Genomic DNA, 42,722 nt, shown 5'->3' with positions numbered 1-42,722 from the left:
GGAGTTTAGCTTAGTTGGAATTGAGAGGCAATCGAGATTTCAATCGGCGGATAAGAGAAACGAAGTTTCTGACCGTTGGCTGAGTTAAACGACCAAGAGGGAGTTTAGCTCAGCTGGGAGAGCATCTGCCTTACAAGCAGAGGGTCAGCGGTTCGATCCCGTTAACTCCCATAGGTCCCGTGGTGTAGCGGTTATCACGTCGCCCTGTCACGGCGAAGATCGCGGGTTCGATTCCCGTCGGGACCGTTCAAGTAGAAATATTTGAGACTCGTTAGCTCAGTTGGTAGAGCAATTGACTTTTAATCAATGGGTCACTGGTTCGAGCCCAGTACGGGTCATATATGCGGGTGTGGCGGAATTGGCAGACGCACCAGATTTAGGATCTGGCGCTTAACGGCGTGGGGGTTCAAGTCCCTTCACCCGCATAAAAGAGATAGCCGGCTTAGCTCAGTTGGTAGAGCATCTGATTTGTAATCAGAGGGTCGCGTGTTCAAGTCATGTAGCCGGCATTTGATATGGTCCGTTGGTCAAGGGGTTAAGACACCGCCTTTTCACGGCGGTAACACGGGTTCGAATCCCGTACGGACTATGTTTTGAGTAGCTTATGTTACTCTTTTTATTTTGTTTCTTTTTTTATATGTTATAATGATTTATAATATTATTTTTGAGGTGAATTTATGTCTAAAGTATTTGTTTTTGGTCATCAAAATCCTGATTCTGATGCTATTGGGTCTTCTTATGGTTATGCTTATTTGAAACGTCAGCTTGGTGTTGACGCTGAGGCAGTTGCTTTGGGTGCTCCAAATGAGGAAACTGCTTTTGTTCTTGACTATTTCGGCGTTAAGGCTCCTCGTGTTGTTAATTCAGCACAGGAAGAGGGTGTTAATCAAGCTATTCTTACTGACCACAATGAGTTTCAACAATCAATTTCTGATATTAAGGATGTTCAAATTATTGAAGTAGTCGATCACCATCGTGTAGCTAATTTTGAAACGGCTAATCCTTTAATGATGCGTCTCGAACCTGTTGGTTCTGCTTCTTCAATTGTTTATCGTATGTTTAAAGAAAATAATGTTGAAGTTCCTAAAGAAGTTGCCGGTTTGCTCTTGTCTGGTTTAATTTCTGACACTCTTCTTCTCAAATCTCCAACTACTCACGCTACAGATCCTGCAGTTGCAGCTGATCTTGCTGAAATTGCTGGTGTTAATTTGGAAGAATATGGTCTTGCAATGTTAAAAGCTGGTACTAATCTTTCTTCCAAGTCTGCTGAAGTACTTATTGATATTGATGCTAAAACTTTTGAGTTGAATGGTAATAAAGTTCGTGTTGCTCAAGTTAATACAGTTGATATTGCTGATGTTCTTTCTCGTCAAGAAGAAATTGAAGCAGCTATTAATACTTCAATCAAGGATAATGGTTATTCTGATTTTGTTTTGATGATCACTGATATTCTTAATTCAAATTCAGAGATTCTTGCCCTTGGTTCTAATCCTGATAGGGTTGAGAAAGCTTTTGATTTTGTTCTTGAAAATAACCATGCTTTCCTTGAGGGAGCTGTCTCACGTAAAAAACAAGTAGTACCTCAATTAACTGAAAGCTTTAATGCTTAAAAAATAGGCCTTTAGGCCTTTTTTTGTAATCTGAATAATGGTATAATACTTTCTATGATAAAACAATTTAACCCAGACAAATTATCCAAACAACCATTTTTTATTGATTTGATTAATTTTCTATATTTAAATCAGCCTGTAACATTACGGGAGATAAAAAAAGAGTTTTCTTCTCAGGAAAATATAGACCGTTTGATAGAAGAATTTGTGAAGGCAAACTATATTGAACGTTCTAATAAACGATATTCTTTATTAATTAGTTTTTTTCTGATGTTTCTACAGTTGATTTGGATCAGCATTTATTTATTGATGATGCCACTTCTCTTTATCAAGAATTAATAGGTCGTCGTTTTAGGACTAAAGTTTTGAATTCTACTAATGATGTTATTATTCAAGAGTACACCAGTATAACGAGAGATGATAATACAATTTCTAATTATTTTTATAAGTTAAGAGAAAATTTACCATTTTCGGAAGAACAGAATAGGTTATATAATTTATTAGGAGATGTCAATCCGGAGTATTTTTTGAAGTACGTAACAACTTTTCTTCTGAAATTTGTTAGGAAAGATGTTTTGCTTCAAAAGAGGAGGAACATCTTTGTCGATGCTTTAGAAATACTGGGATATATTATCCAAGTGGAAGAGGGGCATTATACTTTGAATATGGATTTAGATATTGATGGTTTAGTTTATAGTACAAAAAAAGACTAGTGATAATTTACTAGTCTTTTTTATGACAACTTTAACGATTCCTTAGTTCAAGATAACGTTTGTACCAGATGTTAACATAAGATTGTGAAAATGGACCCTTTCCATTGTTAATCCAGTCTACCAAGATTTTAACATGTTCCTTTAAGATATAGTCAATGTCGTGAGAGTAATGCATTTCTTTTTTATGGGTTTCATACTCATCTACATCCAGCAATTTTTTTTCACCATCAGCAAAGACTTTGACGTCTAGGTCATAGTCAATATATTTTAGAGCTTCTTGATCCAAAACATATGGACTGGCTAAATTGCAGTAGTAGGAAATGCCGTTATCCCTAATCATGGCTATAATATTAAACCAGTATTTTTTGTGGAAATAAACAATAGCAGGTTCACGTGTAACCCATCTCCTCCCGTCTGCTTCAGTAACGAGGGTATGGTCGTTAACGCCAATAACAGCATTCTCAGTTGTCTTTAGTACCATAGTATCGCGCCAAGTACGGTGCAAACTACCATCATGCTTATAACTTTGAATTGTGATAAAGTCGCCTTCCTTTGGTAATTTCATGGCGTCCTCTTTCTACAATAAAGGTTATCCCCATTATTGTATCATAATTTTGTAAAAAGAGGGGGAATTCCTATAAATATTCTCTAAGAGCAGATGCTATAGCATCAAAATCATAGCCTTTACGAGCTAAAGATTGAGTCAAACGTTGTTTTAGTTCATATCCATTATATTTTTTGCTAAATTTGTTATATTGTTTATCTATTTCCTTATATAGCAAGGCTTGCTCAGTTTCTTCATCTGGTTCCAATTCTAATTGATTGATAGCAAGCTTACTTTCTTGAAATGAGAATCCTTTGTTGATGAGGCTCTGAGTCAATTTATCTTTGAGCGCTTTTGCCGGTAATTTTCCTTGATATTTTCGTAATAGTTTTTCTGCTACTTTCATTGCTACTTCTGAAAAATCAAATTGGATTAAAATATCGTCAATAACTTGTTTGTCGCAACCTTTTTGTCGCCACTTTTGTTTAAGGACATAAGCCCCCTTATCGCCTGAGTTAAGATTCTGTTGGGCTAGACTCTCTAGTAGTTTGTAATCATCTATCCAATGGTCTTTTTTAAGATTAGTAATGATTTTTGGGATTATGTGTGGATTGATATCATGTTTAAACAGATAATCTTTTACTTCTTTCTCGGTTCGTTGTTTGAAGGAAATATAATAGAGAGCAAGGTTTTTACCGTGTGAAAATTGGGCAAAAATCTTAATATCTTCTAGTTGTTTTTTGTCAATAGTCATGCCTTTAGTTAGCATGTATTTGACGATAGTGTCTTCAGTAACATACAGACTTTCTTTTTGGTCTATCTCAAGGAAATAGAGTCTTTTTTTCTTCTCGATTTTTGTGATTTTCATAGTTATTATTATATCAAAATGTTAGAATGGTAGTATGAATTTACAAGTGAAACAGCGAATCCCGCTTAAGATTAAACGTATGGGAATCAATGGTGAAGGTATTGGGTTTTATAAGAAAACTCTGGTCTTTGTCCCTGGGGCTTTGAAGGGTGAAGAGGTGTTCTGTCAGGTTATTTCTGTTAGAAGGAACTTTGTTCAAGCCAAATTATTGAAGATTAATAAACCTTCTAAGTTTCGTGTAGAGCCAGAATGTGGCGTCTATAAAGAATGTGGTGGTTGCCAGTTAATGCACCTTCGTTATGATAAGCAATTGGAGTTTAAAACAGATCTGTTAGGACAAGCTTTGAAGAAGTTTAAACCAGAACATTTTGAGTCTTATGATATTCGTCCAACAATAGGAATGAAGGAACCTCGGCATTACCGTGCCAAATTACAATTTCAAACACGTTCATTTGGTGGTGGCTCAGTTAAAGCTGGTTTATTTGCTGAGGGAAGCCATCGTCTCATTAATATCAACAATTGCGTCGTACAAGATAAGCTAACACAGGCTATTGTGAACCAAGTGGTAGTTTTATTGGATAAGTACAAGCTACCGATTTATGATGAACGTAAAATTTCTGGTATTAGGACGGTAATGATTCGACGTGCCTTAGGGTCTAATCAGGTACAGTTAATCTTTGTCACCTCTAAATCGGTTTCTTTCGCTAAGTTGGTCAAGGAGTTAACTGCAATCTACCCTGAAATCGTAACCATTGCTATCAATTATAATTATTCGAAATCTAGTGAGATTTATGGACAGGAGACAGAAATTATTTGGGGACAGGATACAATTAGAGAAGAGGTACTTGATTATAGTTTTGAACTCTCTCCCCGTGCCTTCTATCAGTTAAATCCACAGCAAACAGAAGTACTCTATGGTCAGGCAGTTAAGGCTTTGGATGTGGACAAAAATGACAATCTTATTGATGCCTATTGCGGTGTTGGTACTATTGGTCTTGCTTTTGCAAATAAAGTTAAGGACATTCGAGGTATGGACATTATTCCAGAAGCTATTGACGATGCACGGAAGAATGCTGAAGCACTTGGGTTAGAGAATTATCACTATGAAGTCGGTAAAGCTGAGGATATTATTCCACGATGGTACAAGGAAGGGTATCGAGCAGATGCTCTTATTGTAGATCCACCTAGAACAGGTCTTGATGATAAGTTACTTCAGACTATCTTAGAGTATGCACCAGAGAAGATGGTATACGTTTCATGTAATGTCTCTACGTTATCCAGAGATCTTGTTTCTTTAACTCAGGCTTATGAAGTAAATTACATCCAGTCGGTAGACATGTTCCCTCATACTGCTCGAACAGAGGCCGTCGTGAAGTTGACAAGGAAAATGTAATAAAACCTAACATAAAAAACAAGAAATTTTCCAAATTGTTGGAAAATTTCTTTATTTTTCCAATAAATAGGAGTATAATAGGACTATCGATTTTTTAAAGGAGGAGCGTATGAAAAAGAGCTTCATTCATCAACAAAAGGAGATTTCTTTTGTTAAAAATACTTTTACACAGTATTTGATTGATAAACTTGACGTCATCGAAGTGCAAGGGCCTATTTTAAGCAAGGTCGGGGATGGTATGCAGGATAATTTGAACGGTATTGAAAATCCTGTAACTGTTAATGTGCTTCAAATCCCAGACGCTACATACGAAGTTGTTCACTCATTAGCAAAATGGAAACGCCATACATTGGCTCGTTTTGGTTTTAATGAAGGTGAGGGGCTTGTAGTTAATATGAAAGCTCTTCGTCCAGATGAAGATTCGTTGGATGCAACGCACTCTGTTTATGTTGACCAATGGGACTGGGAAAAGGTTATTCCCGATGGACACCGTAATATTGCTTACTTGAAAGAAACTGTTGAAACTATTTATAAGGTCATCCGTTTGACTGAGCTCGCAGTTGAAGCACGTTACGATATTGAAGCCATTTTGCCTAAGAAAATCACCTTCATCCACTCAGAAGAACTTGTTGAGAAGTATCCTGATTTGACACCGAAAGAGCGTGAAGATGCTATTACTAAGGAGTACGGTGCTGTATTCTTGATTGGTATTGGTGGTGTTCTTCCTGATGGCAAACCACATGATGGTCGTGCACCTGACTATGACGATTGGACTACTGAGTCAGAAAAGGGTTACCATGGCTTGAATGGAGATATCTTGGTTTGGAATGAACAGTTGGGTCACGCTTTTGAGTTGTCATCTATGGGTATTCGTGTGGATGAGGATGCTCTTAAACGTCAGGTTGAAATCACTGGCGACCAAGATCGTTTGAAATTAGATTGGCACCAAGCCTTGTTACATGGTCTTTTCCCACTTACAATTGGTGGTGGTATCGGTCAATCACGTATGGCTATGTTCTTACTTCGTAAAAAACATATCGGTGAGGTACAAACGTCAGTTTGGCCAGATGATGTTCGTGAAACTTACGAAAATATCTTGTAACTAAAGAAGAGTTAATATGTACTAACCTCAAAAAGTTAGACAATTTATTTAAGCAAAGGATTTGGTTCTGTATTATAGAGGACCGAGTCCTTTTAGTTTTACTTTTATTCGTTTCTTGTTATATGGGAACAGTTGATAAACTAATTCGCTAAGTGAATCTTATTTTATCTAAAGGGGAGCATGTCCGTGCCTATAAGAAAAAGGAGTGATACAGAATAATCGTACTCAGATTATTCTGTATCACTCCTTTAAATTTCAAAGGGGCTCATAGTTCTGTTTAAACCTGTAGATAAAGGGAAAGTTACTTTGAAAGATTTATACCTCAACCTCATCTTGAACAATTAGCTACTGTATCATACAGTTATTGCTACACTTATTCAGCCCTTGGAGCTTTTTGTTAAACTGGTAGAAAATTAGTCTTTATTACGGAAGAAGGCATCATAAAGTGCTCTAACGGCTTCTTTTTCTTGCACAGTATCAATAACAAACATAACAGAAACCTCACTAGACCCTTGAGAAATCATTTCTAGGTTAATGTGTTTTTCAGAAAGTGCCTTGGCAGCTGTTGCTGTAACACCAATATGATCTCGCATATTCTCACCTACAATCATAAGAATAGAAAGGCCGTGTTCAAATTCTACATCATCAACACCTAGTTCACGAGTCAAGTATGAGTAGATTTCTTGTTCTTTAATAGGGGTGAGTTCACGTTCACGAATAATGACTGAGAGGTCATCAATTCCAGAAGGCATGTGTTCCCAACGAATATTTAAATCTTCCAAGATTTGAAGTACCTTACGACCAAAACCTACTTCACGGTTCATAAGATACTTAGTCATGTTAATGCTAACAAATTTATCATCGCTGGCGATACCTACAACAGGTACAGTTGCACCCTTGTGTTCTAGAATAATACGTGTACCTGGGTGCTCAGGATTGTTAGTGTTTTTGATAACCAATGGAATTTTACCACGGTAAGCAGGAAGAAGAGCTTCATCATGCAAGACTGAGAAACCAGCATATGCCAACTCACGCATTTCCTTGTAGGTCAATTCTGGAATCGAATGAGGCTCGTGAACCACACCAGGGTGGGCAGCAAAAATACCGTCTACATCAGTGAAGTTTTCATAAAGGTCTGCTTTAACCCCAGCCGCAACGATAGAACCAGTGATATCAGAACCTCCACGTGAGAAGGTACAGATTTGATTGTCAGTGGTAACACCAAAGAACCCAGGAATAACAAGCACCTCATCTGATTCACGGAGTTCTTCTAGTTTATCATAGGCTCCTGGAAGAATACGGGCATTTCCTGGTTCGTTTGAGACAAAGATACCGGCTTGGCGAGGATGCACATAACGTGCCTCAATACCATTATTACGGAAATACTCAGCAACAAGTTTAGCATTATTGTCTTCACCGGCTGCTAGAAAAGTATCATAGAGAAAATCGTTATTATCAATGGGAAGCGTAGCGAGATCAGTAATCGATTTGGCAATTTTAGCCATTTCTGCTGATTTAAAACCTAATTCATCCACCATAGCTTGGTAGCGATTAATAATCCATTCCTGATCAGATTTAACATCAGCTCCTTTTGTATAGTGTTTGTAGTATTTAATCAAAGCGTCTGTTACTTTAGTATCTTCATCGTTTCGTTTACCAGGTGCGGAAACAACGACGAAACGACGTTCAGGATCAGATTTTACAATGTTTAAGACTTTTTCTAATTGTGTGGCTGAAGCGAGTGAGCTTCCACCGAATTTGATGACTTTCATATGTTCTCCAAAAAATTTAAATTACTCTACAATTATAGCAAAATTCTGACAATTTGTCACATTGTTTTTAAAGCCAGTACGATTTACTTTGATTATGGTACAATAAAATAAAAAAGGAGAAATTCCAGTGGTTGAGGCAATTATTTTTGATATGGATGGTGTCCTTTTTGACACGGAAAAGTATTATTATGATCGACGAGCTAGCTTTTTAAACCAAAAGGGAATATCTATAGACCATTTACCTCCATCTTTCTTTATAGGAGGTAACACCAAACGGGTTTGGGAGAATATTTTAAGAAATGATTATGATAAATGGGATGTCGCAACTCTACAGGAAGAGTACAACTCATATAAGAAAAATCATCCCCTACCTTATAAAAAATTGATTTTTCCTGATGTTTTAAAGGTTTTGAATGAAGTCAAATCTCGAGGGTTAAAAATCGGTTTAGCCTCTAGCTCGGTGAAAGCAGATATCCTAAGAGCTTTGGAAGAAAACCATTTGCAAGGTTTCTTTGATGTGGTGCTCTCGGGAGAAGAATTCAAAGAAAGTAAACCCAATCCGGAGATTTATTTAACCGCTTTGAAGCAATTAGGAGTGGAAGCTAATAAAGCTCTCATTATCGAGGATAGTGAAAAGGGAATTGCTGCTGGGGTTGCTGCAGGTGTTGAGGTTTGGGCGATTAAAGATAATCGTTTCGGCATGAATCAAGAAGATGCAAATGGCTTATTAGACAGTCTTAAAGATGTTTTAGATTTATTGAAGTGAAAGAAAGCACCGAGTTTTAATGCTCGGTTTTTTGGTATATTAACCAAAAAACTTAAGTTTATGTTGACCTTTATGTTGACTATGGTATACTAGAAAATAATGGTGAATGATTTGATTATCAAATTATCTATTCATCAAATAAAATATGACAAAAAAGTCAAATAACATGCGGTTTTTATATAGGAACTAGTTATCGGAGGAATGCTAAAAATGGCTTACGAAACAATTCTTTATAGTGTCGAAGAGGGAGTGGCAACTTTGACGCTCAATCGTCCAGAAGTTCAAAATGGGTTTAATATCCCTGTTTGTGATGAAATTATGGCTGCCATTGAGGAAGCTGGTCAGGATGCCTCAGTGAAGTTCTTGGTTATTAAGGCTAACGGAAAGGTCTTTTCTGTTGGTGGTGATCTTGATCAAATGCAAAAAGCGGTTGCCGTAGATGATGTCCAATCTTTGGTTCGTATTGCTGAGCAGGTAAATGAAATTTCTTTTGCTCTTAAAAAATTGCCTAAGCCAGTCATCATGGTAGTTGATGGACCATGTGCAGGTGCTGCAGCTAACTTAGCTGTTGCAGCAGACTTTACGATTGCATCTGATAAAGCTAAATTTATCCAAGCTTTTGTAGGTGTTGGTTTGGCACCTGACGCTGGAGGTCTCTACCTTTTGACACGTTCAATCGGTATTAACCGTGCTACTCAAATTACGATGACTGGAGAACCTGTGTCTGCTGACAAAGCTTTAGATTGGGGAATTGCTTATAAAGTTGTTGAATCAGAAAAACTTGAAAAAACTGTCAGCCAATTAATTAAGAAATTAAATCGTTCTTCAGTAAACTCATTTAAGGCAATTAAAGAAATGGTTTGGGAATCTGAATTTGCAGGTTGGGAAAATTATGCCAAGTTAGAGCTTGATTTGCAGAAATCACTTGCATTTACAGAAGATTTCAAGGAAGGTGTTCGTGCTTATAGTGAACGTCGTCGTCCGAAGTTTCAAGGAAAATAAACTCATTTTCTGAAATTAAAACTAAGGTTTTCTAATTCGACTTGCTAAATTAGTTTGAGTCTGATATAATTTGAAAGTCAAAGTTTATTGAAAGGAGTCTGGTGTGAATTACGATAAAATTGATGGCTATCTTGTTGATATTTTTAATAACGTGGTTATTATCGAAGAAGCAAGTTTGAAAAATTCAAAATTTAATGATGTTTCCCTCAAGGAAATGCATACCATTGATGTGATCGGTACACATCCAGATACAACACCGAGTGCTGTGGCTAAAGAACTTATGCTAACTCTAGGTACTGTGACAACTTCTCTCAATAAACTAGAAAAGAAAGGGTATATTATCCGTACGCGTTCATCTGTTGACCGACGTGTGGTTCATTTGTCACTTTCTAAAAAGGGTCGTCTAGTATACCGTCTTCATCGTCGTTTCCATAAGTCAATGGTGATGAAGATTACAGATGGCTTTAATGACGAGGAATTGAAGGTTATGAGCAAGGGATTGGAAAATCTCCACGCCTTTCTTGAGGAGTTGAAATAATGGCATTTGCAAAAATTAGTCAGGTTGCCCATTATGCACCTGCTCAGGTCGTGACCAATGATGACCTATCAAAAATCATGGATACCAGTGATGAGTGGATTCGTACACGCACAGGTATCCAAGAACGTCGCATCTCATTGACCGAGAATACGAGTGATTTGGCTACTCATGTTGCTCAACAGCTATTAGAAAAGTCAGGAGTATCTCCTGAAGATTTGGACTTTGTTTTAGTTGCAACGATTTCACCAGATAGTTCGATGCCATCGGTGGCAGCGCGTGTTCAAGGAATAATCGGAGCGGTCAATGCTTTTGCCTTTGATATTACTGCAGCTTGTAGTGGTTTTGTCTTTGCTTTGGCAACTGCTGAAAAATTGATTCGTTCGGGTGTCTACAAAAAGGGTCTCGTTATTGGAGCAGAGGTTCTTTCCAAAACTTTGGATTGGTCTGATCGTACTACAGCTGTTCTCTTTGGAGATGGTGCAGGGGGTGTCCTCCTAGAAGAATCTGATGAAGAACATTTCTTTGGAGAGTCCCTAAATACCGATGGTAGCAAGGGTGGTCTGGAGTCAGGAGCTTCGGCGGTAATCTCACCTTATTCTGCTCAAACTGAACAGTCTAACCCATACATGAAAATGGATGGAAAAGCAATTTTTGACTTTGCAGTGAAGACTGTTTCAAAGAGCATCAAAACATTGGTTGAAGAAAAAGGTGAACCGGATTACTTCCTTCTTCATCAAGCCAATATTCGTATTTTAGATATTATGGCTAAGAAAATTGATGTTAGTCGTGACAAATTCTTGGCAAACATGATGTCTTATGGTAATACCAGTGCGGCAAGTATCCCGATTTTGCTTTCTGAAAACGTAGCAAATGGGACCCTTAAATTAGGCAGCGGTCAAACAATTCTACTATCAGGTTTTGGTGGGGGTTTGACATGGGGCAGTCTTATTGTTAAAATCTAGTTATATAAATTATGCACCAGCATAGATTATAAGAAATATATTTATCTTAAAGGAGAATGTAAAATGGCAGTATTTGAAAAAGTACAAGAAATCATCGTTGAAGAACTCGGGAAAGATGCAGAAGAAGTAAAATTGGAAACTACTTTTGACGAACTTGATGCTGACTCTCTTGACGTATTCCAAGTTATCTCAGAAATCGAAGACGAATTCGATATCCAAATCGAAACTGAAGAAGGTCTTAACACTGTTGGTGACCTTGTTGCTTACGTAGAAGAAAAACTAAATAAGCAGGGCATAGAGAATATTCTTATTAGGGATATTCTCCTTTGTTTATACAATTACTTTGATTATTAAACTATTTATTTGATTAGAAAATCGAAAAAGGTGAAAAATGAAATCTCGTATTACAGAACTGTTAGGAATTAAATATCCAATCTTCCAAGGTGGTATGGCCTGGGTTGCCGATGGTGACTTGGCTGGAGCCGTTTCAAATGCTGGTGGACTCGGAATTATTGGTGGTGGTAATGCCCCTAAAGAAGTGGTAAAAGCTAATATTGATAAAGTAAAATCAATTACTGACAAACCATTTGGTGTTAATATTATGCTTTTGTCACCATTTGCAGATGACATCGTTGACCTTGTTATTGAAGAGGGTGTAAAAGTTGTTACAACTGGTGCAGGAAACCCAGGTAAATATATGGAACGACTCCATGAAGCTGGTATCACAGTTATTCCAGTTATTCCATCAGTAGCACTTGCTAAACGTATGGAAAAACTAGGCGCTGATGCCGTTGTTGCGGAAGGTATGGAAGCTGGTGGTCATATTGGTAAATTAACAACTATGACCTTGGTTCGTCAGGTCGCAGACGCAGTTTCAATTCCTGTAATTGGTGCTGGTGGTGTTGCCGATGGTCATGGTATGGCAGCGGTACTTATGTTGGGTGCGGATGCTGTTCAAGTTGGAACACGTTTTGTTGTTGCCAAGGAATCTAATGCACACCAAAACTTCAAAGATAAGATTTTGAAGGCTAAAGACATTGACACTGTTATCTCTGCCTCTGTTGTGGGACACCCAGTTCGTGCGATTAAGAATAAATTGGCTACAGAGTACAATCAGGCTGAAAAAGATTTCTTGGCTGGTAAGAAAACTCAAGAGGAAATTGAAGAGCTTGGTGCAGGTGCACTTCGTAATGCCGTTGTTGATGGAGATGTGGAATATGGTTCAGTTATGGCTGGACAAATTGCAGGTCTTGTTCGTAAAGAAGAAACTTGTGCAGAAATCTTGGAAGATTTGTACACAGGTGCTGCTAAGGTAATTAAAGAAGAAGCTGCTCGTTGGGCAGATGTAAACGTCTAAAAACGTCGAAAGGATTAGGATAGTGACAAAACGTGCGTTCTTATTTGCTGGTCAAGGAGCTCAGAAATTGGGTATGGCAAGCGATTTGTATGCGACTTATCCAATTGTCAAAGAAACATTTGATACAGCTAGTCGTATTTTAGGTTATGATTTGCGTGAATTGATTGATTCTAACGAAGAAAAGCTTAATCAAACACGTTACACACAGCCAGCTATTTTGACAACGTCAGTAGCTATTTATCGTCTCTTGGCAGAAAATGGTATCACTCCTGATATTGTTGCCGGCCTTTCTCTTGGGGAATATTCTGCCCTAGTGGCGGCTGGTGCCCTTTCATTTGAAGATGCAGTAGCCTTGGTTGCTAAACGTGGTGAATTCATGGAAACTGCAGCTCCAGCTGGAAGTGGAAAAATGGTTGCTGTCATGAATACAGACCCTAGTTTGATTGAAGAGATTTGTCAAAAAGCTTCTGAAAAGGGTGTGGTGACTCCTGCTAACTATAATACTCCAGCACAAATTGTTATTGGTGGTGAAGTTGAGGCAGTTGATTATGCTGTGGAATTACTTAAAGAAGCTGGTGCTAAACGTCTGATTCCTCTTAAGGTTTCAGGACCATTCCACACAGCTTTACTTAAGTCAGCTAGCCAAAATCTAGCGGAAGAACTTGAGAAAGTGTCCTTCAATGACTTTAAACTTCCTTTGGTAGGTAATACTGAAGCTAAAATTATGAAGTCAGAAGAAATCAAAGCGCTTTTGGCACGTCAGGTCATGGAACCTGTACGATTTTACGATTCAATTGCGACAATCCAAAAATTTGGGGTTGATGAAGTGATTGAGATTGGTCCTGGGAAAGTCTTGTCAGGCTTCTTGAAAAAATTGACAAAAGTCTACCAACTCATAATGTGGAAGATCAAGCGAGCCTTGAGGCCCTTCTTAATGCTTAAAACGAGGTAAACATGGAACTTAAGAATAAAAATGTTTTTGTAACAGGTTCAACACGTGGAATTGGATTAGCCGTGGCGCACAAATTTGCGAGTCTAGGTGCTAATGTTGTCTTGAATGGACGTTCAGAGATTTCTGATGAGTTACTGGCACAATTTGCGGACTATGGTGTAACAGTTATTGGTATCTCAGGTGATATTTCTAATGGCGAAGATGCCAAACGTATGGTTGCAGAGGCTACTGAAAAGCTTGGTAGCATTGATGTTTTAGTAAATAATGCTGGTATCACCAATGATAAGCTTATGCTTAAGATGACTGAAGAAGATTTTGAACGTGTTTTAAAAATCAACTTGACTGGTGCTTTCAATATGACGCAAGCCGTTTTGAAACCTATGTCTAAGGCCCGTCAAGGTGCTATTATCAATATGTCATCTGTTGTAGGTCTCATGGGAAATGTTGGTCAAGCTAATTATGCAGCTTCAAAAGCAGGTTTGATTGGTTTCACAAAATCAGTGGCTCGTGAAGTTGCGGCTCGTGGCGTTCGTGTTAATGCTATTGCTCCTGGTTTCATTGAGTCAGATATGACTGATGCGATTCCAGAAAAATGAAGGACGCTATGATTGCTCAAGTACCAATGAAACGTATTGGTCAAGCAGAAGAAGTTGCTGAAGTCGCAGCTTTCTTGGCTAGCCAAGAGTATCTCACAGGTCAAACCATCGCTATTGATGGTGGTATGACTATGCAATAATTGCTTGTCAATTATCAAGAATTATTTATTTGAATATCCATCCGACAAAAGGAGAATATATATGTCTACAAATCGTGTTGTTGTTACAGGTTACGGTGTAACCTCACCAATCGGTAATACGCCAGAAGAATTTTGGAACAGTCTTCATGACGGTAAAATCGGTATCAAACCAATTACTAAGTTTGATGCCTCTGAAATTCCAGTTTTTAATGCTGGTGAGATTCAAGATTTCCCATTCGATAAATATTTTGTGAAAAAAGATACGAATCGTATGGATACTTACTCACTTTATGCGATCTATGCTGCTATGGATGCCCTAGAGAACTCAGGACTTAACATGGAAGAAGAAAATCGTGATCGTGTTGGTGTTATTGTGTCATCTGGTATTGGTGGTTTGCAAGAGCTTGAAGATCAAATTATCCGTATGCATGAACGTGGTATGAGACGCATCAAGCCAATGTTTATCCCTAAAGCTCTTTCAAACATGGGGGCAGGTAACATTGCTCTTAAGATTGGTGCTCAAGGGGTATGTAAATCAGTAACAACTGCTTGTGCTTCTGCCAATGACGCTATTGGTGAGGCCTTCCGTGAAATTAAATTTGGTTTGCACGATGTTGTCTTGGCTGGTGGTGCTGAAGCTTCAATCACTAAGATTGGTATTGGTGGTTTTAACGCTCTTACAGCTCTTTCAACAACAGAAGATCCAGAACGTTCTTCAATTCCATTTGATAAAGACCGTAATGGTTTTGTTATGGGTGAAGGTGCTGGGGTTCTCGTTATTGAAAGCCTGGAACATGCGCAAAAACGTGGTGCTAATATCTTGGCTGAGATTGTTGGTTACGGATCAAACTGTGATGCCTACCATATGACAACACCAACACCAGACGGTTCAGGTGCGGCTAAAGCCATTAAATTGGCTATCAATGAAGCTGGTATCAAGCCTGAAGATGTTGATTATGTCAATGCGCATGGGACATCAACACCTGCCAATGAGAAAGGTGAAAGTGGTGCTATCGTTTCTGTACTTGGTAAAGAAGTCCCAGTTTCATCTACTAAATCATTTACAGGACACTTGCTTGGTGCTGCTGGTGCCGTTGAAGCGATTGCAACAATCGAAGCCATTCGTCACAGCTATGTACCAAAAACTGCTGGTACCAAAGAATTGTCTGATTACATTGAAGCGAATGTTGTCTACGGTGAAGGTCAAGAAGCTGATATCAAGTATGCCATCTCAAATACTTTTGGTTTTGGTGGACACAATGCGGTTCTTGCCTTCAAACGTTGGGAGGACTAATCTATGAATATTTCTGAAATTAAAGATTTGTTGGCTCAATTTGATGCCTCAACTTTACGTGAATTCTCATATAAGAATAATGGTGAAGAATTGAGCTTGAGTAAGAACCAAACAAGTTCAGTGGTGGGAGCTCCTGTAGCTCCTACAGTTGAAGTGGTTGCGCCTGCTCCTCAAGCTCCAGCTGCACCAGCAGTGGCTCCTGCTCCAGCTGTTGAAACAGCTTCAGCATCAGCGGAAGATGTTGTAGCACCAGCGTCAGCTGCAGAAGGGGACGTGGTGGAGAGCCCTCTAGTAGGTGTAGCTTACTTGTCATCAGCTCCTGATAAACCAGCCTTTATTTCAGTTGGTGATACTGTTAAGAAAGGTCAAACCCTTCTTATCGTTGAAGCAATGAAGGTCATGAATGAAGTGCCAGCACCTAAAGATGGTGTTATCACTGAAATCTTGGTAACAAACGAAGAAGTTGTTGACTACGGAAAAGGATTGGTACGCATCAAATGACAATTGATATTAATGCAATTCGTGAAGCTTTACCTCACCGTTATCCAATGCTTTTGGTTGACCGTGTTCTAGAAGTTTCAGAAGATGAAATCACAGCTATTAAAAATGTAACTATCAATGAACCTTTCTTCAATGGACATTTTCCTCAATACCCAGTTATGCCAGGTGTTCTCATCATGGAAGCACTCGCACAAACTGCTGGTGTTCTTGAATTGTCAAAACCTGAGAATAAAGGCAAATTAGTCTTTTACGCAGGTATGGATAAGGTTAAATTTAAAAACAAGTTGTTCCTGGAGATCAACTTGTAATGACAGCTAAGTTTGTTAAACGTCGTGGAACAATCGCTGTTGTCGAAGCTAAGGCTGAAGTCGATGGTAAACTGGCTGCATCAGGGACTTTGACTTTTGCTATTGGAAGCTAATGTTTGGTGAAAATCCTTCTGGCGACAGTCGGAAAGGATTTTTCTTTAGATATTGGCCTATCACATAGAAAGGAAATAAACACAGACTTCCAAAAGATGTCTGATGTTATCTTGTTTTATGTTTAAAAAATTATTGATTGCTAATCGTGGTGAAATTGCCGTTCGTATTATCCGCGCAGCACGTGAATTGGGAATACAGACGGTTGCTGTCTATTCAGAAGCTGATAAGGATTCTCTTCATACGATTTTGGCAGATGAAGCTATTTGTATTGGACCAGCGAGATCCACTGAATCTTACTTAAATATGAACCGTGTCTTGTCTGCGGCTATTGTAACAGGTGCACAAGCTATTCACCCAGGGTTTGGATTTTTGAGTGAAAACTCTAAATTTTCTACTCTCTGTGAAGAAATGAACATCAAGTTCATCGGACCATCAGGTGAAGTGATGGACAAGATGGGTGACAAAATCAATGCTCGTGCAGAGATGATAAAGGCTAATGTTCCCGTTATTCCTGGTTCAGATGGTGAAGTCTTTACAGCTGAAGAAGCTCTAGAAGTTGCCAATCGCCTTGGTTACCCAGTAATGCTTAAGGCTTCTGCTGGTGGTGGCGGTAAGGGAATTCGTAAAGTCAGCACTGAGGAAGAGTTGGCTCCTGCTTTTGAATCGGCGTCCCAAGAAGCTAAGGCTGCCTTTGGTAATGGGGCAATGTATATCGAAAAAGTTATCTACCCAGCCCGTCACATTGAGGTTCAAATTTTGGGGGATAGCTATGGTAACATCGTCCACCTAGGTGAGCGTGACTGTTCTCTTCAACGTAATAACCAAAAAGTTTTGGAAGAATCACCTTCAGTTGCCATTGGTAAAACCCTTCGTCATGAAATTGGGTCTGCGGCTGCCCGTGCTGCTAAGGCGGTTAATTATGAAAATGCGGGTACAATTGAGTTTCTTCTTGATGAAAAAACAGGTCAGTTCTACTTCATGGAAATGAATACCCGTGTTCAAGTTGAGCACCCGGTCACAGAATTTGTTAGTGGTGTGGATATCGTCAAAGAACAAATTTGTGTAGCTGCGGGTGAGAAATTATCTGTAACCCAAGATGATATTAAAATCAAGGGACATGCTATTGAGTGTCGTATCAATGCAGAGAATCCTAAGTTTAATTTTGCACCAAGCCCAGGTAAAATTAGTAATCTTTACTTACCAAGTGGTGGTGTTGGACTTCGTGTTGATAGTGCCGTATATCCTGGCTACACTATCCCACCTTACTATGACTCAATGATTGCCAAGATTATTGTTCATGGAGCAAACCGTTTTGAAGCACTCATGAAGATGCAACGTGCTCTTTACGAGCTTGAAATTGATGGTGTAATGACTAATGCTGACTTCCAGTTGGATTTGATCTCAGACCGTAGCGTTATTGCTGGGGATTATGATACTTCCTTCTTGATGGAGACTTTCTTGCCAGCTTATCAGAATCGTGAGGAATAGGACTTATGGGATTATTTGATCGAAAAGAAAAGTATATTCGGATCAATCCTAACCGTTCTGTACGTAATGGGGTTGATCACCAAGTGCCAGAAGTTCCAGATGAGCTTTTTGCCAAATGTCCTGGATGTAAACAGGCTATTTATCAAAAAGACTTGGGACAAGCTAAGATTTGTCCAAATTGTTCTTATACTTTCCGTATCTCAGCAAAGGAACGTCTGGATTTAACAGTTGATGAAGGTTCTTTCCAAGAACTGTTTACAGGCATTAAAACTGAAAATCCATTGAATTTTCCAGGCTATATGGAGAAATTGGCAGCAACCAAGGAAAAAACAAGACTTGATGAAGCCGTTGTGACTGGTGTTGCGACCATCAAGGGTCAAAAGACTGCCTTAGCAATCATGGATTCTCACTTTATCATGGCATCAATGGGAACTGTAGTTGGTGAAAAAATCACAAGACTTTTTGAGCATGCCATTGAAGAAAAATTGCCAGTTGTTATCTTTACAGCATCTGGTGGTGCCCGTATGCAAGAAGGAATCATGAGCTTGATGCAAATGGCTAAGATTTCAGCAGCGGTAAAACGTCATTCGAATGCTGGTCTTCTTTACTTAACTGTGTTGACAGATCCGACAACTGGTGGGGTTACAGCAAGTTTTGCTATGGAAGGTGATATTATCTTGGCTGAGCCACAAACCTTAATTGGTTTTGCGGGTCGTCGAGTGATTGAAAATACTGTACGTGAGACTTTGCCAGATGGTTTTCAAAAGTCTGAGTTCCTTAAAGAACATGGATTTGTTGATGCTATTGTCAAACGTACAGAGTTGGCTGATACTATTGCCACACTCTTATCATTCCATGGAGGTGTTCAATGAGCGACGTAACACGTATTTTAAAAGAAGCGCGTGATCAAGGCCGTTTGACTGCTTTGGACTTTGCCCAAGGGATTTTTGATGATTTTATCGAACTGCATGGTGATCGTAACTTCCGTGATGATGGTGCCGTTATCGGTGGTATTGGTCGCTTAAATGGCCAAGCCGTAACTGTAGTGGGTATTCAAAAAGGTAAGAACCTACAAGATAATCTAAGTCGAAACTTTGGTCAGCCCCATCCAGAGGGCTATCGTAAGGCTCTTCGTCTTATGAAGCAGGCTGAAAAGTTTGGTCGTCCAGTCGTTACTTTTATCAATACGGCAGGTGCATATCCTGGTGTTGGTGCAGAGGAGCGTGGACAAGGTGAGGCGATAGCTCGTAACCTTATGGAGATGAGTGACCTTAAAGTTCCAATTATTGCCATTATTATTGGTGAAGGTGGTTCCGGAGGAGCTCTTGCTTTGGCAGTGGCTGATAAGGTTTGGATGCTGGAAAATACCATTTACTCTATTTTGAGTCCAGAAGGCTTTGCGACAATTCTCTGGAAAGATGGTTCACGTGCAGAAGAAGCAGCAGAATTAATGAAGATTACTTCAAGCGAGCTGCTTAATATGGGAATTATTGATAAAATTATTCCAGAACGTGGTTACTTCACTAGTGAAATTCTTGAAGCAGTCAAGACAGCAATTGTCGATGAGTTGAAAGAATTGAGTCAATTGTCAACTGAGGACTTGCTTGAGGCACGTTATCAACGTTTTAGAAAATATTAAAAAACATTGGGATATCTGTCCCAATGTTTTTTTAAACGATATGACGTTCAAAGGCTTGGTCTGAGATTCCTTGTTCAAGGATAAGTTTAGCCCATTCTTTAGCTGAATGAAGGCTGTGATCCTTGTAGTTTCCACAAGATTCAATGGTAGTTCCTGGAACATCTTCCCAAGTGACATCATTTGCAATAGCTTCAAGACTAGACTTGATAACTTTAGCAATTTCTGTAGGGTCTTGTTTGCCCCACATAATCATGTGAAAACCAGTACGACAACCAAATGGTGAACAATCAATGAGTCCATCAATACGTTGACGAATTAGTTTAGCAAGTAGGTGTTCGATAGTGTGAAGACCGCCGGTATCAATACTGTTTTCGTTTGGTTGAATTAAACGGATATCAAAGTTTGTGATAATATCTCCCTTAGGTCCGACTTCTTCTGAAATAAGACGAACGTAAGGTGCCTTTACAATCGTGTGATCAAGTTCGAAACTTTCAACAGTTACGTCTTTTGGCATGGTAATACCTCCCTATTCTAATAGAGCTATCATACCACAAAATCAGTTTAAAGTTCTAGTATTTATTTGAGAATTAGCTGTAAATATGGTACACTATAAGACGGTTTTCTTTAGGGGAACCTTAGAAAAGTTGAGGTAAAGACATGTTAAACATGATAATTTTAGTTGTCTTTGCACTCATTGGTTTAGTCGTTGGATATTTAGCAATTTCTATCAAACTTAGCAAGGCTAAGGAACAGGCAGAAACTACTTTGCTAAAAGCAGAGCAAGATGCTGTCAACCTTCGTAGTCAGGCTGAACACGATGCAGATCATCTGCGTGTTACTGCCGAACGTGATAGCAAGGCTCAACGCAAAGAGTTCTTGCTAGAAGCAAAAGAGGAAGCTAGAAAATATCGAGAAGATATTGAAAAAGAATTTAAATCTGAGCGTCAAGAGCTTAAGCAAATGGAAAATCGTTTAACAGAACGTGCTACTAGTCTTGATCGTAAAGATGAAAATCTATCAAATAAAGAACTTGCCCTCGAGAAGAAAGAGCATAGTCTTGCTGACAAATCTAAACATCTGAATGAGCGTGAAGAGAATGTGACTCAGTTGGAGGCTGAGAAGCAGGCAGAACTTGAACGTGTTGGTCAAATGACCATTGCAGAGGCGCGTGAGGTAATCTTAACAGAGACTGAGAATAACTTAACTCATGAGATTGCAACACGTATTAAAGATGCAGAAGCACAGGTCAAAGATACTGTTGATAAAAAGGCCAAGAATCTGTTAGCGCAAGCCATGCAACGTTTGTCTGGAGATTATGTTACTGAGCAAACAGTAACGACTGTTCATCTCCCAGATGACAATATGAAAGGCCGTATTATTGGACGTGAGGGTCGTAACATTCGTACCCTTGAGAGCCTGACTGGTATTGACGTCATTATTGATGACACGCCAGAAGTAGTTGTCCTTTCTGGCTTTGATCCAGTCCGTCGTGAGATTGCACGCATGACTCTTGAAGCTTTGATTAAAGACGGTCGTATTCATCCAGCTCGTATTGAGGAGTTGGTTGAGAAGAATCGCCAAGAAATGGATAATCGTATTCGTGAATATGGTGAAGAGGCGGCTTATGAAATTGGTGCTATGAATCTTCATCCTGACTTGATCAAGATTATGGGACGTTTGCAGTTCCGTACATCATATGGTCAAAATGTTCTTCGTCACTCGGTTGAAGTTGGTAAATTGGCCGGTATTATGGCGGGCGAATTGGGTGAAAATGTTGCCCTTGCTCGTCGTGCTGGTTTCCTCCATGATATGGGGAAAGCTATTGACAAAGAAGTTGAAGGTAGTCACGTAGAAATTGGTGCTGAGTTCGCCCGTAAATATAAAGAACATCCAGTGGTTGTTAACGCTATTGCCAGTCACCATGGAGATGTGGAACCAGAAAGTGTTATTGCGGTCCTAGTAGCAGCTGCGGACGCGTTGAGTTCTGCTCGTCCAGGTGCTCGTAATGAGTCTGTTGAGAATTATGTCAAACGTCTTCGTGATTTGGAAGAAATTGCATCAAGCTTTGAGGGTGTGCAAACTAGCTTTGCCCTTCAAGCAGGTCGTGAAATTCGTATCATGGTTCATCCAAATAAAATTTCAGATGATGAGGTCACTATCTTGTCTCACAAGGTACGTGAGCAAATTGAGAAGAACTTGGATTATCCAGGAAATATTAAGGTTACTGTCATTCGTGAATTCCGTGCGATTGACTATGCCAAATAGGACAAGAAAGCCGCAAGGCTTTTTTGTTTTGTCAGGTTAAGCAATGTCTACCTAGTTGAAATGTGTGACGATTCTTAGTAGAATGCGTCATTTTGATAGAATAGTGAGTGTATATGGAATATTTTGGATTTTTTTGACCGTTTTTGTTGACAAGTATTAAAAATTTTGTATAATAGAACATGTAAACGATTGCAGAAGGAGAGATTATGATAAAGTCTGAACGTAAGCAGATTATCTTGTCTCAATTGAAACAAGATGGTTTTGTCACTTTAGAAAATTTGACCGTTTTATTAAGTGATACTTCTGAGTCAACGATTCGTCGTGATTTGGATGAGTTAGCGGCAGATGGTCAACTGAAACGTGTTCATGGTGGCGCTGAAAGCCTTCGAGGTCTGAAGGAAGAAATTGCCAACAGTCAGAAAGCCATCAGAAATGTTCAAGAAAAGTCACAATTAGCTAGCTATGCTGCTGATTTAATTAAGGAAGGTGATGTCGTCTTTCTTGAGGCTAGTACAACGAATGAACTGTTGATTCCTCATTTGCTCAATCGTCAGGTGACGGTTGTGACTAATTCTATCCATCATGCAGTTAAGCTGGTAGATTTTGGTATTAGCACCAGAATTATTGGTGGGAAGGTTAAGCACTCTACAGATGCCTCCATAGGGAGCACTGCTCAGGAGCAAATCAGACAACTGAATTTTGACTGTGCCTTCATTGGCGCTAATGGTGTTGATGCCAATTATTTTACAACACCTGACATGGAGGAGGCAGTCATTAAACGGACAGTGATTGCTAATGCACGAAAAGCTTACGTTTTAGCCGATGCTTCGAAACTTGGTCAGATTACCTATGCAAAGGTAGCGGAGGTTGAGAAGGTCACTATAATCACAAACGCTTCGGAAGAAGAGCTCCTGAAAGAATTAAAAGAGAAAACGAGGGTTATTGAAGTATGATTTATACTGTAACGCTAAATCCATCCATCGACTTCATTGTTCGTATTGATAAGGTAGAGATTGGTGAAGTTAACCGTATGGACAGTGATGATAAATTCGCTGGTGGTAAGGGAATTAACGTTAGTCGTATTCTACAACGTTTAGGCATTGATAATACCGCTACGGGCTTCATCGGTGGTTTTACAGGCCGTTTTGTAACAGATGGTTTGGATGCTGAAGGTATTAAAACTAAGTTTGTAGCCGTCGACCAAGATACACGTATCAACGTTAAAATTAAGGCCGATCAAGAAACTGAAATTAATGGAACGGGTCCAATTATCACAGAAGAACAGTTGGCTGAATTGGAGGCAATCCTTTCAAGTATCACTGCAGATGATGTGGTTGTCTTTGCTGGTTCTGCACCAAGCAATCTTGGAAACAAGGTCTATAACAAATTGATTCCACTGGTTCGTGAAACTGGTGCTCAGGTGGTTTGTGACTTTGAGGGACAAACGCTTCTTGATTCATTAGCTCACCAACCACTCTTGGTTAAACCAAATAATCATGAGCTTGAAGCTATTTTCAATGTCAAACTTAATGGTATTTCTGATGTTGAAAAATATGCACGTGAAATCCTGGCTAAGGGGGCGCAGAATGTTATCATCTCAATGGCAGGTGATGGGGCACTCCTTGTTACACCAGAGGCTGCTTACTTTGCCAAACCAATTAAGGGGACAGTTAAAAACTCTGTTGGTGCGGGTGACTCAATGGTTGCTGGTTTCACTGGTGAGTTTGTTAAATCAGGTGACCCAATTGAGGCGCTCAAGTGGGGAGTGGCGTGTGGAACATCTACAGCCTTCTCAGATGACTTAGCGACAATTGAATTTATTAAAGAAACATACAATAAAGTAGAGGTAGAAAAACTATGAAAATTCAGGATTTACTGAACAAAAAAGTTATGTTGCTTGACCTTCAAGCAACTACAAAAGAAGCTGTTATCGATGAAATGATTAACAGCCTGGTTGACAATGGTGTTGTGACCGACTTTGATGTTTTCAAAGCAGGTATTATGGCTCGTGAAGCACAAACATCAACTGGTTTGGGTGATGGAATCGCTATGCCACACAGTAAAAATGCTGCAGTCAAAGAAGCAACAGTACTTTTTGCTAAATCTAATAAAGGTGTAGATTACGAATCACTTGATGGTCAACCGACTGACCTCTTCTTTATGATTGCAGCTCCAGAGGGAGCAAATGACACTCACTTGGCAGCCCTTGCTGAGTTGTCAAAATACCTTATGCAAGATGGTTTTGCAGATCGTTTGCGTAAGGTGACTTCTCCAGATGAAGTGATTGCTGCTTTCAATACTGGTGAAGAAGAAGCACAAGCTGAGGAAGCTAAGAAAGCACAAGCTGTTAAAGAAGCAGCTTCAAGCGATAAACCACTTATCGTAGCTGTAACAGCTTGTACAACTGGTATTGCGCACACTTACATGGCTGAAGAATCACTGATTAAAACTGGTGAAGAAATGGGAGTCAATGTTCGTGTTGAAACTAACGGTGCTTCAGGTGTTGGAACACCATTGACTGCTGAAGAAATCAGTAAGGCTGTAGGTGTTATCGTAGCAGCGGATAAGGCAGTTGAAACAGCACGTTTTGACGGTAAGAAATTGATTTCTAAACCGGTTGCTGCGGGTATTCGTCAACCTCAAGAATTAATCCAAAACATCTTGGATGGTAAAGCTGAAGTCTTCCATGCTGAAAATGCTGGAGCTGCTCAAGAATCAAGTGAGAAATTGAGCCTCGGTGGTGCCTTCTACAAACACTTGATGAGTGGGGTATCACAAATGCTTCCATTCGTTATTGGTGGTGGTATCATGATTGCCCTTGCCTTCTTGCTTGACCAAATCATGGGTGTTCCTAAAGATCAATTGTCACATTTGGGTAGTTACAATGAACTTCCAGCTCTCTTTAAATCAATTGGTGATATTGCTTTCAGTTTCATGTTGCCTATTCTTGCAGGATATATTGCCTATTCAATTGCTGAGAAACCAGGTTTGATTGCCGGTTTTGCAGCTGGGGCTATTGCGAAAGCAGGTCTTGCTTATGGAAATATTGTAGTCTATGCAAAAGTTGCAGGTTTAGATGAAAATGCAGCGAAAGAAGCAGTTGATAAGATTTCTTCTCATCAAGTGTCATCAGGATTTCTTGGAGCATTGGTAGGTGGTTTCTTAGCTGGTGGAATTGTACTTTTGTTGAAAAAATACATTAAGGTTCCACGTGCACTCGAAGGTGCAAAATCAATCTTATTGATGCCTCTCCTTGGAGTGGCCCTCACAGGATTTGCCATGCTAGCAGTGAATATCCCAATGGCAGCAATCAATACTGGACTTAATAACTTCTTGTCAAGCTTGTCAGGAAGCTCAGCAGTACTCCTTGGTCTTCTTGTCGGTGGTATGATGGCGGTAGACATGGGTGGACCAGTCAACAAAGCTGCTTATGTTTTTGCTACAGGTACTCTTGCTGAAACCGTAACTTCAGGTGGTTCAGTTGTTATGGCAGCAGTTATGGCAGCTGGTATGGTTCCTCCTTTGGCAGTCTTTGTAGCAACCGTATTGTTCAAAGATAAATTCTCACAAGAAGAACGTGATTCTGGTTTGACAAACATCGTTATGGGACTTTCATTCATCACTGAAGGTGCAATCCCATTTGGTGCAGCTGACCCAGCACGCGCTATCCCAAGCTTTATCGTCGGTTCAGCTCTTACAGGTGCTCTCGTAGGTATGGCAGGAATCAAATTGATGGCACCACACGGAGGTATCTTCGTTATTGCCCTCACTTCAAATGCCCTTCTCTACCTTCTCTTCATCTTGATTGGTGCTGTGGTATCAGGTATCCTTTTCGGATTCCTCCGCAAACCACTTGATAAATAAGATATGATAAAACAATCTCGTTGAGTACGGGGTTGTTTTTTTGTGTCGTAGCGGATTTTTGTCAGGATATTTAATTTATGATAAAGTAAAACCAGAAATGGCTTACAAGGCTTATCTAGAAGCTCATATGCTCCATAAAGAAATATAAGAGGTAAATTATGGTAAAAGAATACGATTATATTGTCATCGGTGGTGGCTCTGGCGGGATTGCCAGTGCTAATCGTGCTGCTATGCACGGCGCTAAGGTTATTCTTTTTGAAGGAAGAGAGGTCGGCGGTACCTGCGTCAATGTGGGCTGTGTACCTAAAAAGGTCATGTGGTATGGTGCTCAGGTTGCTGAGACTCTTCACCGCTATGCGGGCGAATATGGCTTTGATGTGACGCTTAATAAGTTTGATTTTGCGACCCTTAAGGCCAATCGTCAGGCTTATATCGACCGTATACATGGTTCTTATGAGCGTGGTTTTGATAGTAATGGCGTTGAACGTGTATACGAGTATGCAAAATTTGTTGATCCTCATACAGTTGAAGTAGCTGGGGAGCGTTATACAGCGCCACATATCCTTATTGCAACAGGTGGACATGCCCTTTATCCAAATATTCCAGGTAGTGAATATGGGATTACTTCAGATGGTTTCTTTGAGTTAGATGAGGTACCAAAACGTACAGCTGTTATCGGTGGTGGCTATATCGCCGTTGAGGTTGCTGGTGTTCTCAATGCTCTTGGCAGTGATACGCATCTCTTTGTGCGTAAGGATCGCCCATTACGTACCTTTGACAAGGATATTATCGATGTCTTAGTCGATGAGATGGCTAAATCAGGTCCGACCCTTCACACGCATGCTAATGCTACAGAAGTAGTGAAAAATGCTGACGATTCTTTGACCATTAGCTTTGACAATGGAGAAACAGTAACTGTTGATTGCCTCATTTGGGCTATTGGTCGTGCGGCCAATACCTCTGGCTTTGGTCTTGAAAAGACGGGCGTTGAGTTGACTGAACGAGGTAACATTTACTCAGACGCCTTTGAAAATACATCAGTTCCTGGTATCTACGCCCTTGGTGATGTGACTGGTAAACTAGATTTGACGCCAGTTGCAATCAAGGCGGGACGTCAATTGTCAGAGCGACTCTTCAACAATAAAGCTGATGCTAAGCTTGATTATACAGATGTTGCTACTGTGGTCTTTAGCCACCCAGTCATTGGTTCTGTTGGTTTGACTGAGGAAAAAGCAATTGCTAAATATGGTTCGGAGAATATCAAGGTCTATAAATCTAGTTTCACTCCAATGTATACAGCTCTTGCAAACAATCGTCAGCCGTCAACTATGAAATTAGTAACACTTGGTGAGAATGAAAAAATCATCGGTCTTCATGGCATTGGTTACGGTGTCGACGAGATGATTCAAGGCTTCTCTGTGGCTATTAAGATGGGAGCAACTAAGGCTGATTTTGATAATACGGTTGCCATTCATCCAACCGGTTCAGAAGAATTTGTAACGATGAGATAAAAAGGTGAAGTCTGTCTACCTAAATGGATAGGCTTTTCTTTGTGGCTGAATGGCCTCAATTGAAAGTGATCGCAAGGAAGTCCCTTGCGAATTTCCATAGCCTTTTTGGCTACGGAAACCATTCATCCAACCGGTTCAGAAGAATTTGTAACGATGAGATAAATAAGTGAGGTCTGAATACCAAGAGTTTCAGGCTTTTCTTTGTGTTCAAATAGCAGCCCACACTTTGTGTGTAGCAAATAACTTGTCTAAATAAAAAAGGCATTAGGCCTTTTTTTCGTTAATCAAATAATTTCTGACTTCTGAGATAAAGTAAAGGGACCCAGTAATGACAAATAAATCATCAGGACTCGCTGAATCAGCTTGGATTAGCCAGTCTTTATAGTCGGTCGCCTGTTTGAAGTGTTGAGGATAGTCATCCAAGGGCAGTGCTTCAAAAAAGTCAAAGCTAGTCACCGTTATATCATAAGCTTTCAGCTCCTCTAGTAAGTCTGCTAGAGGCTTCCGCCTAAGTCCTGCAAAGAGGATGTGGACCCTACGATTGGCGAAGTTATCTTTTAGTACCTGTTTTAAACTGGCAATACCTTGAGGATTATGGGCGCCATCTAGGTAAATGTTATTTCCAATCCACTCACTGCGACCAGGCCAATGCGTCTCTTCGATGCCTTCTTGGATACTCTTATCGTTAATCTTAGGAAATATTTGAGTCAAGAGATGGGCAGCAGTGACGGCTAAACCAGCATTATTTTCTTGATGCTGTCCTAGCATGGAGAGCTTAAGTTTTGAACTCTGCCACTTACCATAAGAAACTTGAAGAGCTTGATTGGATGCATGAATGAGCTGGATTTCCCTATCAATAACAGCCAAAGGAGCCTTACATTCATGTGATTTTTGTCTAAAGAGCTGTTCAACTTCTTCAGGAACACGACCTAGTAAGGTAGGGGTATTTTTTTGCATGACACCAGCTTTATGCTCAGCAATTTCCTCAAGACTATTACCTAAAGTTTCAGTGTGGTCAAAGCCAATCGAAGTACAGATGACAAGCTCTGGTGAAAGCACATTGGTCGAATCAAGACGGCCACCAATTCCGACTTCGATGATAGCAATATCAACCTGTTTCAAATCAAAGTAGAGAAACATGAGTAGGGTGACCAACTCAAATTCCGTTGGTCGGTCAAAATAAGTGTTATGTTCTAAATCATTGAGAAAAACTTGAGCTTTCTCAACAATAGCAATCAGGTCCTTATCAGGGATCTCTGTGCCATTAATACTAATACGCTCGTTAAATCGAGTAATGTAAGGAGAAGTAAAGGTTCCGACTTGATAGCCTGCCTTACTTAGGATATGTTGTAAGTAACTGGTTGTTGATCCCTTACCGTTGGTTCCGACGATATGGACTGTTGGATAGTGCATTTGAGGATTTCCAGCTTGCTCCAAAAGCCAGCGCATACGCTCAAGCTTGGGACGACGACCATTACCTTTAAAAGAGTGAATGAAATTTATGGTTTCTGTATAGTTCATAGGATTATAGAAAAAGGCAGGAAACTCCTAGCCTTTCAAATGTTTTAGTTGGAAGCAGCGCCACCAGTTGTTGCACCACCAGTTGTCGCATTGCCAGTAGTTGTGTCTGCAGTGGCTGCTGATGAAGAAGTAGTTGTATTTCCACCAGTTGTTGTATCTGCTGATGAAGAATAAGTGTTATTACCAGCTTGGCTGCTTGTTTCTGTTTCTGAGTCAGTCGCATTACCATAGCTAGATGAGGCAGCGCTTGAATCTTGGGTCTTATTGTTACCTTCTTTGATGACTACAGTTGATTGATTTGCTGAAGAATCAGATGTATCTTTATCTTTATTAGAAGATGTGAAATTCATAATAGTGATAGACGCTACGATGATTGACAAAATGGTCCCGACAGCAGTAAGGACTTTTTGGAAGGCAGTGAAGCCTTTAGAAACGTGTTCAGTCACTTTAGGGGAAGATTTGCTTTCTTCATTGGACGTATGGTTACGGCGTGAGTAATTTTCAGACATGATGCTCTCCTTAAAAATTATTTCGTACTCTCTATTATATGATTTTCTCGCAAAAAATGCTAAAAAAATTATGCTATAATAGGGAGTAACTATTAATCGAGGAAAAAACATGATTTATTTTGATAATTCAGCTACAACCATGCCCTATCCAGAGGCTCTTAGAACCTACCAAGAAGCGGCAACGAAAATTTTTGGGAATCCTTCTAGCTTGCACCAATTAGGAACATCTGCGACACGTATTTTGGAGGCTTCTCGTAAGCAAGTTGCGGACCTCATTGGAAAATCAGCCGATGAGATTTTCTTTACGTCTGGTGGAACCGAAGGAGACAACTGGGTCATTAAGGGCGTGGCTTTTGAAAAAGAGCCTTATGGTAAACACATCATCGTTTCTGACATTGAGCATCCTGCGGTTAAAGAGTCTGCCAAATGGCTTTCTGAGCATGGTTTTCAAGTGTCCTATGCGCCAGTTAATGCTCAAGGGTTCGTGGATGTGGAAGCTCTTGCTCAACTGTTGCGACCTGATACCATCTTGGTTTCAGTGATGGCCGTTAATAATGAAATCGGATCTATCCAACCCATTCAAGCGATTTCAGATCTTCTAGCTAATGAGCCGACGATTTCTTTCCATGTGGATGCTGTTCAGGCTATTGGTAAAGTTCCTGTATCGTCTTATTTAACTGACCGTGTAGACTTTGCGACCTTTTCTGGTCATAAGTTCCATGCCGTTCGTGGTGTCGGTTTTGTCTACAAAAAAGCTGGCAAAAAGATTACGCCTCTCTTAACAGGTGGAGGTCAAGAAAAAGACCTTCGTTCAACGACTGAAAATGTTGCTGGGATTGCAAGTATGGCTAAGGCCTTGCGCTTAGTCACTGATAAAGAGGCCTTATCTCTGACTAAAATTGCCAAGATGAAAAAGGTTATCTTTGACGAATTGTCGAAGTATGAGGACATTACTCTCTTCTCAGGTGAAGGTGATAACTTTGCTCCCAATATTTTGACCTTTGGCATCAAGGGTGTTCGTGGTGAAGTTGTTGTCCATGCTTTTGAGGAACATCAAATCTATATTTCAACGACATCAGCCTGCTCCTCAAAAGCCGGTAAGCCAGCAGGAACCCTTATTTCTATGGGTGTGCCAAGTAAGTTGGCCCAAACTGCCGTTCGTATCAGTCTCGATGATGACAATGATATGGGACAGGTTGAACAATTTCTCACGATTTTCAAGCAGGTCTACGCTAAGACACAAAAAGTGAGATAAAACGATTAAATAAAATTAAATTCAAGTTCAAAAGGAAAAGGAATGACACTAACGTATTCAGAAATTATGGTGCGCTACGGGGAATTGTCAACCAAGGGCAAAAACCGCATGCGTTTCATCAATAAACTTAAAAATAATATCAAGGATGTCCTATCCATCTATCCAGAGGTGAAAGTGACTTTTGACCGTGACCGTGGACACATCTATCTAAATGGCACAGACTACGAACCAGTCGCAGAGTCTTTGAAACAGATTTTCGGGATTCAGGCCTTTAGTCCTGTTTACAAATGTGAAAAAAATGTCGAAGTATTGAAAAAAGCTGTTCAAGACATTATGACTGGGCTTTATCATGATGGACTTACCTTTAAGGTGACGGCTAAACGTAGTGACCACGACTTTGTTCTCGACAGTCGTGAGCTCAACCTTACTTTAGGAAATGCTGTATTTGATGTATTGCCTGATATTAAAGCACAAATGAAGGGTCCAGATGTTAATCTTAAGGTAGAGATTCGTGCGGAGGCTGCCTATATTTCTCATGAGGAAATTAAGGGTGCTGGTGGATTACCTGTAGGGACAGCTGGGAAAGGCATGCTCATGCTTTCAGGTGGGATTGATTCGCCTGTTGCAGGTTATCTAGCCCTTAAGCGTGGCGTGGATATTGAGGCTGTCCATTTTGCAAGTCCTCCATACACCAGTCCTGGTGCACTGAAAAAGGCTCAAGATTTGACCCGTAAGTTGACTAAGTTTGGTGGCAATATCCAGTTCATTGAAGTACCCTTTACTGAAATTCAAGAGGAAATCAAGGAAAAAGCACCAGAGGCTTATTTGATGACTCTGACTCGTCGTTTTATGATGCGTATTACTGACCGCATTCGTGAGGAACGACGTGGTCTTGTCATTATCAATGGAGAAAGTCTTGGTCAGGTTGCCAGTCAGACTATGGAGTCTATGCAGGCCATTAATGCTGTCACCTGTACGCCAGTGATTCGCCCAGTTGTGACTATGGATAAGTTGGAAATCATTGATTTGGCACAAAAAATTGATACCTTCGACATTTCTATTCAACCTTTCGAAGATTGCTGTACCATCTTTGCACCGGACCGTCCAAAGACCAATCCCAAAATTAAAAACGTTGAACAATATGAGCGTCGTATGGATGTTGACGCCTTGGTTGAACGGGCGGTTGCAGGAATTATGGTGACTGAAATCACACCTATCGAAGAGGCACAAGACGAAGTAGACACACTTATTGATGACTTGCTCTAGTCCCAAAGTATATAGTGACTGCTTAGATTTTATTAGCATCAGCTGTATCAAATAAAGAAATAATATCGATGTTGCATTTTACCTAGAAAGGAAAATACATGACTGTTTATAACATCAATTTAGGAATTGGTTGGGCGTCAAGTGGTGTCGAATATGCTCAGGCCTACCGTTCTACCATTTTTAAAAACACTGGTATCAAGGCTAAGTTTGTCTTTATGGATATGTTCTTGCAGGACAACCTGTCTGATTTGACCCGTAATATGGGTTTTGCGGACGAAGATGTCATCTGGCTCTATAGCTATTTTACAGACCTTAAGATTGCCCCAACGACCTATACCGTCAAGGATTTGGAAAATGAAATTCCTTATGATATTACACGTCGTGAAATTAATGGTAAGGTAGTGAAGCTCTTTTGTGCTAAAGAGGACATTTTTTATGCAGCATACTTGCGTAAAGAGGGTGAAGAGATTGTTCACCGTGTGGAAAAGGTTTCTCGTGGTTGCTTGATTCGTAAAGATTTTTACTCTTATACCAAGATGTTCACAGAGTATTACACACCAGTGGACAACAAGGCTCATCTTTACCAACGTCGTTTCTTCAATGAAGATGGTAGTGTTGCCTATGACGAAATCGTTGATGGAAAGGATAGTATCTTCCGTTTTTCAGATAAGATTTTGTCTTCTAAGCACGAGTTTATCGCTTACTTTATGTCTCAACTTGGCCTCACGGACAAAGATATTGTCATCTTGGACCGTGCAACTGGTACAGGGCAAGCCGTTTTCCGTAATGCTAAACCTGCCAAACTTGGGGTAGTGGTCCATGCAGAACACTTTAGTGAGAATGCGGTAACAGACAAGACCATTCTTTGGAATAATTATTACGAGTATCAATTTAGTAATGCGGACAAGGTCGATTTCTTTATCACGGCGACAAATCGTCAGCGTGATATCATGCTAGATCAGTTCAACAAGTACACACCATTTAGGCCTCATATCGTAACCATCCCTGTGGGAAGTGTGGATAAACTGAGAAAACCTGATGGCAATCGTAAACCATTCTCTATCATTACCGCTTCACGTTTGGCCAATGAAAAACATGTGGACTGGTTGGCTAAGGCTGTCGTTAAGGCCAAGGAGAGCTTGCCACAAGTTAATTTTGATATCTTTGGTACAGGGGCTGAGGAGGCTAAACTTAAGGCTATTATTGAGGAAAATCAAGCTCAGGATTACATCCATCTCAAAGGTCATCAGGAGTTGACAGAAGTCTACAAGGACTACGAGCTTTACCTGTCAGGTTCTAAGAGTGAAGGCTTTGGCTTGACTCTTTTAGAAGCTGTTGGTTCAGGTCTTGGTATGATTGGATTTGACGTGCGCTATGGGAACCAAACCTTTATTAAAGATAATGAAAATGGTTACCTCATTCCTCGTTTCGAAAAAGATGATGAACCTGCCATTGTAGCGGCTTTGGCAGAGAAAATTGTAGCCTTCTTTAACCGCACAGATTTGGACCATGTTCATCAAGTCTCTTATGATATCGCTAAAGGCTTTTTGACAGAGGAAATTGAGCAGAAGTGGCTTAACTTAGTAAAGGAGATGACTAGTCATGATTAATTTATTTGAAAGTTATAGTCAGGGTAGTTGGGATCTCCATTACTCCTTAATCGTTGCTGGCTATGCCAATACAACGGTTTGCCTTTCGGATGATGGCTTTCTACCTAGTGATGTAACCTCGCCCTACCTTTATTTCACTGGTTTTGATAAGGTTCAGGGATCTGCTCTTTACTTTAATCAAGTGCCCGTGCCAGATTACTGGGAAATTTTAGGGACTAATAGTAATGCAGAAATTTTCCGTTTTGATAAAAAACGTGGACATATTCATTATGCGCATCCTGAACATCAACGTTTGGTAAATGCTGTGGACTGGTATGATGAGTCAGGCCGCTTGCGCGTGACTGACCGCTATAATAACAAGGGCTATCGTTTTTCTCAGACAACGTACAACGTTAAACAAGAAGCGACTATCACTAGTTATTTCACGCCAGACAACAAGGAAGTTATCGTTGTTAACCATTTGACCAAGGATGTTATCTTGAATTGGAAGGAAAAAGTCTACATTTTCAAAAATAAGTCGGAATTTGTAGTCTTCTATCTCCAAGAGGCGGGTTATGATTTAAGTCGTATCCTTTATAACTCACTGTCAACGCCTTTCTTGACAACGATGAACCTTCCAAATTCTGGCCAAGATGTGCTTTTCTGGCAAGAGCCAATTACAGACACAGTTCCTGGCAATATGCGTTTGCTCCTTGATAGCAATCACCGTCAAACCAAGATTGTTGTTCAGGATTACACAGCCTACACGAATTTGCTAAAATTGATTAGTCCCCAGCAGGCTTCTCATGTAGCTTTCCTTGGCTTCATGTATCCATTTGCACGTCAAAATCATTTCCAAAACCATGCACTTATCTTGACCAATTCCGATCAGGTTGAACATCTGGAAAGTATTGTTAGTGAAGTACCTACCATGCACTATCATGTCGGGGCTATTACAGAGATGTCAAGTCGCTTGATGGATTTGGCTAAATATAGCAATGTTAGTCTTTATCCTAACATTACAACAGAACAGGTTAAACGCCTTTATCAAGAAGCTGATTTCTACTTGGATATTAACCATCAAAATGAAATCTTGTCAGCGACCCGTGCTGCTTTCGAAAATAATATGCTTATCCTTGCCTTTACGAACACTAGTCATGGTTCAGAGTATACAGCGCCAAGCAATATCTTTTCACCGATGGATGCCGGTCACTTCAAGCAAACCCTTCATGAAGCCTTGGGCAACCATGAGTTCTTTAGACATCTTCTTGACCGTCAACGTGAGCATGCTCGTGTGGCGACACCAGAAGATTATCAAAAGGTCATTGGTTAGGGTCATGGCAGTTCAGGTTCGTAAGGTTTACCCTTTTACACCAACGTTTAGACAGGTCGCTTCGCTTTATGAAGCGGCTTTTCCTGCTTGTGAGCGTCTTCCCCTCTGGCAATTGTCTTGGAATGGCTTGAAAAAAGGACAGGAATTTCTGGCTTATTATGATAAGCAAACTTTTATTGGCTTAACCTATACCATCTATACTGACAGCCTAGTATACTTACTCTTTCTTGCGGTTGAAGAAAGTAAACAGTCTCAGGGATACGGTAGTCAGATTTTGGCACAAGTTAAGAAAGAAGCAGGCGTTTGCCCATGTGTTCTCACGATTGAGCCCATGGATGATCCTAATGTTTCTAATCGAGCTCAACGTCTAAAACGTCTAGCATTTTACGAAAAAATGGCTATCAAGCTTTGAATCATTTCTATTTTGAAGGGACTGAGCGTTATCAGATTTTAACAACCGATAAGACGCTTTCCCTAGCAGCTTTGGAGAACGCTTTGGCTAAGACCTTTTTAGGAAAGCATGGTGTCAGAGTGGATTAGAAGCTTGATTTTGTAGTTAAATCTAAGTTGACAAAATAAGAAAAAGTAAAAACTTTTTCTCTTGCTATTAGAGTAAAAAAATGATAGAATTGAAACGTTGACTAAATGCACGTCCTGTGCAACCGCACGACTACTGTTTGCAAGTGGGTTCGTCCCCGCAGTACTAGGCGAGTCTTCACAGAGGGAAACCTCAGACACATTAAAAATTTTAATAGGAGGTGCATCATGAGCACATACGCAATCATCAAAACTGGTGGAAAACAAGTTAAAGTTGAAGTAGGTCAAGCGATCTACGTTGAAAAAATCAACGCTGAAGCTGGATCAGAAGTAACTTTTAACGAAGTTGTTCTTGTCGGTGGTGATAAAACTGTAGTAGGTACTCCAGTTGTTGAAGGAGCTACTGTTGTCGGAACTATCGAAAAACAAGGTAAACAAAAGAAAGTTGTTACTTTCAAATACAAACCTAAAAAAGGTAGCCACCGTAAACAAGGTCACCGTCAACCTTATACAAAAGTTGTTATCAACGCTATCAACGCGTAAGCTAACGACTAATCACTAAGAAAGGACACAATCTTATGTTGAAAACTCTTGAAAACTTGCAACTTTTCGCCCACAAAAAAGGTGGGGGTTCTACTTCCAATGGTCGTGATTCAGAAGCTAAACGTCTTGGTGCCAAAGCTGCTGATGGTCAAACTGTAACAGGTGGATCAATCCTTTACCGTCAACGCGGTACACACATCTATCCAGGTGTAAACGTAGGCCGTGGTGGTGACGATACACTCTTCGCTAAAGTTGAAGGTGTTGTACGTTTCGAACGTAAAGGTCGCGACAAAAAACAAGTATCTGTATACCCAGTTGCTAAATAATTCAGCTAAAGTCTGCACTTTTGTGTAGGCTTTTCTTATTTATGAAAGGAAGATGACTATGCCTTTGAATCAGTACCAACAAGAAGTCGGACCAAGCTTAGCGGATGCCAGCCCTGGGAAGATGCCGGACATCACTCTCTTGGACGGTCGCTATTGTAGCGTTGAACATTTGACAGTAGCAGAACACTACGAGGATATTCTTGACTTTTACTTTACCAATCGGATTCTTTCTGACTGGACCTATATGTATGCGGATCCTTTTGAATCTGAAGAAGCAGTACGTCAGTGTTTGGAAGACTATGAGCAGTCTTCTAATCCTTATTTCTTTGCCATTAGGGATAAGGCCTCAGGAAAGGTTCTGGGCACTTTCTCACTCATGGCTATTACGCCTAAAAATCGGAGTGTAGAGATGGGACGGGTCATTTTGGCTCCAGCCTTACAAAAAACGCGAGCAGCTACCGAAGCCCAATATTTAGTGATGACCTATGTTTTTGACGTGCTAAACTACCGTCGCTATGAATGGAAATGTGACAGTCTCAACCGTCCTTCCGCCAATGCAGCACAGCGACTAGGTTTCACCTTCGAAGGGCGTTTCCGTAACCATGCTATCTATAAGGGACGTAGCCGTGATACGGACTGGTTCTCTATTATTGACAGTGAGTGGCCTGAACTAAAAGAGCGCTTTGAGAACTGGTTAGCTCCTGATAATTTTGACGAAAATGGACAACAGAAACGTTCATTAAAGGAATGTTAGTGCTTGTTTAAAGGGTTCTCTTATTGTTGAGAGGGCCCTCTTTTAGTTTTTTACTCGTTCATTCAAGTTTTGCCCTACTCTCGTCTTTATTTTCATTTGTCAGTCACTCCCGAATTATAGTGTTAAAAACTCATTAAAATACTCATTTTTCTGTCAATAATATTTCCATCAAAAACCATATTTATGCTATAATAAAGAGTAATTGTATCAAGGAGAATAATGACTAATGGATTTAATTCGCGAAAAAGTATTCGTTAACCGTTACCACTATGATGTTCGTAACCATGAGTGGGAAAAAGAAAATGGTGTTCCTAAAACAAATGTTGAGGTAACTTTCCAACTACACAATAAAGATGAAGAAGCTAACAACACATCGGTTGTTGCTGTTTTGCAATTTATGATTGTCCGTGATGAGTTTGTTATCTCAGGGATTGTCTCTCAAATGGATCATATTCAAAACCGTATCGTCAATGAACCTAAAGACTTCTCACAAGAAGAAGCAGAGACTTTGGCGGCACCTTTGTTGGATACGCTTCAACGTTTGACTTATGAAGTCACTGAGATTGCCTTGGATCGCCCAGGTATCAACTTGGAGTTCTAAGATGTCTCTTGCAGTTATTACGGATTCGTCGGTTAATCTCCCTACTGATATTCAGGGACATGCTGATGTATATATTTTAGATATTCCGGTCATCATTGAGGGGCAGCCTTTTGTTGAAGGAAAAAACTTGGACTTGAAACAGTTTTATGCGCAAATGGCGAACTCAGAAGAACTACTCAAGACATCGCAACCTAATCTGGCTGATTTGGATAACCTACTGATGGAGTTAGAGGATAAAGGTTACACCCATGTCATTGGGCTTTTCCTTTCTTCAGGCATTTCTGGTTTTTGGGCTAACAGTCAATTTTTGATTGAAGATCATGCCAAGTTGAAAATTGCTTTTTCTGATACTAAAATAACGGCAACTCCTATGGGTGCCATGGTGAGAAACGTTTTGCATTGGTCAGCTCAAGAGATGTCTTTTGACAATATCTTGAAGAAACTAGATGAGCAAATTGCAAAAACAACAGCTTATATTCTCGTGGATGACCTTCACCATTTGGTTAAGGGAGGACGTTTGTCGAATGGTTCGGCGATTTTAGGAAATCTTTTGTCTATCAAACCTATTTTGAATTTTAATGATGAAGGAAAAATCGTTGTTTTTGAAAAGGTGCGTACAGAGAAGAAAGCTGTGAAGCGTTTGGTTGCCCTAGCTGAGGACAATCAAAACATGGAGCTCAGCATTTTGCATACCAATGTTCCTGAAAAGGCAGAGGATTTTAAAGAACAGCTTGAAGCCCAAGGTGTTGAGGTTTCAACAGTGGTGTCTCTCTGTGCCGTGATTGCTACCCACTTGGGAGAGGGAGCGTTGGTTCTAGGCTTGACACCTAAGTTCACCAAATAAAGAACAATCCATTTTGAATGGGGATTGTCTACGACTATGATCAATAGAGAGGAAAAATGATATGTCTATTAAAGTTATTGTTGCTGGATTTAAAGGAAGAATGGGTTCAACTGCGGTTGATATGGTCAAGGGAGATGATGAATTGACCTTGGCTGCCTTGCTTGACCCATTTGCGACAGAAAAAGAAGTGGACGGTGTTCCTGTCTTCACAGATAAGGCGGATTTGGTTGGCTTTGACGCAGATGTCTGGGTGGATTTCACCATGCCAGCTGTTGCCTATGAAAATACCCATTTTGCTTTGGAAAATGGTTTTGCACCAGTTGTGGGTACGACAGGATTTACAGAAGCACAGATTCAGGACTTGACAGCCCTTTCTAAAGACAAGTCAATTGGTGGCTTGATTGCTCCAAACTTTGCTATTGGTGCCATCCTTCTGATGAAGTTTGCGGCAGAAGCCAGCAAATACTTCCCAGACCTTGAAATCATTGAGCTTCACCACGATAAGAAGAAGGATGCCCCTTCAGGTACAGCAGTGAAAACGGCTGAACTTATTCGTGAAGTTCGTGAACCTAAACGTCAAGGAGCTGAAGATGAGGTGGAAACACTTGCCGGGGCACGTGGTGCGGAGTTTGATGGCTTCCGTATTCACAGTGTGCGTTTGCCAGGTCTAGTGGCTCACCAAGAGGTCATCTTTGGTGCCCAAGGAGAAGGCTTGACCTTGCGTCACGACTCTTACGACCGTATTTCCTTTATGGGTGGTGTTAATCTTGGGATTAAAGAAGTGGTTAAACGTGACCAGCTTGTTTATGGTTTGGAACATTTACTATGAGATTAAGTTATTTGCCTTCTGAGTTTCAGGAGGCTTTACCAATATTAGAGAAAATTAAGGCGGCTGGATTTGAGGCTTACTTTGTTGGAGGATCTGTTCGTGATGCTCTTCTCAATCGTCCCATCCATGACGTGGACATTGCATCGTCTTCTTACCCTGAGGAAACCAAACAGATTTTCGAGCGTACGGTAGATATCGGCATAGAGCATGGGACGGTCTTGGTTTTGGAAAATGGCGGTGAATATGAGGTGACGACCTTCCGCACAGAGGATGTCTATGTAGATTACCGTCGTCCGTCCAGTGTGTCCTTTGTGCGTTCGTTGGAAGAGGATCTTAAGCGTCGTGATTTTACAGTCAATGCTTTTGCTCTTAATGAAAATGCTGAGGTTATCGACAAGTTCAATGGTCTTGCTGACTTGGACAACCGTGTTTTGAGGGCTGTTGGTAAGGCTGAGGAACGCTTTAACGAGGATGCCCTTCGCATCATGCGTGGGTTACGTTTTGCAGCAAGTTTAGACTTTGATATCGAAGTAAAGACTTTTGAGGCGATGACCAGCCATGCTCCGCTTTTGGAAAAGATTTCGATTGAGCGAAGTTTCATCGAGTTTGATAAGCTACTTTTGGCCCCACATTGGAAGAAAGGAATCAAGGCTCTTCTAGCGACCAAGGCCTATCAGTACCTTCCAGATTTTCAAGAGACAGCTGAGAAATGGCAGTCTTTTGTGGCAGATTATGCTGAGGGATTTAGATTTACAAGTTCTGAGCAGGCCTGGGCAGCAACGCTTTTGGCTCTCAAGCATGACAATCCACGCTCTTTCCTTAAAAAATGGAAGACCTCTGTGAATTTCCAGAAGACAGTACAATCTCTGGTTGAGATTTTCAAATTCCGTATGGAGAGAGATGTGACCAAGCAAGATGTTTATAAGTATGGTAAGGAGCTCCTAGAGGAAGCTGAAGGTTTGAGACAAGCTCAGGGCTTGACAGTCGATTATGAGCGTATTGCTGAGTTGGATGGTCAGTTGCTCATCCATGATAAGCACGAAATTGTTGTAAATGGCGGTATGCTGATGAAAGAGCTGGGTTTCAAACCTGGACCGGACCTTGGTCGTGCACTCAAAGCTATTGAAAATACTATTGTTGATGGAAATCTAGCTAATGACAAGGAAGCCATTATAGCCTTTGTTCAAGCTATGAAATGAGCCTTTAGACGTTATAAAAATGACACACCGCTACAGAGCATGCGTAAGATCCGTAGCGGTGTTATTTGTAAAAAGGAGGTAAGATGTCAGATTTTATTGTTGAAAAATTAACCAAGTCCGTTGGAGATAAGACGGTTTTTAAAGAGATTTCATTCATTATCCATGATTTGGATCGTATTGGGATTATTGGTGTCAATGGGACAGGTAAGACAACCTTGTTAGATGTTGTGTCTGAGCGTATTGGCTTTGATGGTGATGTGTCACCTTTCACCAAGGCCAATGGCTACAAGATAGCTTATTTGACTCAGGAGCCAGAATTTGATGATAGCAAGACAGTTCTTGATACGGTCTTGTCATCGGACCTTCGTGAGATGGCCTTGATTCGTGAGTATGAAACGCTTATGGCGGATTATTCTGAGGATAATCAGGCTCGATTGGAGAAGGTTATGGCTGAGATGGATAGTCTGGATGCTTGGTCTATTGAAAGTGAGGTTAAGACAGTCTTGTCTAAGCTGGGTCTTTCAGACCTCTCGCAAAAGGTTGGTGACCTCTCAGGGGGTCTTCGACGTCGTGTTCAGTTGGCTCAGGTTCTCTTGAATGATGCTGATCTTTTGCTTTTGGACGAGCCAACCAACCATTTGGATATTGATACCATTGCCTGGTTGACAAATTTTCTCAAGTCGTCTAAAAAAACCGTGCTTTTCATTACCCACGACCGTTATTTCTTAGATAATGTGGCAACACGCATCTTTGAGCTAGACCAGGCTAATCTGATTGAGTACCAAGGAAATTATCAAGATTACGTGCGACTCAAGGCTGAACAAGATGAGCGTGATGCTGCAGCTCTACACAAGAAAAAGCAACTCTATAAGCAGGAGTTGGCCTGGATGCGAACGCAACCACAAGCTCGTGCGACCAAACAACAAGCTCGTATCAATCGTTTTAAGGATCTAAAGGGTGAGGTTCACCAAACGGTCAATAATGACGATCTTGAAATTAACTTTGAGACTAGCCGTATTGGTAAGAAGGTGGTTAACTTCGAGCATGTCGATTTTGCTTATGAAGCTGGCAAGCAAATTCTCAGTGATTTCAACCTTATCATGCAAAATCGTGATCGTATCGGTATTGTTGGTGATAACGGTGTCGGGAAATCGACCTTGCTCAATCTCATTAATGGTGATCTTGTGCCTACAGCTGGTGTCCTAGATATTGGTGAGACGGTACGTATTGGTTATTTCTCACAGCAAATTAAGGACATGGATGAGAGCAAGCGTGTCATTAACTACTTGCAAGAAGTGGCGGATGAAGTCAAGACAACAGTTGGAACAACCAGTATCACCGAGCTCTTGGAGCAATTCCTTTTTCCTCGTTCTACCCATGGAACACAGATTGCTAAGCTCTCTGGTGGGGAAAAGAAACGTCTTTATCTACTTAAGATTTTGATTGAAAAGCCCAATGTTCTGCTCTTGGATGAGCCGACAAACGACCTGGACATTGCAACTTTGACGGTTTTGGAAAACTTCCTTAATGGTTTTGGTGGCCCTGTCGTTACCGTAAGTCACGACCGCTATTTCTTGGACAAGGTAGCAAACAAGATTCTAGCCTTTGAAGATGGCGGCGTGCGTGAGTTCTTTGGCAATTATACGGACTACCTTGATGAAAAAGCCTTCTTACAAGAGCAATCGGCCCTTCTTGAAAAGGAAAAAGCACAAGCTAGCGTTAAGGTTGAAAAAGTCAAAGAAGACAAAAAACGCATGAGTTACTTTGAAAAACAAGAGTGGGCGACTATTGAAGATGAAATTGCCGAGCTTGAAGCTAAAATCGAAGAGATTGAAGCAGCCATGCTCGAAAATGCAAGCGATTATGGACAGCTAGCCAGCCTTCAACGTGACTTGGATGCCACTAATGAAAGCTTGCTTGAAAAATATGAACGCTATGAGTATTTGAGTGAGCTAGAAGGCTAAGTTCTTTAGTAATCAAAGTATGACAAAAGCCCTGCAGATGATACGTACCGTGTCAAGTAGACAATTGAAATAAATAAAATGTGAGGAACCAGGTTGCTTTGGGTTAAGCAGTCTGGTTTTTCTTATCGGCAATAGTTTTCCAGTAATCTCTATATTTTTTAGATTGTTTAATTGGATAATATGGAGCTTGTTCTGGATTTTCTTGTGCTTCAGCTCTCACTTGAGCTGGTGTTTTCCCATTGAATCTCTCTTGGGGATCATGATATAGGTAATAGTGAATGGTCTTTTCGTAAGCCTCTTTCATCTCTTCAAAACTTGACACATTAGGATAAAGAACTGCTCTCATTTCCTTT

General features: G+C 40.4%; 37 protein-coding genes, 6 tRNA genes, 6 pseudogenes and 1 other annotated feature. Of the genes and pseudogenes, 42 read left to right on the top strand and 7 right to left on the bottom strand.

Features of this window, described 5'->3' with window-relative positions:
* Window positions 1-98 precede the first annotated feature (98 nt).
* The 8 genes and pseudogenes from HSISS3_RS07840 (at window position 99) to HSISS3_RS07805 (ending at window position 2,323) form a co-directional block, all read left to right on the top strand.
* A tRNA-Val gene (locus tag HSISS3_RS07840) sits at window positions 99-171 on the top strand.
* A 2-nt stretch (window positions 172-173) separates the two neighbouring features.
* Window positions 174-246, top strand: a tRNA-Asp gene (locus tag HSISS3_RS07835).
* Between the two features lie 19 nt (window positions 247-265).
* Window positions 266-338, top strand: a tRNA-Lys gene (locus HSISS3_RS07830).
* 5 nt (window positions 339-343) lie between these two features.
* Window positions 344-425: transfer RNA gene (locus HSISS3_RS07825), tRNA-Leu, on the top strand.
* An 11-nt stretch (window positions 426-436) separates the two neighbouring features.
* Window positions 437-509, top strand: a tRNA-Thr gene (locus tag HSISS3_RS07820).
* A gap of 8 nt (window positions 510-517) precedes the next feature.
* Window positions 518-589 (top strand) — tRNA-Glu (locus HSISS3_RS07815).
* Window positions 590-677: 88 nt separating this feature from the next.
* The gene (locus HSISS3_RS07810) at window positions 678-1,610 is read left to right on the top strand and encodes a manganese-dependent inorganic pyrophosphatase (protein ID WP_021152294.1); all 933 of its coding nucleotides are present in this window, start codon (window positions 678-680) and stop codon (window positions 1,608-1,610) included.
* 54 nt (window positions 1,611-1,664) lie between these two features.
* Window positions 1,665-2,323 (top strand): annotated as a pseudogene (locus tag HSISS3_RS07805) (DUF1803 domain-containing protein).
* A gap of 31 nt (window positions 2,324-2,354) precedes the next feature.
* On the opposite strand, the gene HSISS3_RS07800 reads toward HSISS3_RS07805, so the two are convergent.
* Entirely contained in the window at window positions 2,355-2,888 is a 534-nt protein-coding gene (locus HSISS3_RS07800) for a nucleoside tri-diphosphate phosphatase (RefSeq protein WP_004184049.1), read from the bottom strand.
* Between the two features lie 70 nt (window positions 2,889-2,958).
* Entirely contained in the window at window positions 2,959-3,735 is a 777-nt protein-coding gene (gene recX / locus HSISS3_RS07795) for a recombination regulator RecX (protein WP_021152293.1), read from the bottom strand.
* A 34-nt stretch (window positions 3,736-3,769) separates the two neighbouring features.
* On the opposite strand from recX, the gene rlmD reads away from it, so the two are divergent.
* Window positions 3,770-5,128 (top strand): 23S rRNA (uracil(1939)-C(5))-methyltransferase RlmD, encoded by a 1,359-nt coding sequence (rlmD, locus tag HSISS3_RS07790; RefSeq protein WP_042771936.1) that lies wholly within the window; start codon window positions 3,770-3,772, stop codon window positions 5,126-5,128.
* A gap of 109 nt (window positions 5,129-5,237) precedes the next feature.
* Window positions 5,238-6,230, top strand: coding sequence for an aspartate--ammonia ligase (gene asnA / locus HSISS3_RS07785; protein WP_004184045.1), 993 nt, complete (start codon window positions 5,238-5,240; stop codon window positions 6,228-6,230).
* Window positions 6,231-6,643: 413 nt separating this feature from the next.
* Here the strand turns inward: asnA and HSISS3_RS07780 are convergent, their stop codons facing one another.
* On the bottom strand, window positions 6,644-8,002 hold the full coding sequence (locus tag HSISS3_RS07780) for an aspartate kinase (RefSeq protein WP_021146000.1): 1,359 nt from the start codon (window positions 8,000-8,002) through the stop codon (window positions 6,644-6,646).
* A gap of 127 nt (window positions 8,003-8,129) precedes the next feature.
* On the opposite strand from HSISS3_RS07780, the gene HSISS3_RS07775 reads away from it, so the two are divergent.
* The 14 genes and pseudogenes from HSISS3_RS07775 to HSISS3_RS07710 all read left to right on the top strand — a co-directional run bounded on the left by HSISS3_RS07775 (window position 8,130) and on the right by HSISS3_RS07710 (window position 19,659).
* On the top strand, window positions 8,130-8,768 hold the full coding sequence (locus tag HSISS3_RS07775; protein WP_042771934.1) for an HAD family hydrolase: 639 nt from the start codon (window positions 8,130-8,132) through the stop codon (window positions 8,766-8,768).
* A 210-nt stretch (window positions 8,769-8,978) separates the two neighbouring features.
* On the top strand, window positions 8,979-9,770 hold the full coding sequence (locus tag HSISS3_RS07770) for an enoyl-CoA hydratase (protein WP_021152290.1): 792 nt from the start codon (window positions 8,979-8,981) through the stop codon (window positions 9,768-9,770).
* Between the two features lie 103 nt (window positions 9,771-9,873).
* Window positions 9,874-10,308 (top strand): fatty acid biosynthesis transcriptional regulator FabT, encoded by a 435-nt coding sequence (locus HSISS3_RS07765; RefSeq protein WP_004184037.1) that lies wholly within the window; start codon window positions 9,874-9,876, stop codon window positions 10,306-10,308.
* Window positions 10,308-11,270 (top strand): beta-ketoacyl-ACP synthase III, encoded by a 963-nt coding sequence (locus tag HSISS3_RS07760; RefSeq protein WP_021145997.1) that lies wholly within the window; start codon window positions 10,308-10,310, stop codon window positions 11,268-11,270. Before HSISS3_RS07765 ends, HSISS3_RS07760 begins: the two co-directional genes overlap by 1 nt.
* Window positions 11,271-11,333: 63 nt before the next feature.
* Window positions 11,334-11,624: an acyl carrier protein gene (locus HSISS3_RS07755; protein ID WP_021145996.1), complete on the top strand. Its 291-nt coding sequence runs from the start codon at window positions 11,334-11,336 to the stop codon at window positions 11,622-11,624.
* 37 nt (window positions 11,625-11,661) lie between these two features.
* On the top strand, window positions 11,662-12,627 hold the full coding sequence (gene fabK / locus HSISS3_RS07750) for an enoyl-[acyl-carrier-protein] reductase FabK (protein WP_004184032.1): 966 nt from the start codon (window positions 11,662-11,664) through the stop codon (window positions 12,625-12,627).
* 22 nt (window positions 12,628-12,649) lie between these two features.
* Window positions 12,650-13,569 (top strand): annotated as a pseudogene (fabD, locus tag HSISS3_RS07745) (ACP S-malonyltransferase).
* A 12-nt stretch (window positions 13,570-13,581) separates the two neighbouring features.
* A pseudogene (gene fabG / locus HSISS3_RS07740) lies at window positions 13,582-14,315 on the top strand (3-oxoacyl-[acyl-carrier-protein] reductase).
* Between the two features lie 61 nt (window positions 14,316-14,376).
* Window positions 14,377-15,609 (top strand): beta-ketoacyl-ACP synthase II, encoded by a 1,233-nt coding sequence (gene fabF, locus HSISS3_RS07735; protein ID WP_021152288.1) that lies wholly within the window; start codon window positions 14,377-14,379, stop codon window positions 15,607-15,609.
* Between the two features lie 3 nt (window positions 15,610-15,612).
* A complete protein-coding gene (accB, locus tag HSISS3_RS07730) occupies window positions 15,613-16,110 on the top strand; it encodes an acetyl-CoA carboxylase biotin carboxyl carrier protein (protein ID WP_008533844.1) in 498 nt (165 codons plus the stop codon).
* Window positions 16,107-16,531 (top strand): annotated as a pseudogene (gene fabZ / locus HSISS3_RS07725) (3-hydroxyacyl-ACP dehydratase FabZ). The gene accB and the pseudogene fabZ overlap by 4 nt, the downstream one beginning before the upstream one ends.
* A 118-nt stretch (window positions 16,532-16,649) precedes the next feature.
* Entirely contained in the window at window positions 16,650-18,020 is a 1,371-nt protein-coding gene (locus tag HSISS3_RS07720) for an acetyl-CoA carboxylase biotin carboxylase subunit (protein WP_004184018.1), read from the top strand.
* A gap of 5 nt (window positions 18,021-18,025) precedes the next feature.
* Window positions 18,026-18,892: an acetyl-CoA carboxylase, carboxyltransferase subunit beta gene (accD, locus tag HSISS3_RS07715; protein ID WP_021152287.1), complete on the top strand. Its 867-nt coding sequence runs from the start codon at window positions 18,026-18,028 to the stop codon at window positions 18,890-18,892.
* Window positions 18,889-19,659 carry an acetyl-CoA carboxylase carboxyl transferase subunit alpha gene (locus tag HSISS3_RS07710; protein ID WP_004184009.1) on the top strand — a complete coding sequence of 257 codons (771 nt, stop codon included), beginning with the start codon at window positions 18,889-18,891 and terminating at the stop codon, window positions 19,657-19,659. Before accD ends, HSISS3_RS07710 begins: the two co-directional genes overlap by 4 nt.
* A 31-nt stretch (window positions 19,660-19,690) precedes the next feature.
* Here HSISS3_RS07710 and HSISS3_RS07705 read toward each other — a convergent pair whose 3' ends face one another.
* On the bottom strand, window positions 19,691-20,173 hold the full coding sequence (locus HSISS3_RS07705; protein ID WP_008533857.1) for an S-ribosylhomocysteine lyase: 483 nt from the start codon (window positions 20,171-20,173) through the stop codon (window positions 19,691-19,693).
* A gap of 143 nt (window positions 20,174-20,316) precedes the next feature.
* Between HSISS3_RS07705 and HSISS3_RS07700 the strand changes: the two genes are divergently transcribed.
* The 5 genes from HSISS3_RS07700 (at window position 20,317) to gorA (ending at window position 27,299) form a co-directional block, all read left to right on the top strand.
* Window positions 20,317-21,924, top strand: coding sequence for a ribonuclease Y (locus tag HSISS3_RS07700; protein WP_004184005.1), 1,608 nt, complete (start codon window positions 20,317-20,319; stop codon window positions 21,922-21,924).
* Between the two features lie 206 nt (window positions 21,925-22,130).
* Window positions 22,131-22,877 carry a DeoR/GlpR family DNA-binding transcription regulator gene (locus HSISS3_RS07695; RefSeq protein ID WP_008533859.1) on the top strand — a complete coding sequence of 249 codons (747 nt, stop codon included), beginning with the start codon at window positions 22,131-22,133 and terminating at the stop codon, window positions 22,875-22,877.
* Window positions 22,874-23,785, top strand: coding sequence for a 1-phosphofructokinase (pfkB, locus tag HSISS3_RS07690; protein ID WP_008533860.1), 912 nt, complete (start codon window positions 22,874-22,876; stop codon window positions 23,783-23,785). The genes HSISS3_RS07695 and pfkB overlap by 4 nt, the downstream gene beginning before the upstream one ends.
* Window positions 23,782-25,788, top strand: a complete 2,007-nt coding sequence (locus tag HSISS3_RS07685; protein ID WP_021152286.1) for a PTS fructose transporter subunit IIABC — start codon at window positions 23,782-23,784, stop codon at window positions 25,786-25,788. The genes pfkB and HSISS3_RS07685 overlap by 4 nt, the downstream gene beginning before the upstream one ends.
* Window positions 25,789-25,946: 158 nt before the next feature.
* A complete protein-coding gene (gene gorA, locus HSISS3_RS07680) occupies window positions 25,947-27,299 on the top strand; it encodes a glutathione-disulfide reductase (RefSeq protein ID WP_021152285.1) in 1,353 nt (450 codons plus the stop codon).
* 264 nt (window positions 27,300-27,563) lie between these two features.
* On the opposite strand, the gene HSISS3_RS07675 is transcribed toward gorA, so the two are convergent.
* Window positions 27,564-28,820 (bottom strand): bifunctional folylpolyglutamate synthase/dihydrofolate synthase, encoded by a 1,257-nt coding sequence (locus tag HSISS3_RS07675; protein ID WP_021152284.1) that lies wholly within the window; start codon window positions 28,818-28,820, stop codon window positions 27,564-27,566.
* A gap of 44 nt (window positions 28,821-28,864) precedes the next feature.
* Window positions 28,865-29,329: a DUF6556 family protein gene (locus tag HSISS3_RS07670; RefSeq protein WP_004183998.1), complete on the bottom strand. Its 465-nt coding sequence runs from the start codon at window positions 29,327-29,329 to the stop codon at window positions 28,865-28,867.
* Window positions 29,330-29,438: 109 nt separating this feature from the next.
* Here HSISS3_RS07670 and HSISS3_RS07665 point away from each other — a divergent pair, with 109 nt between their 5' ends.
* The 13 genes and pseudogenes from HSISS3_RS07665 to HSISS3_RS07605 all read left to right on the top strand — a co-directional run bounded on the left by HSISS3_RS07665 (window position 29,439) and on the right by HSISS3_RS07605 (window position 42,369).
* Window positions 29,439-30,584, top strand: coding sequence for a cysteine desulfurase family protein (locus tag HSISS3_RS07665; RefSeq protein ID WP_021152283.1), 1,146 nt, complete (start codon window positions 29,439-29,441; stop codon window positions 30,582-30,584).
* Window positions 30,585-30,626: 42 nt separating this feature from the next.
* Window positions 30,627-31,850: a tRNA uracil 4-sulfurtransferase ThiI gene (gene thiI, locus HSISS3_RS07660; protein ID WP_004183994.1), complete on the top strand. Its 1,224-nt coding sequence runs from the start codon at window positions 30,627-30,629 to the stop codon at window positions 31,848-31,850.
* A gap of 98 nt (window positions 31,851-31,948) precedes the next feature.
* On the top strand, window positions 31,949-33,460 hold the full coding sequence (gene gtfA / locus HSISS3_RS07655) for an accessory Sec system glycosyltransferase GtfA (protein WP_004183993.1): 1,512 nt from the start codon (window positions 31,949-31,951) through the stop codon (window positions 33,458-33,460).
* Window positions 33,453-34,772 carry an accessory Sec system glycosylation chaperone GtfB gene (gene gtfB / locus HSISS3_RS07650; protein WP_004183992.1) on the top strand — a complete coding sequence of 440 codons (1,320 nt, stop codon included), beginning with the start codon at window positions 33,453-33,455 and terminating at the stop codon, window positions 34,770-34,772. Before gtfA ends, gtfB begins: the two co-directional genes overlap by 8 nt.
* 4 nt (window positions 34,773-34,776) lie before the next feature.
* Window positions 34,777-35,312, top strand: a pseudogene (locus tag HSISS3_RS07645) (GNAT family N-acetyltransferase).
* A gap of 110 nt (window positions 35,313-35,422) precedes the next feature.
* Window positions 35,423-35,497, top strand: a sequence feature (ribosomal protein L21 leader region).
* 40 nt (window positions 35,498-35,537) lie between these two features.
* Complete coding sequence (gene rplU / locus HSISS3_RS07640) at window positions 35,538-35,852, top strand: 50S ribosomal protein L21 (protein ID WP_002885597.1); 315 nt, start codon at window positions 35,538-35,540, stop codon at window positions 35,850-35,852.
* Window positions 35,853-35,887: 35 nt separating this feature from the next.
* Window positions 35,888-36,178, top strand: a complete 291-nt coding sequence (gene rpmA / locus HSISS3_RS07635; RefSeq protein ID WP_004183988.1) for a 50S ribosomal protein L27 — start codon at window positions 35,888-35,890, stop codon at window positions 36,176-36,178.
* 58 nt (window positions 36,179-36,236) lie between these two features.
* Window positions 36,237-36,932, top strand: a complete 696-nt coding sequence (locus HSISS3_RS07630; RefSeq protein WP_021145969.1) for a GNAT family N-acetyltransferase — start codon at window positions 36,237-36,239, stop codon at window positions 36,930-36,932.
* Window positions 36,933-37,158: 226 nt separating this feature from the next.
* Window positions 37,159-37,533 carry a DUF1149 family protein gene (locus HSISS3_RS07625; RefSeq protein ID WP_004183985.1) on the top strand — a complete coding sequence of 125 codons (375 nt, stop codon included), beginning with the start codon at window positions 37,159-37,161 and terminating at the stop codon, window positions 37,531-37,533.
* Window position 37,534: 1 nt separating this feature from the next.
* The gene (locus HSISS3_RS07620; RefSeq protein WP_021152282.1) at window positions 37,535-38,377 is read left to right on the top strand and encodes a DegV family protein; all 843 of its coding nucleotides are present in this window, start codon (window positions 37,535-37,537) and stop codon (window positions 38,375-38,377) included.
* Between the two features lie 61 nt (window positions 38,378-38,438).
* Window positions 38,439-39,206: a 4-hydroxy-tetrahydrodipicolinate reductase gene (gene dapB, locus HSISS3_RS07615; RefSeq protein ID WP_004183981.1), complete on the top strand. Its 768-nt coding sequence runs from the start codon at window positions 38,439-38,441 to the stop codon at window positions 39,204-39,206.
* Window positions 39,203-40,405 (top strand): CCA tRNA nucleotidyltransferase, encoded by a 1,203-nt coding sequence (locus tag HSISS3_RS07610; RefSeq protein WP_021145967.1) that lies wholly within the window; start codon window positions 39,203-39,205, stop codon window positions 40,403-40,405. Before dapB ends, HSISS3_RS07610 begins: the two co-directional genes overlap by 4 nt.
* A gap of 83 nt (window positions 40,406-40,488) precedes the next feature.
* The gene (locus HSISS3_RS07605) at window positions 40,489-42,369 is read left to right on the top strand and encodes an ABC-F family ATP-binding cassette domain-containing protein (RefSeq protein WP_021152280.1); all 1,881 of its coding nucleotides are present in this window, start codon (window positions 40,489-40,491) and stop codon (window positions 42,367-42,369) included.
* Between the two features lie 103 nt (window positions 42,370-42,472).
* Here HSISS3_RS07605 and HSISS3_RS07600 read toward each other — a convergent pair.
* Window positions 42,473-42,722, bottom strand: a pseudogene (locus HSISS3_RS07600) (hypothetical protein); the annotation flags it as partial.

The organism is Streptococcus sp. HSISS3 (assembly GCF_000448605.1).
GTDB lineage: Bacteria > Bacillota > Bacilli > Lactobacillales > Streptococcaceae > Streptococcus > Streptococcus raffinosi.
Note: the sequence above shows the minus strand (reverse complement) of the source record. Positions and strands in the feature narration are given on the sequence as shown.

Coding starts and splice junctions, on each gene's coding strand:
- HSISS3_RS07810 (WP_021152294.1), top strand. CDS start 678: ATGTCTAAAGTATTTGTTTTTGGTCATCAAAATCCTGATTCTGATGCT.
- HSISS3_RS07800 (WP_004184049.1), bottom strand. CDS start 2,888: ATGAAATTACCAAAGGAAGGCGACTTTATCACAATTCAAAGTTATAAG.
- recX (WP_021152293.1), bottom strand. CDS start 3,735: ATGAAAATCACAAAAATCGAGAAGAAAAAAAGACTCTATTTCCTTGAG.
- rlmD (WP_042771936.1), top strand. CDS start 3,770: ATGAATTTACAAGTGAAACAGCGAATCCCGCTTAAGATTAAACGTATG.
- asnA (WP_004184045.1), top strand. CDS start 5,238: ATGAAAAAGAGCTTCATTCATCAACAAAAGGAGATTTCTTTTGTTAAA.
- HSISS3_RS07780 (WP_021146000.1), bottom strand. CDS start 8,002: ATGAAAGTCATCAAATTCGGTGGAAGCTCACTCGCTTCAGCCACACAA.
- HSISS3_RS07770 (WP_021152290.1), top strand. CDS start 8,979: ATGGCTTACGAAACAATTCTTTATAGTGTCGAAGAGGGAGTGGCAACT.
- HSISS3_RS07760 (WP_021145997.1), top strand. CDS start 10,308: ATGGCATTTGCAAAAATTAGTCAGGTTGCCCATTATGCACCTGCTCAG.
- HSISS3_RS07755 (WP_021145996.1), top strand. CDS start 11,334: ATGGCAGTATTTGAAAAAGTACAAGAAATCATCGTTGAAGAACTCGGG.
- fabK (WP_004184032.1), top strand. CDS start 11,662: ATGAAATCTCGTATTACAGAACTGTTAGGAATTAAATATCCAATCTTC.
- fabF (WP_021152288.1), top strand. CDS start 14,377: ATGTCTACAAATCGTGTTGTTGTTACAGGTTACGGTGTAACCTCACCA.
- accB (WP_008533844.1), top strand. CDS start 15,613: ATGAATATTTCTGAAATTAAAGATTTGTTGGCTCAATTTGATGCCTCA.
- HSISS3_RS07720 (WP_004184018.1), top strand. CDS start 16,650: ATGTTTAAAAAATTATTGATTGCTAATCGTGGTGAAATTGCCGTTCGT.
- accD (WP_021152287.1), top strand. CDS start 18,026: ATGGGATTATTTGATCGAAAAGAAAAGTATATTCGGATCAATCCTAAC.
- HSISS3_RS07710 (WP_004184009.1), top strand. CDS start 18,889: ATGAGCGACGTAACACGTATTTTAAAAGAAGCGCGTGATCAAGGCCGT.
- HSISS3_RS07705 (WP_008533857.1), bottom strand. CDS start 20,173: ATGCCAAAAGACGTAACTGTTGAAAGTTTCGAACTTGATCACACGATT.
- HSISS3_RS07700 (WP_004184005.1), top strand. CDS start 20,317: ATGTTAAACATGATAATTTTAGTTGTCTTTGCACTCATTGGTTTAGTC.
- HSISS3_RS07695 (WP_008533859.1), top strand. CDS start 22,131: ATGATAAAGTCTGAACGTAAGCAGATTATCTTGTCTCAATTGAAACAA.
- pfkB (WP_008533860.1), top strand. CDS start 22,874: ATGATTTATACTGTAACGCTAAATCCATCCATCGACTTCATTGTTCGT.
- HSISS3_RS07685 (WP_021152286.1), top strand. CDS start 23,782: ATGAAAATTCAGGATTTACTGAACAAAAAAGTTATGTTGCTTGACCTT.
- gorA (WP_021152285.1), top strand. CDS start 25,947: ATGGTAAAAGAATACGATTATATTGTCATCGGTGGTGGCTCTGGCGGG.
- HSISS3_RS07675 (WP_021152284.1), bottom strand. CDS start 28,820: ATGAACTATACAGAAACCATAAATTTCATTCACTCTTTTAAAGGTAAT.
- HSISS3_RS07670 (WP_004183998.1), bottom strand. CDS start 29,329: ATGTCTGAAAATTACTCACGCCGTAACCATACGTCCAATGAAGAAAGC.
- HSISS3_RS07665 (WP_021152283.1), top strand. CDS start 29,439: ATGATTTATTTTGATAATTCAGCTACAACCATGCCCTATCCAGAGGCT.
- thiI (WP_004183994.1), top strand. CDS start 30,627: ATGACACTAACGTATTCAGAAATTATGGTGCGCTACGGGGAATTGTCA.
- gtfA (WP_004183993.1), top strand. CDS start 31,949: ATGACTGTTTATAACATCAATTTAGGAATTGGTTGGGCGTCAAGTGGT.
- gtfB (WP_004183992.1), top strand. CDS start 33,453: ATGATTAATTTATTTGAAAGTTATAGTCAGGGTAGTTGGGATCTCCAT.
- rplU (WP_002885597.1), top strand. CDS start 35,538: ATGAGCACATACGCAATCATCAAAACTGGTGGAAAACAAGTTAAAGTT.
- rpmA (WP_004183988.1), top strand. CDS start 35,888: ATGTTGAAAACTCTTGAAAACTTGCAACTTTTCGCCCACAAAAAAGGT.
- HSISS3_RS07630 (WP_021145969.1), top strand. CDS start 36,237: ATGCCTTTGAATCAGTACCAACAAGAAGTCGGACCAAGCTTAGCGGAT.
- HSISS3_RS07625 (WP_004183985.1), top strand. CDS start 37,159: ATGGATTTAATTCGCGAAAAAGTATTCGTTAACCGTTACCACTATGAT.
- HSISS3_RS07620 (WP_021152282.1), top strand. CDS start 37,535: ATGTCTCTTGCAGTTATTACGGATTCGTCGGTTAATCTCCCTACTGAT.
- dapB (WP_004183981.1), top strand. CDS start 38,439: ATGTCTATTAAAGTTATTGTTGCTGGATTTAAAGGAAGAATGGGTTCA.
- HSISS3_RS07610 (WP_021145967.1), top strand. CDS start 39,203: ATGAGATTAAGTTATTTGCCTTCTGAGTTTCAGGAGGCTTTACCAATA.
- HSISS3_RS07605 (WP_021152280.1), top strand. CDS start 40,489: ATGTCAGATTTTATTGTTGAAAAATTAACCAAGTCCGTTGGAGATAAG.